Source organism: Streptomyces lomondensis, assembly GCF_014651035.1.
Lineage (GTDB): Bacteria > Actinomycetota > Actinomycetes > Streptomycetales > Streptomycetaceae > Streptomyces > Streptomyces lomondensis.
Genome location: NZ_BMWC01000004.1, coordinates 567,530 through 625,200 on the forward strand (window position 1 = coordinate 567,530; position 57,671 = coordinate 625,200).

Here is a 57,671-nt window from a genome sequence, read left to right on the forward strand (position 1 = left end):
GCGACGCCCGCCGAGACGTCACCGGCCACCGACTGACCCCGCGCCCGCGAGGAGACGCATGCCGAGCACGACCATCGACGGAGTCCGGATCCACTACGACGACACCGGCCACGGCGAGCCCGTGGTCCTGGTCATGGGCCGCGGGGCCCGAGGGCGCGCCTGGCACCTCCACCAGGTGCCCGCGCTGGTCGACGCCGGGCACCGCGTGGTCACCTTCGACAACCGGGGCGTCCCGCCGAGCGACGAGTGCCCCGGAGGCTTCACCGTCGACGACCTCGTGGCCGACACCGCGGGCCTCATCGAGCACCTCGGCCTCGCACCCTGCCGCCTCGTCGGCGTCTCCATGGGGGCGTACGTCGTCCAGGAACTGATGCTGCGACGGCCCCGGCTCGTGCGGCAGGGCGTGCTGATGGCCACCCGGGGCCGGACCGACCCCCTGCGCGCCGCCATGGCCGCGGCCGAACGCGCCCTGTACGACAGCGGAGCCCGGCTGCCACCCGCCTACGCGGCCTGGGTGCGGGCCCTGACGAACCTCTCGCCCGCCACCCTCGACGACGAACAGCGGGTCCGGGATTGGCTGGAGCTCTTCGAGCTGTCGCCGGAGCCCACCGGACCGGGCGTACGCGCCCAGCTCGGCCTGGAGGTCCCCGAGGGGCGGCTCGACGCCTACCGGGCGATCGACGTGCCCTGCCTGGTGATCGGCTTCGCGGACGACCTCGTCCTGCCGCCCCGCCTGAGCCGCGAGGTCGCCGAGGCCGTGCCCGGCGCCCTCTACCAGGAGATCAAGGGCTGCGGCCACTACGGCTACCTGGAGCGCCCGGACGAAGTGAACCGGGTGCTTCTGGAGTTCTTCCGCAACTGTTCCGCGTAGCCGTTCTTCCGGACGCGGCGATGTTGATTTAGGTTAGCCTCACCTAAGTGCTACTCCTCAGGGGGTCATGGTGCAGCGCACCTTGCTCAACGGCAAGATCCACCGAGCCACCGTCACCCAGGCCGATCTGCACTACGTAGGGTCCCTGACGATCGATCAGGACCTCATGGACGCCGCCGACATCACCGAGGGCGAGCAGGTCCACGTGGTCGACATCGACAACGGCGCCCGGCTCACCACCTACGCCATCACCGGCGAACGCGGCACCGGCGTCATCGGCGTCAACGGGGCCGCCGCCCACCTCGTCCACCCCGGCCACCTCGTGATCATCATGTCGTTCGCCGTGCTCGACGAGTCCGAACGGGCCGCCCACCGGCCCCGGGTCGTCCACGTCGACAAGGCCAACCGGATCCTCGCGCTCGGCGCGGACCCGGCCGAGCCGGTGCCCGGGGCGCCGGACCAGTACTCGGGAGCGTTCACCCAGCAGGAGAGGAACTGAGCCATGGCCAACCCGTTCGACGACGACAGCGGCGTCTTCCGCGTCCTGGTGAACGACGAGGGCCAGTACTCCCTGTGGCCCGACTTCGCCCCCGTCCCGGCCGGCTGGGAGAGCGTGCACGGCCCGGACACCCGGGCCGCCTGCCTGGAGCACATCGAGCGGCACTGGACGGACATGCGCCCGCGCAGCCTGGCCGAGGCCATGCGCGGAGCCGGCGACTGATGGCGCCCCGCCCGGCCGTGGAGGACGTCCTCCCGCTGTCGCCGACGCAGGAGGGCATGGTCTTCCACGCCCTGTACGACGAGCACGCCCGGGACGTCTACACCGGACAGCTGGTCATCCGGCTCGAAGGGCCGCTGGACCAGGGCCGGTTGCGCACGGCCGCCGACGCCCTGCTGGCCCGGCACGCCAACCTCCGGGCCGCGTTCCGCACCCGGCGGTCGGGGCAGCGCGTGCAGGTGATCGCCGGCGGGATCCGGACGCCCTGGCGCGTCACCGACCTGTCCGGACTGCCGCCGGCCGGGCGGCAGACGGCGTTCGACGACCTGCTCGCCCGGGACCGGGAGGCCCGCTTCGACCTCGCCCGCCCGCCGCTGCTGAGGTTGCGGCTGGTGGCGTTCGGGCAGCGGGACCACCGGCTACTGATCACCTCCCACCACCTCCTGTGGGACGGCTGGTCCGCGCCCGTGCTGGTCCGCGAGCTCTTCCGGCTCTACACCGCGGGCGGCGACCCGGCCTCCCTGCCCCCGGTCCGGCCCTACCGCGACTACCTGGCCTGGCTGTCCCGCCAGGACCGCGCCGCCGCCGAACAGGCCTGGCGGGCCGCGCTGCACGGCCTCGACGAGCCGTCCCTCATCGCCCCCGAGGCGCGCGACCTCCCCGCCGAGCAGCCCGGGCGGCACGTCGTGGAACTCTCCGAGCGGGAGACCACGGCCCTCACCGACACCGCCCGCGCCAGGGGGGTGACCGTCAGCACCGTGCTCCAGGGCCTGTGGGCGGTGCTCCTCGCCCAGCACACCGGTCGGCTGGACGTGGTCCTCGGCGCCACGGTGTCCGGCCGCGACGCCGACGTCCCCGGCATCGAGTCGATGGTCGGGCTGTTCATCAACACCCTGCCGGTACGCGTGCGGTTACGCCCCGCCGAGCCGCTCGCCGACCTGCTCCTGCGCGTCCAGTCCGAGCAGGCGGCGCTGCTGGGCCACCAGCACCTCGGCCTCGCCGACATCCAGCGGGCCACCGGGCACGGCCTCCTCTTCGACACCCTGCTGGTGTTCGAGAGCTACCCCATCGACGACGACGGCATCGCCCGCGCCCTCGGGCCCGACGGCCCCCGCATGACCGAGGTGTCGGTCCGCGACGCCACGCACTACCCGCTCACCCTCACCGCCCTGCCCGGCGACCGGCTGACCCTGACCTTCAGCCACCAGCCGACGGCCCTCGACGCCGCGACGGTGACCGGCATCGCGACCCGACTGCGCCGACTCGTACGGACGTTCACGGAGGATCCGGAACGACTGGTGGGACGGCTCGACACCGTCCCCGGGAGCCGGATCCATACCCCACACGATCCCCCGGCGCAGCGCGCCACCGTCCGCGACCTCTTCGAGGAACAGGCCGCCCGCACCCCGCAGGCCCCCGCCGTCCACCACGGCGACACGACCCTGACCTTCACCCAACTGGACGCTGCCGCCCACGGGTTGGCCGCCGCCCTGCTCGCCCGGGGCGCCGGTCCCGAGACCGTGGTGGCCGTCGCCCTGCCGCGCGGACCGGACCTCGTCACCGCGCTGCTGGCCGTCCTCAAGGCCGGGGCGGCCTGCATGCCGGTCGACCCGGCCTACCCGCCGGAGCGCATCGCCCTCATGCTCGGGGACGCGGCCCCACGGCTCGTGGTGAGCGACCGGGAGACGGCCCGGCGACTCGCCCTCGACCCCGAGTCGGTCTGCGACCCCCGCGAGACGGCCATCGCCGTACCGCGCCCGCCGCTGTCACCCGACCACCCCGCGTACGTCGTCTTCACCTCCGGCTCCACCGGCCGCCCCAAGGGCGTGCTCGGCACGCAGGGGGCCCTGGCCAACCGGCTGGCCTGGGGCCGGGACCTGACGGACGGCCCGGCCGGCGTCCGCGTCGCCAAGAGCCCGATCAGCTTCATCGACGGCCTGACCGAACTGCTCGGCGCGCTGGTCGCGGGGGAGGCCGTGGCCCTCGCCGACGACGAGACAACCGGCGACCCCACCGCCCTGGCCGCCCTGGCCGACCGGCACCGCGCCACCCTGCTCACCGCCGTCCCCAGCCTCTACACCACCCTCGTCGAGTCCGCCCCGCCCGGCGGCTTCGGCTCGGTCCGCACCTGGATCTCCAGCGGCGAACCCCTCCCCACCGACCTGGCCCACCAGATCACCACCCGCTGGCCCGGGTCCCGCCTCGTCAACCTCTACGGCTGCTCGGAGGCGGCGGGCGACAGCCTTGTCCATGTGTACGCCGGTGACGAGAGCACGGCCGGCTGGCCGCTCGCCGAGGGTGTTCCGCTGGGCGGACCGGGCGCGGATGCCGTTGTGCCGGGGCGGTCGGGTGCTGGCCGTGGCCCGTTGGGCTCGCCGGGCGCGGATTCCGCGGCACCACGGCGGCCGACCGTCGGCAGCGCTCCGCTGGATGGACCGGGCGCGGACGCCGTCGCGCCACGGCAGCCGACCGTCGGCAGCGCCCCGCTGGGCGGACCGGGCGCGGACGCCGTCGCGCCGGGGCGATCGACTGCTGGCAGCGGGCCGTTGGGCTCGCCGGGCGCGGATTCCGCGGCACCACGGCAGCCGATCGCTGGTAGCGCCCCGCTGGTGGGACCGGGCGCGGACGCCGTCGCCCCGGGGCGATCGACCGCTGGCAGCGGCCCGCTGGGCCCGCCGGGCGCGGGCTCCGCGGCGCAACGGCAGCAGACCGCCGACTGCGCTCCGCTGGTGGGACCGGGCGCGGACGCCGTCGCGTCGGGGCGGTCTACCGCCGGCACCGTCCCGCTGGGCCTCCCGCATGCCGACTCCGCGGCACCACGGCACCAGACCGCCGGTACCGTCCCGCTGGGCCGGCCCATCGCTCGTACCCGTGTCCATGTCCTCGACCCCTTCCTGCGCCCGGTCCCGGTCGGAGCGACCGGTGAGCTGTACCTCGCGGGCGACGGACTCGCCCGCGGTTACCTGAACCAACCCGGCCGCACCGCCGAGCGGTTCGTCGCCGACCCCTTCGGTCCGCCCGGCGGCCGCCTCTACCGCACCGGCGACCTGGCCCGGTTGCGCCTCGACGGCGTGGTGGAGTTCCTGGGCCGGGCCGACCAGCAGGTCAAGATCCGCGGTTTTCGGGTCGAACCCGGTGAGATCGAGGCGGCGGCCCGTGCCCTGCCCGGGGTGCGCCGGGCCGCGGTCGTGGCCCGGGAGGACGGTGCGGGGCCTCGGCGGCTCGTGGCGTACGTGGAACGGGAAGGCGGCGGGCCGGATGCCGCAGGCCTGCGCCACGCCCTCGCCGAGCGGCTCCCCGCCCACCTCGTGCCGGCCGCCGTGGTCGTGCTGGAGGCGCTGCCGCTGACCCCCAGCGGCAAACTCGACCGCCGCGCGCTGCCCGCCCCCGACTTCACGGAGGCGAGCACCTTCGACCCGCCGCGCACCGAACCGGAGAAGGTGCTGTGCGGCCTGTTCGCCGAGGTCCTCGGTCTCGAACGGGTGGGCGTCCACGACGACTTCTTCGCCCTCGGCGGCGACAGCATCGTCTCGGTCCGGCTGGCCGACCGGGCCCGCAGGGCCGGACTCGGGCTCTCGCCCCGGGACGTGTTCACCCACCGCACCCCGGCCGGTCTCGCCCGCTCCCTGCCGGACGACACCGCCCCGGAAGAGGAGTTCTCCGCGACCGCCGAGCCGCTGGTGTCGCTCAGCCGGTCGCAGCTCGACAACGTCAAGGCGAGGTGGAGGAGCCGATGAGCACAGAGCCCGCCGGGGCGGCGGACGACGGGTCCCTGGTCGAGGACGTCCTGCCGCTGTCCCCGCTGCAACAGGGCCTGCTGTTCCACGCCCTGTTCGACGAGGGCGCCCAGGACGTCTACACCATGCAGTCCCTGGTGGAGATCGAGGGCCCGCTCCGCCCCGAGCTGCTGCGCACCGCCGCCGAGGAGCTGTTCGCCCGGCACGCCAACCTGCGCAGCGCCTTCCTGCACGAGGACGACATGGACGAGCCCGTGCAGGTCGTCCTCAAGCAGGTCCCCGTCAACTGGCGGGAGGCGGACGCGGCCGACGAGGCGGAGGTCGAACGACTCGTCACGGCCGACGCCGCCGCCCGCTTCGAGCTGACCGACCCTCCGCTGCTGCGCCTGACCCTGGTCGACCGGGGCGGCGACCGCCGGCTGCTCGTCCTCACCAACCACCACCTGCTGCTGGACGGCTGGTCCGTGCCGCTGCTCGTCCGGGAACTGCTCCAGCTGTACGCCGCCCAGCTCGCCCCCGGCCGCTCGGCTCCGCTGCCCGCCGTACGGCCGTACCGGGACTTCCTCGCCTGGCTGGCGAGCCGGGACCGGGAGGCCTCCGGCCGGGCCTGGCGGCAGGCGCTGGCCGGGGCGGCACCGACCCTGCTCGCGCCCGCGGCGGCCGGTCTCGTCCCCGTACCGCCCGAGCTGCACACGCTGCGGCTGTCCGAGGAACTCACCGCCGGTGTGCGGCGCACGGCCCGCGACCTGGGCGTCACCGTCAACACCGTCGTCCAGGGCCTGTGGGCCCTGCTGCTGGCGCGGCTGACCGGCAGGGACGACGTGGTGTTCGGCGCGACCGTCGCCGGGCGCCCCGCCGAACTCGCCGGCGTGGAGTCGATGATCGGCCTGTTCATCAACACCGTGCCCGTGCGGCTGTCCGTACCACTGGGGGAGCCGGCCGCCGCCTTCCTGCGCCGGGTCCAGGACGAGCAGTCCCGGCTGATGGACCATCAGTACCTGGGGCTCACCGAGATCCAGCGCCTCGCCGGCACCGGCGACCTCTTCGACACCCTGCTGGTCTTCGAGAACTACCCGATCGACCAGGACGCGGTGGCCCGGGCCGAGGCGGAGGCGGGCCTGCGGATCCTCGACGTCAAGGGCTCCGGCGCCACCCACTACCCGCTGACCCTCGCCGTGCTCGCGGAGCAACGGCTCGGCGTCGTCTTCGAGTTCCGGCCCGACTGCTACGACCGGGCGACGGTGGAGCGGCTCGCCGGGCGCTTCGAGCGGCTCGTCCGCGCGGTAGTGGCCGCGCCCGCCACACCGCTGGCGGCCTTGGACGTCCTCGCGCCCGAGGAGCGGGCCGCGCTGCTGGCGCGCGGGGCGGCACAGCGGTTGCCCGTCCCGTACGCCACGATGCCCGACGTGCTCCAGGCGCAGGCCGCCCGGACACCGGACGCGGTGGCCGTCGTCGGCGGCGAACACCGGCTCACCTTCGCCGAGTTGAACACCAACGCCAACCGGCTGGCCCGGGTGCTCGTCGAGTCCGGTGCCGGGCCGGAGCGGATCGTCGCGCTGGCCCTGCCGCCCACGCCCGACACGATCACCGCGCTGCTCGCCGTCCAGAAGGCGGGCGCGGCCTATCTGCCCCTCGACCCCGCCTGGCCGGGGGAGCGGATCGCCGGGATGCTCGCCGACGCCCGCCCGGTCGTGCTGGTCGCCACCACCGGCACCGCGCCCGGCCCGGACACCCTCGGCGACGTCCCCGCCCTGCTGCTCGACGACCCCGGCACCCGGCGGCGCCTCGCGGACGCGGACGGAGCCGATCTCACGGACGCCGACCGCATGGCACCGCTGCTCCCCGAGCATCCCGCGTACGTCATCTACACCTCCGGCTCCACCGGACGTCCCAAGGCCGTCGTCGTGCCGCAGCGGGCCATCGTCAACCTCTTCGCCGCGCACCACGCCGCCCTGCACACCCCGGCCTCCCAGGCGGCGGGCGGCCGGCCCCTGCGCGTGGGCCATGCCTGGCCGACGGCCTTCGACGCGTCCTGGCAGCCCATGCTGTGGATGTTCGCCGGGCACGAACTGCACCTGGTGCCCGAGGAGATCCGGCGCGACCCGGACGCGCTGCGCGGCTTCCTCGCCGAGCACCGCATCGAGTTCATCGAGCTGTCCCCGTCCCTGCTCGCCGAGGTGGTCGCGCGCGGCGGCGACTGGCGGGCCGGGCTGAAGGTGCTGGGTGTCGGCGGCGAGGCCGTACCGCCCGACCTGTGGCGCACCCTGCGCGAGACGGACGGACTGGCCGCGCACAACCTGTACGGGCCCACCGAGTGCACCGTCGACTCCGCGGACTGCGACCTCGCGCTCAGCGACCGGCCCGCGATCGGCCGCCCCGTGGCGGGCGCCACCCTGTACATCCTCGACGGGCACCTCAACCCCGTACCCACGGGCGTCGACGGCGAGCTGTACATCGCCGGCGAGGGACTGGCCCGTGGCTACCTGGGCCGGCCGGCGACCACCGCGAGCCGCTTCGTCGCCGACCCCTTCTCGGGACGGCCCGGCGCGCGGATGTACCGCACCGGCGACATCGCCCGGTGGACCGAGGACGGCCTGGTGGAGTGCCTCGGCCGGATCGACGACCAGGTCAAGATCCGGGGCTACCGGATCGAACCCGGCGAGATCGAGGCGGTCCTCCTCGACCACGAACTCGTCGAACGTGCCGCGGTCGTCCTCCGCGAGGACACTCCCGGCGTCCGCCGCCTGGTCGCCTACGTCGTGACGAGCCCGGCCGCGCCGCCCGCCGAGGAGACGGCGGAGCTGCTGCGCCGGGCCGCGGCCGCGGTCCTGCCCGACTACATGGTGCCGTCGGCGTTCGTCCCGGTCGACGCGTTCCCTCTCACCCTCAACGGCAAGCTGGACACCACCGCGCTCCCGGCCCCGTCCCGCACCGCCGGGCCCGCCGCCCAGCCGCCCCGCACCGCGGCCGAGGAACGCCTCGCCGCACTGTTCGCGCAGGCCCTCGGGCTGGGCTCGGTCGGCGTGCACGACAGCTTCTTCGCGCTCGGCGGCGACAGCATCGTCTCTATGCGGCTGGTCGGCCGGGCCCGCGCGGCCGGGCTGGCCCTCTCGCCGCGGGACGTGTTCGAGCAGCCGACCGTCGCCGGGCTCGCGGAGGTCGTCGGTACCGCCCGGCGCCGGGAGGCGGACCCGGACGCGGGCGTCGGCGACATCCCGCTCACCCCGATGCTCGCCCGGCTCGCCGGACAAGGCGGCCTGTTCCGCACGCTCAGCCAGGCCCGCTTCCTGCGCACCCCGCCCGGCATGGACCTCGACGGACTGCACCGCTCGGTCCAGACGGTCCTGGACCGGCACGACCTGCTGCGCTCCACGCTCACCCGGGACGGCGACGGAGCCTGGCACCTGCGGACCGCACCGGTCGGCACCGCACGCGCCGCCGACTGCGTACGACGCACCGACGCCGCACGGCTGGACCACGCCACGATCGGCACCCTCGTGCCCGGCGCCTTCGAGGACCTGGCCGCCGAACTCGACCCGGCTGCCGGGAGGGTGGCGCGGTTCCTGTGGTTCGACACCGGTCCTGACCGCGAGGGGCGGCTGCTGGCCGTCCTGCACCACCTGGTCACCGACGCCGCCTCCTGGGGCGTCCTCGCCGCCGATCTCGCAGCGGCCTGGCACGGCACACAGCTCCCGCCGCCGGGCACCACCTTCCGGGAGTGGGCCCGGGCGCTGCGGGCCGAGGCCGTGTCGGACCGCCGTACGGCCGAACTCTCCTACTGGACAGCGGTGTCGGACCGGCCGGAACCGGACCTGGGCGCCGGACCGCTGGACCCCGCCCGGGACACCCACGCCACCGTGCGCCACCACTGGACCACGCTCGGCCCGGACCTCACCGCACTCCTCACCGCGCACCCCGTGCCGGACGTCCTGCTGACCGCGCTGGCCCTCGCCGTGCCGGCGTGGCGACGCGAACTCGGCCGGCCCGCTCCGGACGACTCCGTGCTGATCGCTCTGGAGGGGCACGGCCGCGAGGAGCACCTCCTGCCGGGCGCCGACCTGTCCGGCACCCTCGGCCTGTTCACCAGCGTCTTCCCGGTCCGCCTCGACCCCGGCGACGCGGCCCCCGCGCAGCAGCTGCGGCGCGTCCGGGACCAGCTCGCCGCCCTGCCCGACCAGGGCATCGGCCACGGCCTGCTGCGCCACCTCAACCCGGACACCGCCGCCGTCCTCGCCCGGCTTCCGCAGCCCCAGATCGCGGTCAACTACCTGGGCCGCATGACCCTCGGGGAGCAGCCGGAGGACGCCGCGTTCACCAGCGCCCCCGAGACCGGCGCCATGGGCGCGTGGGCCGACCCCGGGGCGCCGGCCCTCTATCCCCTGGTCGTCGACGCGCTGATCGACGACGGGAAGGACCCCGGCGGCCCGGTCCTCACGGCGTGCTGGCACTGGCCCGAACGGCTCTTCACCCAGGCGGAGACCGAGGGGCTGGGCGAGCTGTGGACCGCGTCCCTCGAACGGCTGCTGAAAGGCGGACACCAGTGACCGAGACCCAGGCGGACCGGCCCGGCGACCTCGCGGCACGCAAGCGGGAACTGCTGCGCCGCAGACTGGAGAGCGCGGGACTCGCCCACACCCCCGCCCCCGCCGAACGGATCCCGCCCCGGCCCCCGGACACGGCCGAACTGCCGCTGTCGTACGCCCAGTCCCGCATGTGGCTGCTCCAGCAGCTCGACCCGGCCAGCCCCGCCTACAACGTGTGCCTGGCCATCCGGCTGCGCGGCCCCCTCGACGCGGACGCGCTGCGCACCGCCCTGGCCGGGCTGCTCGCCCGGCACGAGGTGCTGCGCACCCGGTATCCCGCGGCCGGTGACGGAACACCTCACCAAGTCGTCGATGCAGCCGTCGAGTTGGCCTTCTCGACGGCCGACCTGCACGGCCTGCCCGCGGACGAGCAGGACCGGCGCGCCGCCGCACTGGCCCGCACCGCCTCCGCGACGCCGTTCGACCTCGCCACCGACCACCCCCTGCGGGCCCTGCTCATCCGGCGCACCGACCAGGACCACACCCTCGTCCTGACGGTGCACCACATCGCCTGGGACGGCGGCACCTTCAACGCCCTCTCCCGCGACCTGAGCGCCCTCTACCGGGCCGCCGTCACCGGAGCGGACGCCGGGCTCGGGCCGCTGCCCGCGCAGTACGCCGACTTCGCGCTCTGGCAGCGCACCACCTTCACCGACGAGCGGCTGGCCGGCCATCTCGACCACTGGCGCACCGCCCTGGTCCCGCCGCCCCGCCCCCTGGCCCTGCCCACCGACGCACCCCGCACCGCCCAGCCCACCGCGCACGGCGACCGCCGCTTCCGCACCTTCGCGCCCGGGGTCACCGAGCGGCTCACGGCCTTCGCCCGCACCGCCGGCGCGACCCCGTTCATGGTGCTTTTCGCGGGCCTGGCCGCGCTGCTCCACCGCCTCACCGGAGCCACCGACATCCCCATCGGCTCGGCCGTGATGAACCGCGACCTGCCCGGACTCGACCAGCTGATCGGCAACTTCGGCAACACCCTGGCCCTGCGCGCCGACCTCGACGGCGACCCCGGCACCGCCGAACTGGTCGAACACATACGCCAGTTGTGCACCGACGCGTACGCCCACCAGGACATGCCGTTCGACCTGCTGGTGGAGCGGCTGCGGCCGGAGCGGCACCCGGGCCGTGCCGTCTGGTTCGACGTCATGCTGCTCTTCCTCACCCAGGGGCTCCAGGGACCGCAGCTGCCCGGGGTGAGCGCCGAGTGGGAGACCGTCCACAACGACACCACTCAGTTCGACCTGTCCCTGGAGGCCTTCCTCACCGGCGGACAGCTGCGCATCGAGGCCACCTACCGCAGCGGCCTGTTCACGCCGGAGACGGTCGACCGGCTGCTGGCCCGGCTGGAGACGCTGCTCGCCGCCGGGCTGGCCGACCCTGAACGGCCGGTGTCCCGGCTGCCGTTGATGTCCGAAGCCGAGGAACACCAGGTCCTCCGGGAATGGAACGTCACCGACCGGCCCGTTCCCGGCACCACCCTGGCCGGCCTGCTCGCCGAACAGGCCGCCCGCACCCCGGACGCGCCGGCGCTCACCTTCGAGGACCTCACCCTCGGCTACACCGCGCTCCACGCCCGCGCGAACCGCCTGGCCCGCCTGCTGATCAGCCGCGGTGTCGGCCCGGAACGCCTGGTGGGCGTGGCCCTCGACCGGGGGCCCGACCTGGTCGTGGCGCTGCTCGCGATACTCCGGGCGGGCGCCGCCTACGTCCCGCTGGACACCGGCTACCCCGCCGAACGCCTCGCCGTGATGATCGAGGACGCCGCCCCGGCGCTCGTCCTGACATCGAGCACCGCCGCGGCCAAGGTCCCCGCCTCGGCGGCACCGACGCTCCTGCTCGACGACCCCGCCCTGCGCGAGCGCCTGGCGGCCCTGGACCCCGCCGCCCTCTCCGACGGTGAACGGCTCGCACCGCTGCGCCCCGAGCACCCCGCGTACGTCATCTTCACCTCCGGCTCCACCGGCCGCCCCAAGGGCGTCGTCGTCCCGCACGCCGCGATCGTCAACCGGCTGCTGTGGATGCGGGACACCTACCGCGTCGGCCCCGAGGACCGGGTGCTCCAGAAGACCCCGGCGAGCTTCGACGTCTCCGTCTGGGAGTTCTTCCTGCCGCTGATCACCGGGGCGGTGCTGGTGCTCGCCCGCCCCGGCGGCCACCGCGACCCCGCCCACCTCGCCGAGCTGATCCGCGAACAGCGCGTCACCACCGCCCACTTCGTCCCGTCGATGCTGCGGGTCTTCCTCGACGACCCCGCCGCCGAGCGGGCCCGGGGCGTCCTGCGCCGGATCGTGTGCAGCGGCGAGGCCCTGCCGGCGGACCTCGCCGAACGCTGCGCCCGCCTGCTGGACGGCACCGAGCTGCACAACCTCTACGGCCCGACCGAGGCGGCCGTGGACGTGACCGCATGGCCGTGCGCCGACGGCACGCGCTCCGCGTCGGGCTCCGTGCCGATCGGACGCCCGGTGTGGAACACCCGCACCCTCGTCCTGGACGCGTCCCTGCGGCCGGTGCCGCCGGGCGTCCCGGGCGAGCTGTACCTCGGCGGATCCCAGCTCGCCCGGGGCTACCTGGGCCGGCCCGCCCTGACCGCCGGACGCTTCGTCGCCGACCCCCACGGCCCGCCCGGCGCCCGTCTCTACCGCACCGGCGACGTCGTGCGCTGGACGGCCCACGGGGCGCTGGAGTTCCTCGGCCGGGCCGACGACCAGGTGAAGATCCGCGGTTTCCGGGTCGAGCCGGGCGAGACGGAGGCCGCGGCGGCCGCGCTGCCCGGGGTGTCCCAGTCGGTGGTGACCGTACGTCAGGACGCCCAGGGGGATGCCCAGTTGCTTGCGTACGTCGTCCCGCGCCCCGGCGTCCGCCCGGAGCCGCCGGAGATCCGGCAGGCCCTGGCCGGCACCCTGCCCGGCCACCAGGTGCCCTCCGCCGTCGTCGTGCTGGACGCCCTGCCGCTGACCCCCAACGGCAAACTCGACCGCGCCGCCCTGCCCGCCCCCGACCTGTCCGCGCTCACCACCGCCACCGCGCCCCGCACCGAGGCCGAGGCAACCCTGTGCCGCCTCTTCGCGGACCTGCTCGGGCTGCCCTCCGTGGGCATCCACGACGAGTTCTTCGCTCTCGGCGGGCACTCCCTCCTCGCCACCCGGCTCGTCGCCCGCGTCCGCGCCGAGCTGGACGTCGTCCTGCCGCTGCGGGCCGTCTTCGACACGCCCACCGCCGCCGCCCTCGCACCCCTGCTGGAGGCGCCCGCCCGGCGGCGGCCCCCGCTGCTCCCGGCCCGGCGCCCGGACCCGGTGCCGCTGTCCTTCGCCCAGGCCAGGCTGTGGTTCCTGTACCGGCTGGAGGGGCCGACCCCCACCTACAACATCCCCACCGCCGTCCACCTCACCGGACCGCTCGACCCCGAGGCCCTGCGCGCGGCGCTCCAGGACGTCGTGGACCGCCACGAGGCCCTGCGCACGGTCTTCCCCGACGACGACGGCGTCCCCCGGCAGGACATCCGCACGGACACCGCCGTGCCCTTCGAGACGGTGACCACGCACGCCGACGACCTCGACGCGCTGCTGAGCGAGGCCGCCGCCCACTCCTTCGCCCTGGACCGCGAGATCCCGGTCCGCGCCACCCTGTACACCCTCGCCCCCGACGACCACGTCCTGCTCCTGCTCGTCCACCACATCGCCACCGACGGCTGGTCGGCCGAACCGCTGCTGCGCGACCTGGAGACCGCCTACACTGCCCGGCTGCGCGGCACGCCCCCCGCCTGGCCGCCGCTCGCCGTGCAGTACGCCGACCACACCCTGTGGCAGCGCGACCTGCTCGACGAGGCGTACACCGCCGAGGAGGTGGGCTACTGGTCACGGCGCCTGGACGGGCTGCCCGAGGAGCTCCAGCTGCCCGTCGACCGGCCCCGCCCGCCCGTGCCCGGCTACCGGGCCGGCGCCGTGGACTTCGCCCTCGACGCGGCAACCCACCGGGCGCTGCGGGACCTGTCCGCCCAGGCCGGCGGCACCGTCTTCATGGCCCTCCAGGCCGCCCTCGCCGTGCTGCTCGGCCGGCTCGGCGCCGGCGACGACATCCCCCTGGGCACCCCGGTGGCCGGGCGCGGCGACCCCGTCCTGGACGACCTCGTGGGCCTGTTCGTCAACACCCTCGTGCTGCGCACCGACGTCTCCGGCGCGCCGACGTTCCGTGCGCTGCTCGCCCGGGTGCGCGAGGCCGACGTGGACGCCTACGCCCACCAGGACCTGCCCTTCGAACGGCTGGTGGACGCGCTCGGGCCCACGCGCTCGATGGGCCGCCACCCGCTGTTCCAGGTGATGCTCGCCCACCAGCAGGCCCCCGCCGACCGCCGGGACTTCGCCGGGCTCACCCTGACCGAGCGGCGGGTCGGCTTCTACACCGCCAAGACCGACCTGGCCTTCCACGTGTTCGAGCGGTCCGGCGCCGGCGGCATCGACGGCTCCCTGGTGTACAGCCCCGACCTGTACGACCAGGAGACCGCCCGGGAGATGACCGAGCGGTTCGTCCGCCTGGCCGGTGAGCTGGCCCGGCACCCGGACCGCCCGGTGGCCGCCGGCGACGTCCTCACCCCGCGCGAGCGGGCCCTGATGCTGGGGGAGTGGAACGACACCGCGCGCACCGTGCCGGCCACCACACTGACCGCGCTGGTGGAGGAACAGGCCGCGAAGACCCCGCACTTGGTGGCCGTCGAGTACGGCGTCCCCGGCGGCACGGCCCTCACCTACGGCGAGCTCGACGCCCGCGCCAACGGCCTCGCACGGCGGCTCATCTCCCTCGGGGTGGGCCCGGAGCGCTGCGTCGGCATCCACCTGGAGAGGTCCGTGGAGATGGTCGTCGGGCTGCTCGCCGTGTTGAAGGCGGGCGGGGCCTTCGTCCCGCTGGAGCCGTCCTGGCCGGCCCGGCGCATCGCCGAGGTGTGCCGCGGCGCGGCCCTGACCGCCGTACTCGGCCGGCCCGGTGACGACAGTCTCCTGGGGGAGGACGCGCCGCCCGTCGTCGAGGTCGCCCTGGACGGCCCCACCGCCGAGAGGCCCCGGGTGCACGTCGACCCGGAGGGCCTCGCCTACGTCATCTACACCTCCGGCTCGACCGGCGTCCCCAAGGGCGCGATGATCCGGCACCGGGCCATCGCCCACCGGCTGCTGTGGCAGCGCGGCCTGCTCGGCTTCGGCACCGGCGACGCGGCCCTGTTCAAGGCGCCGCTCGGCTTCGACATCTCCATCAACGAGATCTTCCTGCCGCTGGTCAACGGCGGCCGGGTGGTGATCGCCGAACCCGGCGGCGAACGGGACGTCGACTACCTCCTCGACACCGTCGAACGGCACCGGGTGACCTTCACCTACCTGGTCTCCTCGATGCTCGACCTGCTCCTCGAACTGGACGGCTTCGCCCGCCGCGCCGCCTCGCTGAAACACGTGTGGTGCGGCGGCGAGGTGCTCACCCCCGAACTGTTCGCCCGCTTCCGCGCCGCGAGCGAGGCGGTGATGTACCACGGGTACGGACCGGCCGAGGCCACCATCGGCGTCAGCCATGTCGTCTACCGCACCGGGGCGATCCGCAGCGCCGTCTCCATCGGGCGGCCCAACTCCAACACCCGGCTGTACGTCCTGGACGACCGGCTCCAGCCCGTCCCGGTCGGCGTGCCGGGCGAGCTGTACGCGGGCGGCGTCTACCTCGGCCGCGGCTATGTCAACGACCCGGGCCGCACCGCCGACCACTTCGTCGCCGACCCGTTCGGCCCGCCCGGCGAACGCCTCTACCGCACCGGCGACCTGGTGCGTTGGCAGCGCGACGGCACCCTGGAGTTCCTCGGCCGCGCCGACAACCAGGTGAAGATCCGCGGCATGCGCGTCGAGCTGGAGGAGATCGAGGCGATCCTCGAACAGCATCCCGGAGTCCGGCGCGGCGTGGTCGTCGTCCGCGAGGACGTCCCGGGCGTCAGGCAACTCGCCGGATACTGCCTGGCGGATCCCGAGGCCCTGCCCGGGCTGCGCGACTGGCTCCAGGAGCGGCTGCCCGAGCACATGGTGCCCCGGACCCTCACCTTCCTGGACGCGTTCCCGCTGCTGCCGTCCGGCAAGGTGAACCGGGCCGGTCTGCCCGCGCCCGGGACCGCCATCGGCGCCGGTCCGGCCCGGGAGCCCGCGAACGAACGCGAGCGGCGGCTCTGCGCGTTGTTCGCCACCGTCCTCGGACTCGGGCGGGTCGGCGTCGACGACAACTTCTTCGAGCTGGGCGGCGACAGCATCGTCTCCATCCGGCTCGTCACCCTGGCCCGCAAGGCGGGCCTGGCCCTCAGCCCCCGGCAGGTCTTCCAGTCGCCCACCCCGGCGGGACTGGCAGCGGACGCCGCCGCGACCGGCCGCGCCGAGAACGAGGTCCAGGCCGACGATCCCGTGGGCGAGGTGCCGCTCACCCCGCTCATGCGGTGGACGGCCGGACCGGACGGCTCCTACGGCGGACTCGCCCAGGCCGTCCTGCTGGTGACGCCCCCGGACCTGAGCGAGGACGACGCCTGCGCCGCCCTGCAAGCGCTCCTGGACCGGCACGCCATGCTGCGCGCCCGCCTGGCGGACGACGGCAGCCGTCTGGTGGTCCCCGCCGAGGGCACCGTACGGGCGCGCGACCTGCTGACCCGGGCGCAGGGGCCGGACCTCCACCGGCACCTGACCGACGCGGCGGCGCGCCTCGACCCCCGGGCCGGACGCATGCTCCAGGCGGTCCTGTGCGGCACGGACCGGCTGCTCCTGGTCGCCCACCACCTGGTCGTCGACGGCGTGTCCTGGCGGATCATCACCTCCGGGCTGGCCGACGCCTGGCAGGCCCTGCGGTCCGGGCAGACCCCGCGCCCGCACCGCACCGGCACCTCGTTCCGCCGCTGGAGCCGCCTCCTGGCCGAGGAGGCCCGCTCGGCGGAACGCGTGCGCGAACTGCCCTGGTGGACCGAGACGCTGGACCGGGCACGGCCCCTGCTGGACCGGGCCCTGGACCCCGCCCGCGACACCGCGGCGACCGTACGGGAAGAGAAGTTCGTGCTCCCCGAGGACGTCACCGTCCCGCTGCTCACGACGGTGCCCGCCGCCTACCGGGCCGCCGTTCCCGACGTGCTGCTGAGCGCCTTCGCGGTGGCCGCCGCCGTCTGGCGGGAGCAGCGCGGCGACCTCGCGGACCGCTCGCTCCTCGTCGGTCTTGAGGGCCACGGGCGCGAGGAGGACATCGCCGAGGGCGTCGATCTCTCCGCCACCATGGGCTGGTTCACCACGTTCCACCCGGCCGCCCTCGACCCGGGCCCGGTCGACCTCGACGAGGCGCTGTCCGGCGGCCCGGCCGCGGGCACGGCCCTGAAACGGATCAAGGAGCAGCTGCGCGCCGTACCCGACCGCGGCCTCGGCTACGGCCTGCTGCGCCACCTCAACCCCGACACCGCCGCCGAACTGGACAAGCGCCCGCACCCGCAGATCGTCTTCAACTACCTCGGCCGGTTCACCGCCTCCGCCTCGGGCGAGGAGCCCTGGGAGCTCGCCCCCGAGGCCCCGATGCTCGGCGTGCCGCCGGACGGCGGGCGGCCCGCCGCCTTCGGGCTGGAGATCAACGCCGTCGCCGTCGAGAACGCGGACGGCGTCCGGCTGCACGTCTCCGCGTCCGCCCCGCAGGCGTTCCTCGCACCGTCCGAGACCGGCGCCCTGCTCGCCCTGTGGGAGCGGGCCCTGCGCGGCCTCGTCCGGCACGCCGAGGACGCCCCGGCGGGCGGACTCACCCCGTCGGACCTGCCCTTGGTGGCCCTGACCCAGGAGGACATCGAGGACTTCGAGAGCGCCTTCGAGAACGACAGCGACGACTTCGACGAGAACGATGGCTTCTGAGCGACAGCGGAGGAACCGGTGACGCAGCACCCCCCGACCGCGGACGAGCTGCTCCGTACGGTCACCGACACATTCGGCTCGGACACCCCGCCGAGCGAGGACGACAGCCTCATCGCCTGGGGCCTGGACTCGATCACGTTGATGAGGATCGCCGGCTCCTGGCGCAAGCAGGGCGTCAAGGTCAGCTTCGCCGAACTGGCCAAGGAACCCACCCTGCGCGCGTGGCGCGCCCTGCTCGCGTCCCGGGCCCCCGCCCCCGCCGAGCCGGCCGCCGAGGCCCCGGCCCCCGAGCCCGGCGAGCCCTTCCCGCTCGCCGTGATGCAGCACGCCTACTGGATCGGCCGCGGCGACGACACCACCCTCGGCTCCGTCGCCGCGCACCTGTACGTCGAGTTCGACGGCTCCGGCGTGGACCCTGACCGGCTCGACACGGCCGTACGGGCCCTGGTCCGGCGGCACGGCATGCTCCGCGCCCGCTTCGGCGACGACGGGCGGCAGCGGATCCTGCCCGAACTCACCCGCCCCGCCACGGCCGTCAACGACCTGCGGGCGCTCGACCCCGAGACGGCGGCGGCCAAGTTGGAGGACGTCCGGCACTCCTCCTCGCACGCCCGGCTCGACGTGGGGGCCGGGGAGGTGTTCTCCGTGCAGCTCTCCCTGCTGCCCGACGGCCGCAGCCGGCTGCACGTGGACGTCGACATGCTCGCCGCGGACGCCCTCAGCTACCGCGTCCTGCTCTCCGACCTCGCCCGGCTCTACCACAACCCCGACGCCGCGCTGCCGCCGATCCGCACCAGCTACCCGGCCTACCTGGCGGAGCGCGCGGAGGTGCGGCGGCTGAGCCGGGAGCAGGCGCGGGACTGGTGGCGGCGCCGGGTGCCGGAGTTGCCCAGCGCGCCCGACCTGCCGCTGGTGCCGGAGGCGGAGCGGGCCGACCCGACCCGGGTCACGCGGCGGCACCACTGGCTGCCGCCGGAGGAGAAGCGGCGCCTGGCCGCCCGGGCCCACCAGCACGGGCTGACGCCCGCGATGGCCGTCGCGACCGCCTTCTCCGAGGTGCTGGCCGCCTACAGCGGCCAGCCCCGCTTCCTGCTGAACGTCCCCATGTTCGACCGCCGCGGCTCCCACCCCGACACCGACCTGCTGGTGGGCGACTTCACCAGCTCGGTGCTGCTCGACGTCGACCTGGCCGAGCCCGCGACGTTCACCGAGCACGCCCGGCGCCTCCAGGACCGGATGCACACCGACGCCGCCCACGCCGACTACTCCGGTGTGGAGGTGCTGCGCGACCTGACCCGGCACCGCGGCGAACAGGTCCTCGCCCCCGTGGTGTTCACCAGCGCCCTCAACCTCGGGGAACTCTTCGACGCGGAGGTGCGCGACTCCTTCGGGCAGCCGGTGTGGATCATCTCGCAGGGCCCGCAGGTGCTGCTGGATGCCCAGGTGACCGAGGTCGACGGCGGACTGCTCGTCAACTGGGACGTACGGGAGGACGCCTTCCCCGCCGGACTGGTCGACGCGATGTTCGCCGCGTTCCACGGCCTCGTCACCCGGCTGGGCACCGAGGACGAGGTGTGGGACCGGCCGGTGCCCGCCCTGCTGCCCGCGGAGCAGTCGGCGGTCCGCGCGGCGGTGAACGCCACCGCCGCGCCGCGCAGCCACCGGCTCCTGCACGACGGCTTCTTCGCCCACGCGGCCGAGCGTCCCGAGGCGCCCGCGCTGCTGTGGGGCACCGAAGGCGCCCTCTCCTACGGCGAGTTGGCGGACCGGGCCCTGCGGTGCGCCGCCGCTCTGGCGGACCGGGGCGTGCGGCCGGGGGACACCGTCGCGGTCAGCCTGCCCAAGGGGCCCGACCAGATCACCGCCGTCCTAGGCGTACTGGCCGCGGGCGCCGCGTACGTCCCGGTCGGCGTCGAGCAGCCGCCCGCCCGCCGCGACCGCATCCGCGCCACCGCGGGCTTCCGCCTCACCCTCACCGACGGCCGTCCGGCCGAGGACGGCCTCCCGGTCCAGGAGGCGATCCGGCACGCCCCGCTGCCCGCACCCGTGCCGGTCGACGAGGAACAGGTCGCCTACGTCCTGTTCACCTCCGGCTCCACCGGGGAGCCCAAGGGCGTCGAGGTGCCGCACCGGGCCGCCATGAACACCATCGACGACCTCAACTCCCGTTTCGTCGTGGGCCCCTCGGACCGCTGCCTCGCGCTGTCCGCGCTGGACTTCGACCTCTCCGTCTACGACGTGTTCGGACTGCTGGGGGCGGGCGGCGCGGTGGTGCTGATCGACGAGGCCGACCGGCGCGAGGCCCGGCCGTGGGCGGAGCTGGTGCGCACGCACCGGGTGACGCTCGTCAACTGCGTACCGCCGCTGCTGGACATGCTGCTGCTCGCCACCGGACCCGGCGAACTGACCGGACTGCGCGCGGTGTTGCTGGGCGGGGACTGGGTGGGCACCGATCTGCCCGGACGGCTCGCCGCACGGGCGCCGGGCTGCCGGTTCGCCGGGCTCGGCGGCACCACCGAGACCGCGATCCACTCCACCGTGTGCGAGGTGCCGGACGCCCGGGTGCCCGCGCACTGGCGGGCCGTGCCGTACGGCACCCCGCTGCGCAACGTCCGCTGCCGGGTCGTCGACCCGCGCGGCCGGGACTGCCCGGACTGGGTGCCGGGGGAGCTGTGGATCGGCGGCGACGGCGTGGCGCTCGGCTACCGGGCCGATCCGGAGCGCACGGCCGAGAAGTTCACCGAGGCCGACGGCGTGCGCTGGTACCGCACCGGCGACCTCGCCCGCTGCTGGCCCGACGGCACGCTGGAGTTCCTCGGTCGGCGCGACCACCAGGTGAAGCTGCGCGGCTTCCGCATCGAACTCGGCGAGGTGGAGGCGGCGCTCGCCGGCCATCCGGCGGTACGGCGTGCCGTCGCCGGTCTCACTCGCGGCCCGGGCGTCCAGCTGGCGGCCGCGGTGGCCGCAGGGCAGGGGACGACCGGGGAGGCGCTGCGGGAGTGGGCGCGCTCGGTGCTGCCGCCCCACATGGTCCCGGCCCGGGTCGCGGTCGTCGAGGAGCTGCCGCTGACCGCCAACGGCAAACTCGACCGCCGCGCCGTCCAGGCGCTGTGGGAGACGCGGGAGCCGGGGGAGGGGGAGCAGCAGCCGCCCGGCAGCGCCCTGGAGACGGTGGTGTCCCGCGTCTGGGCCGAGGTCCTCGGCGTCGAACGGGTGGGTCTCGACGACGGGTTCTTCGCACTCGGCGGCGACTCGGTGCTCGCCACCGTGATCGTGAGCCGGCTGCGGGAGGCCCTCGACACCGCCGAGGTGTCGGTGCGGGCCCTGTTCGCCACCCTCACGGCGGGCGGCATGGCCAAACGGCTGGCCGCCGAGGAGCACACCCCGGGGCGGCTGGAGCAGGTCGCCGCCCTCCACCTGGAGATCGAGGGCATGTCGGCGGAGGAGGTCGACTCGGCCCTGCGCGACGGCTGACGGACGCCGGAGGGGCGGGGCGCGTGACGCACCCCGCCCCTCCGTCCCCCCTCGGGAGCCCCGGCCAGGACTACTTGTCCAGCTTGGCGAACCCGGTCTCCAGGTTGTCCAGCGCCCACGGGATGCCCAGCACGGACGGGCTGCGGAGCTGGCTGATGGTCGCCACGTCGGTCACGACGTAGCGGTCCTCCTTCACCGCGGACATGTTCTTCACCAGCGCGCTGGACTCGAAGGCCTTCTTCAACTGCGGCGTGGTGAACGCGATGACGACCAGGTCCGCGTCGAGCTTGTCGAGCTGCTCGAAGGACAACTCGCCGGTGGGACTGCCGCTGACCGTCTTGATGTTCTTCACGGACGGGGTGAGGCTCAGCCCGACCTCGCTCATCAGCTTCGCCGCGAAGTCCTCCTCCGAGGCGATGGTGAAGATCTTGGCCGGCGTGTTGCCCATGGACAGGCTGTAGGTCTTGCCCTCCAGCCCGGGGTGCTTCGACCTCACCTCGGCGATGCTGTCCTCGGTGTCCTTGATGGCCTTCGCGGCCTGCTCCTCCCGGCCGACGGCCTTCGCCACCACCTGGACGTGCTCCTGCCAGGTCTGCTTGCCCCACGCCGTCTCGTAGCCGATGGTCGGCGCCACCGCGGAGAGCTTCTGGTAGTTCTTCTCCAGGGTGAAGTCGGAGGTGGCCAGGATCAGATCGGGCCGGAGGGCGGCGACCTCCTCGAAGTCGACGCCGTTCATGGTGTCGAGGAGCTTGGTCTTCTTGGTGTCGACCCGGTCCTTCAGCCAGGGGTGGACGCCGTCGGCGGCGAAGGCGTCCTTGGAGACGGCGACCGGCGTGACCCCGAGGGCGTACAGCGCGTCGACGTCGTCCGTGCCGCCGTCGCCGATCACCACGATCCGCTCCGGTTCCTCGGTGATCTTCGTGCTGCCGAACTTGTGCTTGACGGTGACGGGGAAGGCGGACGAGCCCTTCGCGTCGCCGGAGGAGGAGTCGGAGGACGTGCTGGACTCGTCCTTGACGGAGCCGCAGGCTGCCAACCCGGCGGCCAGGGTGACGGTGAGAAGGGTGGTGAGGAGCTTTCTCGGCATGTGCGTCCCTTGTCGCCGGGTACAGGCAGGAGTCGTACGGCCGTCAGTAAAGCAAGGTAAGCCTTACCTCAGCAACGGTTTCCGGACAATCTCCGCCCGCTCGTGATGATGTGACGGAGCGTCAGTTATGGACGGGCCGTCAGATAGCCGCCCATGCTGCGGAAGTAGTCAGTCGCGGCGTACTCCGTGCCGTCGTCCGTGCGCAGCCGCCGGATGACGAGCCCCGGGCAGCGGCCGGTGTGCGCCTCGGGGCCGGCCACGATGACCACGCCGTCGCCCTCGCGGATGAAGATCCGCCCGGGCGTGCCCCCGTAGCGTCCCTCCGACACGGCGGCCGAGACGATCCTGAGCCGCTGTCCGCGGTGGAAGGTGTACGCGTTCGGATACGGGTCCGACTGGGCCCGCACGAGCCGTTCCAGGCGCTCGGCCGGCCAGCTCCAGTCGATGCGGCTGTCCTCCGGGGACCGCTTGTGGAAGAAGCTCGCCCTGGAGCGGTCCTGCGGCACCCACTGCCCGGCGTCCCGGCCCGTGGCGATGAGGTCGAGGGACTCGCGCACGATCGGGGCTATCAGGTCGACGGTCCGGTGGAACAGGTCGGTCGCGGTGTCGGCCGGCCCGACCGGCACCGCGCGCTGCACCAGGATGTCGCCGGCGTCGAGTTCGCCGTTCATGCGGTGCGCGGTGACGCCGACGCGTTCCTCGCCGTTGATCAGCGCCCAGATGATCGGGGAGAAGCCGGCGTAGGACGGCAGCAGCGAGTCGTGGATGTTGAGGGTGCCGTGCGGCGGGAGGTCGAACACCTCGGGGGGCAGCCAGGTGCGCCAGTTGTTGGCCACGATGAGGTCCGGCCGCGCCGCCCGCAGGGCGTCGAGGAGTTCGGGGTCGTCGGGACGGTTGCGCAGGAGGACGGGGACGTCGTGCTTCCCGGCGAGTTCGGCGACGGAGTCGTCCCAGATCTTCTCGTAGGCGTGGTCGCTCTTGGGGTGGGTGACGACGAGGGTGACCTCGTGGTCGGAGTCCAGCAGGGCCTGGAGCGTGCGGTGACCCCAGGTCTGATAGCCGAACATGGCGACGCGCATGCGGTTCTCCCTCTCCGGCGGCTCCATTGCAAGGTAAGGCTAACCTTATCTAACATGTGGCTGCCTGAGGGAGGCGATGCCACGGTGAACTCACCGCTCACGGGATCGGACACCACGGACACCACCTACGACGTCCTCGGAATCGGCTTCGGGCCGTCAAATCTCGCCCTGGCCATAGCGATCGAGGAACACAACGCGGGTGCCGCGCCGGAGCACCGGCTGAACGCCCTCTTCCTGGAACGCCAGCCGCGCTTCGGCTGGCACCGGGGCATGCTCATCGACGACGCCACGATGCAGGTGTCCTTCCTCAAGGACCTCGTCACCCTGCGCGACCCGGCCAGCGACTACAGCTTCCTGTGCTTCCTGCGCGAGCGCGGCCGGCTCGTCGACTTCCTGAACCAGAAGACGCTCTTCCCGCTGCGGGTCGAGTTCCACGAGTACTTCGAGTGGGCCGCCGCGCGGGTGCGGCATCTGGTGGCCTACGGCCGGGAGGTGACCGCCGTCGACCCGGTGCGCGACGCGTCGGGCACCGTGACCGGCTTCGACGTGGTCTGCGGCACCTCCGGGACGACGTACCGCGCCCGGGACCTGAGCGTCGCCGTCGGCCTGGAACCGCATGTGCCGCCCGGCGTCGAGCTGTCCGAACGCGTCTGGCACAACAGCCAGTTACTGCCCCGGGTCACCGAACTGCTCGACCGGCGCACGCCGGTGCGCCGGGCCGTCGTCCTGGGCGCCGGCCAGAGCGCCGCCGAGACGGTCGACTACCTGCACCGCTCCTTCCCCGAGGCCGAGGTCTGCGCGGTCTTCGCCAAGTACGGCTACACCCCGGCCGACGACAGCCCGTTCGCCAACCGCATCTTCGACCCGGAGGCGGTGGACGTGTACTTCACCGCGCCCTCCGAGGTGAAGCAGTCCCTCTTCGACTACCACCGCTCCACCAACTACTCCGTCGTCGACATGGACCTCATCGAGTCCCTGTACGCCACCTCCTACCAGGAGAAGGTCACCGGCCGGGAGCGGCTGCGCTTCCTCAACGTCTCCCGCATACGGGACGTCCGCACCCGCGCCGACGGCTCACTGGACATCGTCGTGGAGTTCCTCCCCACCGGGGAGCAACGGGTCCTGGAGGCCGACCTGCTCGTCCACGCGACCGGCTACCGCCCCCGGGACCTGACCACCCTGCTCGGCGAGGCGGCCAAGGTCTGCCTCCGCGACGACGAGGACGCGATCCGCGTCCGCCGCGACCACCGCGCGGAGACCGCCCCGGACGTGACGGCCGGCATCTACCTCCAGGGCGGCACGGAGCACACGCACGGCCTCACCTCGACGCTCCTGTCGACGACGGCGATCCGCGCGGGCGAGATCCACCGCTCCCTGCTGGACCGCCGAGCGGCGGCCGTGTGACCCCGTCTGCTGAACTGAGGGCATGACGCCCCTGTCCCGCCGAATCCTGCACGCACTCGACCGTTTCCACGCCGCCCGCCCCTGGGACCACAACGCCCACTTCCACCCCTGGATCCTGCGGCAACTCCCCACCCGGGTGGGGAGCGCCCTGGACGTGGGATGCGGCAGTGGCGACCTCGCCCGGCTGCTGGCCGCCCGGGCCGGGCGCGTGCACGGGATCGACGCCGACCCGGCGATCACGGCCCGGGCGAGGGAGTCGACGCCCCCGTCGGCCCCGGTGACGTACACGGTGGCCGACGCGCCGGCCGGGCTCCCGGACCACGCGTACGACGCCATCACCTGCGTCGCCGTGCTCCACCACCTGCCGTTCACCGAGGCCCTCACGGCCTTCCGCGACCGGCTGGCCCCCGGCGGCACCCTGGTGATCGTCGGCGTCCACCGTGCACAGTCACCCGTCGACCACCTGCTCGCCCTCGCGTCGGTCCCGCTCAACATCGTCATGGCGCTGCTGAAGAACCGGGGCCGCCGGGCGGCGCGCCCGGTCGCGATGAGCGCCCGCACCAGGCCAGCGGACATGACGTTCTCCGAGATCGTCCGCGAGGCGCGCGCCGTCCTGCCCGGCGCGCGTCTGCGTCGCCGTCTGTTATGGCGCTACACGCTGGTGTGGCACCGCCGTTGACCGGCCTGCGGGTCAGCTCGCGGCCCGGAAGGTGCGCAGCCGCAGCGAGTTGCCGACCACGAAGACCGAGGAGAAGGCCATGGCCGCCCCGGCGATCATCGGGGTGAGCAGGCCGGCCGCGGCCAGCGGCAGGGCCGCCACGTTGTAGGCGAAGGCCCAGAACAGGTTCGAGCGGATGGTGCCGAGGGTGCGGCGGGCGAGGCGGATGGCGTCCGCCGCGGCCCGCAGGTCGCCCCGGACCAGGGTCAGGTCGCCGGCCTCGATCGCGGCGTCCGTGCCCGTGCCCATGGCCAGACCGAGATCGGCCTGGGCGAGGGCCGCCGCGTCGTTGACACCGTCGCCGACCATCGCGACCGAACGGCCCCCTGCCTGGAGCCGCTTGACGACCTCGACCTTGTCCTGCGGGAGCACCTCGGCGATGACCTCCTCGATGCCCACCTCGCGGGCGACGGACTCGGCGACGGCCCTGTTGTCGCCGGTCAGCAGGATGGGCGTGAGGCCGAGCGCGCGCAGCCGCCCGACCGCCTCCGCGCTCGTCTCCTTCACCGCGTCGGCGACCTCCAGCACCGCGCGTGCCTCGCCGTCCCAGGCGACCGCGATGGCGGTGCGCCCGGCGTCCTCGGCCGCCGCCCCGGCCCGGGCCAGGGCCTTGGGCAGTTCCATGGCCCAGTCGGCCAGCAGCCTCTCCCGCCCGACGAGCACGGCGTGGCCCTCGACGACGCCCTGCACGCCCAGTCCGGGCACGTTGGCGAAGTCCTCGGGCGTGGGCAGCGTGCCCAGCTTCGCCAGGGCCCCGTCGGCAACGGCACGGGCGATCGGGTGCTCGGAGGAGTGCTCCAGCGCCCCCGCCAGCCGCAGCACGTCGGCCTCGTCGGTGCCGTCGGCGGTGTGCACGGCCAGCAGCGTCATCCGGCCGGTGGTGACGGTGCCGGTCTTGTCCAGGACGACCGTGTCGACCCGGCGCGTGGACTCCAGGACCTCCGGTCCCTTGATGAGGATGCCGAGCTGGGCGCCCCGCCCGGTGCCGACCATCAGCGCGGTCGGCGTCGCCAGGCCGAGGGCGCACGGGCAGGCGATGACGAGGACGGCGACTGCGGCGGTGAAGGCGGCCGTCAGACCGACGCCGTTGCCGAGCCAGAAGCCCAGCGTGCCCAGCGCCAGGGCGATCACCACCGGCACGAATACGGCCGAGATCCGGTCCGCGAGCCGCTGCGCGGCGGCCTTGCCGTTCTGCGCGTCCTCCACCAGCCGGGCCATCCGGGCCAGCTGGGTGTCGGCGCCGACCCGGGTGGCGCGCACGACGAGCCGCCCGCCGGCATTGATCGTGGCGCCGGTGACCGGGTCCCCCGTGCCGACCTCCACCGGCACGGACTCACCGGTGAGCATCGAGGCGTCGACGGCCGAGGACCCCTCGACGACCGTCCCGTCGGTGGCGATCTTCTCCCCGGGCCGGACCAGGAAACGGTCTCCGACCTTCAACTCCGCGACCGGCACGGTCTGTTCGCGGCCGTCGTCCCGCAGCACGGTGACGTCCTTGGCGCCCAGCTCCAGCAGCGCCCGCAGCGCCGCACCGGCCCTGCGCTTGGCGCGGGCCTCGAAGTACCGCCCGGCCAGGATGAAGGCGGTGACACCCGCCGCGGCCTCCAGGTAGATGTTCCCGGCGCCGTCCGTGCGCTCGATGGTCAGCTCGAAGGGATGCGTCATGCCCGGCGTGCCCGCGGTGCCGAAGAACAGCGCCCACAGCGACCACAGGAACGCGGCCGAGACGCCGACCGAGATCAGCGTGTCCATGGTGGCCGCGCCGTGCCGGGCGTTGATGAACGCCGCCTTGTGAAAGGGCCACGCCGCGTAGGTCACGACCGGCGCGGCCAGCGTGAGCGACAGCCACTGCCAGTACTCGAACTGGAGCGCCGGGATCATGGCCATGGCCACGACGGGAACGGCGAGCACGACGGCCGTGACCAACCGCTCGCGCAGCGGCCGCAGTTCGTCCGCCCCGGCGGCGGGTGCGCCGGGCTCCTCGGGAGGCGCGGGCTCCTGCGCGCTGTACCCGGTCGCCTCGACGGTGGCGATCAGGTCCCGCACGGAGACGTCGCCGGAGTAGCTGACCTTCGCCTTCTCCGTGGCGTAGTTGACCGTGGCGGTGACCCCGTCCATGCGGTTGAGCTTCTTCTCGATGCGCGCCGCGCAGGAGGCGCAGGTCATGCCGCCGATGGCGAGCTCCACCTCGGCACCGGTGCCGGTCGTCGTGCCCGTGCTCATGGCTCAGACCCTCCCGGTCAGTTCGTAGCCGGCCTCGTCGACGACCTCGGCGATCTCGGCGTCGTCGGGCTCGGCGGCACTCGTGACGGTCACACGGCCGGTGCCGAGATCGACCTCGACGCCGCGTACGCCGTCCAGCTCGCCGATGACCTTGGTCAGCGTCGCCTTGCAGTGGCCGCAGGACATTCCGGAGACGGCGTAGGTGGTGGCGGGCATCGGTGCCTCCTCAGGGATTCACGTATACGGGGAGGGGGTATCCCTCGCTGCATTCCTGTATACCCCCGAGGGGTATATGATGCAAGCGCGACAACAACTTGACTTGGTACCCCCCAGGGGTATGGTGAGCTGCATGGAGGACCCGCATCCGAGCGGGAGACCCGGTATCTGGAGGAGCCGACGGCCATGAACACCGGACTGAAGATCACCACTTTCACCGCCGTCCTGGCCGCGACGTTCGGCACGGCCTACGGCGTCGGCCAGGGCATGGGCCCCGTCGTCGCGGACAGCCCGCCGAAGCACGAGGACGAGCACACCCGGCCCTCACCGGCACCGCAGCCGGAGGAGGGCGGCGGCCACACCGGACACGACACGCCCCCGGCCGGCGGGCTCCAGGTCTCCGAGGACGGCTACACCCTCGACCTGAAGACCCCGAGCGTCACCGCCGGGCAGCGCACCGACCTGCGCTTCACCGTCCGGGACGGCAGCGGCCGCGCGGTCACCGCCTACCAGCGCGAACACGACAAGGAACTCCACCTGATCGTGGCCTCACGCGACCTGACCACCTACCGCCACCTGCACCCCACCCGCGCCGCCGACGGCACCTGGAGCACCCCCGTGGACCTGCCCCGCGCGGGCGGCTACCGCGTCTTCGCCGACTTCACCCCGGCGAAGAAGGACGCGAAGAACCTCACCCTCGGCGCGGACCTCGCCGCCTCCGGCCCCTACCGGCCCGAGGAACTGCCGCCGGCGAGCACCACGGCCGAGGTCAACGGCTACGAGGTGCGGCTGGCCGGCGCCCTGACCCCGGGCAAGGCGAGCGAACTGAACCTGAAGGTCTCCCGCGACGGCAAGCCCGTCACCAACCTCCAGCCCTACCTGGGCGCGTACGGCCACCTGGTCGCCCTGCGCTCCGGCGACCTCGCCTACCTGCACGTCCACCCGAACGGCGAACCCGGCGACGGCACCACCAAGCCCGGCCCGGACATCTCCTTCACGGCCACGGCACCCAGCGTCGGTTCCTACCGCCTGTTCCTCGACTTCCAGCACGACGGCAAGGTCCACACCGCGGCGTTCACGGTCCGGGCCGGGGGAGCCGCGGCCGGTTCCGGTACCCCTGAGGGGCATGCCGACGACGGCCACGGACACTGAGCCTCAGCCGAGGGCCCGGTCCAGGTTGAAGGCCGCGCTGATGAGCGCGAGGTGCGTGAACGCCTGCGGGAAGTTGCCCTGCTGCTCCCCGGTGTGGCTGATCTCCTCGGCGTACAGGCCGAGATGGTTGGCGTATGTCAGCATCTTCTCGAAGGCGAGGCGCGCCTCGTCGATCCGGCCCGCGTGCACCATGGCCTCGACGTACCAGAACGAGCAGATGGAGAACGTGCCCTCGTCGCCGCGCAGCCCGTCCGGGCTCGCCTGCGGGTCGTAGCGGTAGACCAGCGAGTCGGACACCAGCTCCTCGGTCAGGGCGTCCAGAGTCGACAGCCACTTCGGGTCGGTCGGGGCGATGAACTTCGTCAGCGGCATCATCAGCACGGCCGCGTCCAGCACGTCGCCGTCCTCGTGCTGGACGAAGGCCCGGCGCGCCTCGGACCAGCCCCGGCTCATGATCCGCCGGTAGATCGTGTCGCGGGACTCCCGCCAGCGCGGCAGGTCGGCGGGCAGTCCGCGCCGGTTCGCCATCCGGATGGCCCGCTCGATCGCCACCCAGCACATCAGCCGCGAGTACAGGAAGTTCTTGCGGCCGCCCCGGGTCTCCCAGATGCCCTCGTCGGGCTGGTCCCAGTGCGCGCACACCCACTCCACCAGGGCGCACACGTCGTCCCACTGGTCGCTGGAGATGGGCTTGGCCCACTTGTCGAACAGGTAGATGGAGTCGATCAGCGCACCGTAGATGTCGAGCTGGAGCTGATCGGCCGCGGCGTTGCCGACCCGGACGGGCGCGGAGCCGTCGTGGCCCTCCAGATGGTCGAGGGTCCGCTCGGGCAGCTCGGTGCGCCCGTCGATGCCGTACATGATCTGGAGCGGGCCGGAGGGCTTGCCGTCACCCGGGCTGATGTGCCGGGTCACGAAGTCCATGAACGCCTCGGCCTCGCCGGTGAAGCCCAGCCTGAGCAGGGCGTAGACGCAGAAGGCCGCGTCGCGCACCCACACGTACCGGTAGTCCCAGTTGCGTTCGCCGCCGAGCTGCTCGGGCAGGCTCGTCGTCGGCGCGGCCACGATCGCCCCGGTCGGCGCGTAGGTGAGCAGCTTCAGCGTCAGGGCCGAGCGGTGCACCATCTCCCGCCAGCGGCCCTTGTACCGGGACGCCGACAGCCAGCGCCGCCAGTACGCCACCGTCGCCGCGAACTGCTCCTCCGCCTCCGTGCGCGCGCACCGGCGGGGCCTGACGTCGCCGCCGACCTTGTCCAGCGCGAACACCGCCGACTCGCCCTCGGCGAGCTTGAAGTCCCCGCGCACGTCCGGCCCGTCGGTCTCCAGCGGCACGGTCGCGGTCAGCGCGAGCGCCATCCCGTCGGCCTCGAAGAGCGCCACCTCGCCGGTCAGCCGGACGGTGTGCGGCCGGGTGCCGTAGTCGAAGCGGGGAGCCACGCGCGTACGGAACGGGATCGAGCCGCGCACGCACACCACCCGCCGGATCAGCCGGTGCCGGTCGGCCTCGGCCGAGTCGCCGTCGACCGGCATGAAGTCCTGCACCTCGCCGACGCCGTCCTCGGTGAAGAACCGGGTGATCAGGACGTTGGTGTCGGGGAAGTAGAACTGCTTGGTCCGCGCCGGCACGGCCGCCGCCAGCTCGAAGCAGCCGCCGCGCTCCGCGTCCAGGATCGCGGCGAAGACGCTCGGCGCGTCGAAGGCCGGGCAGCAGTACCAGTCGATCGTGCCGTCGGTCCCCACCAGGGCCACACTGCGCAGGTCGCCGATGAGCCCGTGCTCGGCGATCGGCAGATACCGCCGGCCGTCCGCTGTTCCCCGCATGGCAGCCTCCCTGACCCGGCGGGCTCTCAGCCCCAGCTTAGGCGCGGGGACCAGCGAAGGGAGCGGGAACGCGGGTCACACCGTGAGGACCCGCAGCCCGGCCTCCTCGAACCGCCGTACCGTCTCCGCGCCGGCCGCCGCGTCCGTGACCAGCGTGTCCACCGCCTCGACCGCGCAGATCCGGGCGAACGCCCGCTGCCCCAGCTTGCTGGAGTCGGCGGCCACCACCACCCTTTCCGCCCGCTCGCACAGCAGCCGGTTGACGGCGGCCTCCGCCTCGTCGTGCGCCGCGGCGCCGTGCGTGACATCGAAGGCGACGACGCCGAGGACCGCCACGTCGACGGTGATCTGCCCGAGCACTGCGTCCGCGAGCGGCCCGACCAGCTCGTACGACTGGGCCCGGGCGACGCCGCCGGTCAGCACGATCTTGAACTGGGGCCGCACGGCCAGCTCGTTGGCGATGTTCAGCGCGTTCGTCACGACGGTCAGCGCGGGCGATCCGGAGGCCAGGTCGCCGCGCACCGCCAGGGCCCGCGCCACCTCCGTGGTGGTCGTGCCGCCGGTCAGCCCGACCGCCTCACCGGGCGCGACCAGATCCGCCACGGCCTTCGCGATGCGCTGCTTCTCGGAGGCGTGCCGGGCCGTCTTGTAGCGCAGCGGCAACTCGTACGACACGCCGTGCACCACCGCGCCGCCCCGGGTGCGCACCAGCATCTGCTGCTCGGCGAGCCGGTCGAAGTCCCGGCGGATCGTCGCCGCCGACACCCCGAGCTCCCCGGCCGCCTCCTCGACGTCCAGCCGGCCGCGCTCGACGAGCAGTTCCAGCAGCGCCTTCCAGCGGGCGTCGCGCGACATCCGCACCTCCACGTCTCGATCCCGGGCGACCCTAGCGCACCAGATCGCGCCCGATGCTTGATGATGCTCGAAAACTGGCGATATCTTGCAGGAACAATCAGATCGGAGGGTGCGGGATGACGCATGTCGAGGACGAGCTGACCAGCCAGCCCGAGTGCTGGGCACGCGCCGCGGCGGAGGCCGCGGGCCACGCGGAGGCGCTGCCGGCACCGGGGGAGCGGGTCGCGATCGTCGGCTGCGGCACCTCGTACTTCATGGCGCGGGCGGCCGCGGCCCTGCGCGAGGGCGCGGGCCAGGGCGAGACCGACGCGTTCGCCGCCTCCGAGTTCCCGCACGGCCGCGCCTACGACCGGGTCGTCGCCCTCACCCGCTCCGGCACCACGACCGAAGTCCTCGACCTCCTCGGCCGGTTGAAGGGCCGCACGCGGACCACCGCGATCACCGCCGACCCGGACACGCCCGTCATGACGGCCGCAGACGAGGTCGCCGTCCTCGACTTCGCGGACGAACGCTCCGTCGTCCAGACCCGGTTCGCCACCACGGCCCTCACCCTGCTCCGCGCCCACCTCGGCCTCCACCCCGACACCGCCGTCACCGACGCCCGCACCGCACTCACCGAGCCGCTGCCCGAAGGGCTGGTGGACTGCGCGCAGTTCACCTTCCTGGGGCGCGGCTGGACCGTCGGCCTGGCCGACGAGGCCGCGCTGAAGATGCGGGAGGCCGCGCTGGCCTGGGCGGAGGCCTACCCGGCGATGGAGTACCGGCACGGCCCGATCAGCGTCAGCACCCGGGGCACGGCGACCTGGATGCTCGGGGACGCGCCGGACGGACTCGCCGAACAGGTCCGCGACACCGGCGCGTTGTGGATCGCCGGGACCCTGGACCCGCTCGCCGAACTCGTCCGCGCCCAGCGCCTCGCGATCGCCGTCGCCGCGTCCCGCGGCCTGGACCCGGACCGCCCGCGCCACCTCACGCGCTCGGTGATCCTCGCGCCCTGATACGCGGGTGATCGCGCTTACCGCCCACGGCGACCGCGCTTCCCGCCCACGGGTCAGCGCGGCACCGCGCCCGACCGCTGATGACCGCCCCTCCCGACCGCCGGTGATCGTCGGCCCCCGCCCACGGGTGATCCCCGTTCCCCGACCCTGGAGACACCGTGCCCCTCACCACCACCGGCGAGCTCGTCACACGCGCCGCGGCGGCCCGTTCGGCCGTCGCCTCGTTCAACGTCATCACACTGGAACACGTCGAGGCCGTCATCGCGGGCGCCGAGTCCGCGCACGCCCCCGTCGTGCTCCAGGTCAGCGAGAACGCGGTCAGGTTCCGCGGCGGCCGGCTGCTCCCGCTCGCCCGCGCGGCCGTCGCCGCCGCCGAACACGCCGCCGTCCCGGTCGCGTTGCACCTCGACCACGTGCAGAGCGAAGCCCTCCTGCACCAGGCCGCTGAGGCCGGCTTCAGCTCCGTGATGTACGACGCGGCCCGGCTGCCCTACGAGCGGAACCTCGCCGCGACCCGGGCGGCGGTCGACTGGGCGCACGCCCGAGGGCTCTGGATCGAGGCCGAGCTGGGGCAGATCGGCGGCAAGAACGGCAGACCCCCGCTGGACGCCCACGCCCCCGGCGCCCGCACCGACCCCGAGGAGGCCCGGGCCTTCGTCGCCGACTCGGGCGTCGACGCCCTGGCCGTCGCCGTCGGCAGCGCCCACGCCATGACCACCCGCACCGCCACCCTCGACCACGCCCTGCTCAAACGCCTGTCCGCCGCACTGGACGTCCCACTCGTCCTGCACGGCTCCTCCGGCGTCCCGGACCACGAACTCACCGCGGCGATCGCGGGCGGCATCGCCAAGGTCAACATCGGCACGGCCCTGAACATCGCGCTGACCGGCGCGATCCGGGAGTACCTCGCCGACCGCCCCGAGGCCGTCGACCCGCGCGGCTACCTGACGGTCGCGCGGGAGGCGATGACACGGGCCGTGGCGAGGAGCCTCCGGACCCTCGGCGCGGCTACCGCTTGACGGCCTTCAGCACCACGAACTTCGGGTCGCTCGCGACCAGTCGGCTGTTGCCGAAGAGTTTCCGCAGCTTCACGTGGTAGCCCAGATGCCGGTTGCCGATCACCCACAGCTCACCGCCCGGCCGCAGCGCGCGGCGCGCCCCGGTGAACATCCGCCAGGCCGTGGCGTCCGTCGTCGCCTGGTGGGTGTGGAACGGCGGGTTGTTGAGGACCAGGTCGACACTGCCGGACGGCACGCCCGCGAGCCCGTCGCCGACCCGGAACTCGGCGTGCCCCGGCACGCCGTTCGCCTTGTACGTCGCCTCCGCCGAGGCCACCGCCTGGAACGACTCGTCCACGAACAGCACCTCGGCCGACGGGTCGGCCAGCGCCACCGCCGTACCGACCACGCCGTTGCCGCACCCCAGATCCACCACCCGGCCGCCCCGGCCGTCCGGCAGATGCCCCAGGAAGAACCGCGTGCCGATGTCGAGCCGGTCGGCGCAGAAGACGCCCGCGTGGTTGACGACGGTGCGCCCCGAGGCCGGTCCGATGCCGTCCGGGAGCGTGTACACGTACGGCCACGGGTTGGCGGGCCGCTCCAGCGCGGGGTCCGGCGCGCAGAAGATCAGCCGGGCCTTCTTCTCGGCGAGCGAGGTGCGCGTCGGGCCGAGGATCCGCTCGAACAACTGGAGCGTCGAGGTGTGGATCTCCTTCACCATCCCCGTGCCGACGACGACCGTTCCCGCGTGCACCGCCGGCGCCAGCCGCAGCAACTGGTCCTCCAGCAGCGCCAGGCTCTTCGGCACCCGCACCAGCAGCACGTCGATCCGTCCCGGCGGCGGATCCTGAGTGGTGAGCAGCCGCACCGCACCGGGCTCCGCACCGGCCCGCGCGAGGTTGGCGCGCGTCGCCTCCTGCGCGAGATGGGAGTCGGTGATGTGCACCGGCCGGTGCGCCGCGAGCGCCGTGGCCAGCGCGCCCCAGCGGTCCCCGACGACCACGACCGTGCCGGACAGCGGGACCCGTTCCTCGGCCAGATGCCTCAGCAGATACGCGTCGGAGGCGTCCCAGGCGCGCAGCCGGTCGCGCGGGTCCTCGGGGAAACGGGTCAGCGCGAGTTCGCCCCACGGCGTCGTCATACGGTCGTTCATCGTGCGTCCAGGCTAGCCGAGCCGCAGCTCAGCCCCCGTCCGGCACCATGGAGAGCATGGACGGCGAGCTGTTCCCCAGGGCCCGTACGCAGGTCGCGCCCGGCGCGGTGCACCTGCCGGACTGGCTGGACGCGGAGCACCAGCGCGCGCTGCTCGACGCCTGCCGCGCGTGGGCCCGGCCGCCCGCCGGACTGCGCACGGTCCGCACCCCCGGCGGCGGCACCATGACCGCCCGGCAGGTGTGCCTGGGCTGGCACTGGTACCCGTACGGCTACGCCCGCACGGTCGTCGACGGGGACGGCGCGCCGGTGAAGCCGTTCCCGGACTGGCTGGGCGAGCTGGGCCGCCGGGCGGTCCGCGACACCCTCGGGGGACCGGCGCCCGCCTACGACATCGCGCTGATCAACTTCTACGACGCCGACGCCCGCATGGGCATGCACCGCGACAGCGACGAGAAGTCGGACGCGCCGGTGGTGTCGCTGAGCCTCGGCGACACCTGCGTCTTCCGCTTCGGCAACACCGAGACCCGCACCCGGCCCTGGACCGACGTCGAGCTGCGCAGTGGCGACCTGTTCGTCTTCGGCGGCCCGTCCCGGCTCGCCTACCACGGGGTCCCCCGGGTGCACGCCGGCACGGCACCGCCCGGTCTCGGCCTGAGCGGACGGCTCAACATCACGCTCCGGGTCAGCGGCCTGTAGGCCGTCACCCCCGGCGGATCATGGGAGACTCGCCCTCATGAGCGGGAAGGCGGACCCCCGGCAGGCGGGGGACGGGAGCACGTCGAGGACGCGGCTGGACCGGGGGCGCGGAGCGCTCGGACCCGCGCTGGAGCTCGTGCACACCGGACGCGCGCCGACCCGGGCCGTGCTCACCGCCGAGCTCGGCGTGACGCGGGCGACGGCCGGCGCGGTCGCCGCCGAGCTGGAGGCGCTCGGGCTGATCCGGGTCGACGCCCGGCCCGGCGCGGCGGCGGGCTCGCAGGGCAGGCCCTCGCACAAGCTGGCCGTCGCCGAGGACGGGCCCGTCGCGCTCGCCGCGCAGGTGCACGCCGACGGATTCAGGGCGGCTCTGGTCGGGCTGGGCGGCCGGATCGTCGCCACCGCGCCCGGCTGCGAGGTCGTCGACGCCGACCCGGCGAAGGTGCTCGCCTCCGTCGTCACGGCGGGCGCCGAGCTGCTCCGCGAGACCGGACGCAGGTGCGTCGGCGCGGGCCTCGCCGTGCCGTCCGCCGTCGCCGAACCCGAGGGCCTGGCGCTGAATCCCCTGCACCTGGCCTGGCCCGCGGGCGCGCCCGTGCGGGACATCTTCGCCGAGCAGGTGCGCGCGGCCGGCATCGGCGGACCCGCGTTCGCCGCGAACGACGTCAACCTCGCCGCGCTCGCCGAGCACCGGCACGGGGCGGGCCGCGGCGCCCGCGACCTGCTGTGCGTGGCCACCGGCCACCGGGGCGTCGGCGGCGCGCTCGTCCTCGACGGCCGCCTGCACCGGGGCAGTTCCGGCCTCGCCCTGGAGGTCGGCCACCTCACCGTGCACCCCGAGGGCCGGCCCTGCCACTGCGGCAGCCGCGGCTGCCTGGACGTGGAGACCGACCCGCTGGCCTTCCTGACGGAGGCGGGACGCGAGCCGGGCCCCGAGGTGTCCCTGCTCCAGCAGTCCATCGACCTGGTCCGCCACCACTACGACGACCCGGCCGTCCGCGCCGCCACCGAGACCCTCATCGACCGGCTCGGCCTCGGACTCGCCGGCCTGGTCAACATCCTGAACCCGGACCGGATCATCCTCGGCGGCCTGCACCGCACCCTCCTGGACGCCGACCCGGACCGGCTGCGCGCGGTCGTCGCCGACCGCAGCCTGTGGGGCCAGAGCGGCGGCGTGCCCATCCTGCCGTGCACCCTCGACCACAACAGCCTGGTCGGCGCCGCCGAACTGGCCTGGCAGCCGGTCCTGGACGATCCGCTGGGAGCGCTCACCTAGGGGCCTTATTCCCCGGTCATGCTCCACAGCGCCGCCACCACCGGCCGCCGCAGATCGGCCCGCCGTACGCACAGCCCGATCGCGAACGGCTCCGGCGCCGGACCGGCCGGGACGACCGCCAGCCGGTCGCGCACCGCGCTGTGCTCCAGCACCAGCCGGGGGACCACGCCCGTGCCGCAGCCCAGCGCGACCAGCGTCAGCAGCCCTTCGTGGCCGTCCGGTTCGCAGGCCACGTCCGGTGCCGTGCCCCGGGCGCGGAACCAGCGGTCGGCGGCGTCGCGGACCAGGCCGCGGTGAGGCAGGACGAACGGGCCGGCGAGCCCGGGATCCGGGCGGTCCCGGGCCGTGATCAGGACCAGCTCGGTCACCCTGACCGTGCGGCTCACCAGCGGCTCCGGCAGCCTCGGCGGGATCCCCGCCACGGCCGCGTCGACCTCGCCCTCGTCCAGCCGGGCCAGCGCCGCCGCCGCGTCACCCGTCCGCAGATCGAGCCGCACCTGCGGGTGCGCGGCGCGGAACGGCGCCAGCAGATCCGGCAGCAGCGCCTGACATGCCGTCACCGTGGCGAAAACGGCCAGCCGGCCGGTGAGCAGGGCCGGGTCCGGATGCTCCTCGCGGTAGGCGCGCCACAACTCCAGGGCCCGCACGGCGTACTCGCGGAACCGGTGCCCCTCCGCCGTGAGCGACACCCCGCGCGGCCCCCGGTCGAACAGCCGGTGCCCGAGATCCGCCTCCAGCCGCTGCACGGTCCGGGTCAGCGTCGCCGGGCTGACGTGGCAGTCCAGGCTCGTCCGGCCGAAGTTGAGCGTCTGCGCCAGATGCAGGAACAGCCGCAGCTCCCGATGATCGTCCCGCACGGCCTGGCCCTTTCATTTTCCGCAACAGTGCGCTGCACAAGTTGCGCTTGCCGCAACAGTCCGGCCGAGCCTACAACTCGACCATGACCTCGACGATCCCGTACACCTCCCGCGTCTTCCCGCTCGACACCATGGACGTGCCCGGCGGCACCGAGACCGTCCTGCGCGGAGGACGGCACCTCTTCCCGCTCCTCCCGCGGGCCTTCGCCGGCGTCCGCCGCGTCGGCGTCCTCGGCTGGGGGCCCCAGGGCCGGGCGCAGGCCCTCAACCTCCGTGACTCCCTCGCCGGCACGGACGTCCGGGTGGCGGTGGGGCTGCGCCCCGGCTCCGGCTCCCGCGCCGACGCCCGCGCCCACGGCTTCACCGAGGACGACGGCACGCTCGGCGACTGGCTCACGGTCGCCGCGGACAGCGACCTGGTGATCCTGCTGATCGCCGACGCCGCACTCGCCGAGCACCACCAGGAGATCTTCGCGGCGCTGAAGCCTGGTGCCGTCATCGGCCTCTCGCACGGCTTCCTGCTCGGCCATCTCCGGGAGACGGGCGGGGAGTTCCCGCCCGGACACGGGGTGATCGCCGTGTGCCCCAAGGGCATGGGCGACTCCGTGCGGCGGCTTTACCAGCAGGGCGCGCACATCAACGGCGCCGGGATCAACGCCAGCTTCGCCGTGCACGCCGACCCGGACGGACGGGCCGTCGACCTGGCGCTCGGCTGGTCCGTGGCGCTCGGCTCGCCGTACACCTTCCGCACCACCCTCGACAGCGAGTACCGCTCCGACATCGTCGGCGAACGCGCCGTCCTGCTCGGCGCCGTCCACGGCATCGTCGAGAGCCTTTACACCCGGTACCGCCTCGCCGGCGACGACGAGGTGACGGCGTACGAACGGTCCTGCGAGAACGTCACCGGCCCGATCGCCCGCACGATCTCGCGGGCCGGGCTGCGGGCCGTCCGCGAGAGCCTCGACGCGGCCGGGCGGGACCTCTTCGACCGGGCGTACACGGCCACGTACGCCCCCGCGCGCGAGATCGTCGCGGAGATCTACGACGAGGTCGCCGACGGCACCGAACTGCGCAGCGTGATCCTCGCCGAACGGCGGCTCGGCGCCCGCCCGATGAGCCGGATCGGCGGCTCGCCGATGTGGTCGGTGAGCGAGCGGGTGCGGGCCCGGCGCGGCACCCGCGACCTGCCCGTCGACCCGTTCACCGCCGGCGTGTTCGTCGCCACCATGACGGCCCAGGTCGACGAGTTCGCCGAGCGCGGCCACCCCTGGTCGGAGATCGTCAACGAGTCCGTCATCGAGGCCGTCGACTCCCTGCTGCCGTACATGCACGCCCGGGACGTGGCCCACATGGTCGACAACTGCTCCCGCACGGCCCGCCTCGGCGCCCGCCGCTGGGGGCCGCGCTTCCAGGCCGCGTACGAGCAGATCGCCTACCCGGCGGCCGCGAACCCGGCGGACTCGGACCTGGTGGCGGCCTTCGGCACCCACCCGGTGCACGAGGCCCTGGCCGCGGCGGCGAAGCTGCGGCCGTCCGTGGACATCTCGGTGACCTGAAATACATGACCCTGGTGGTATCAGGCTTGCCCGCGCCGCTTCCGGGAAGGCGAGCCGCCGAGCAGGCAGGCTGGTCGGCAGGCAGCCCGCCCGCACCGCACCACCGAGGAAGTTGACGCAATGACCGACAAGCTCACCGTGAGCGTCCTGGGCACCGGCATCATGGGTGCCGCGATGGCCCGCAACCTCGCCCGCGCCGGACACACCGTCCAGGCCTGGAACCGCACCCGCGCCAAGGCCGAGCCGCTCGCCGACGGGGGCGTGCACATCGCCGGCACCCCCGCGCAGGCGGTCCAGGACGCCGACGTCGTCCTGACCATGCTCCACGACGGCCCCGCCGCCCTGGACACCATGCGCGAGGCCGCGCCCGCCCTGCGCCCCGGCACCGCGTGGGCGCAGTCCACCACTGCCGGCATGGAATCCCTCGGCGCCCTGGCCGCGTTCGCCCGCGAGCACGGCCTGGTCTTCTACGACGCGCCCGTCCTGGGCACCCGCCAGCCCGCCGAGGCCGGGAAGCTGACCGTGCTCGCCGCGGGCCCCGCCGAGGGGCGGGACAGGGTGACGCCGGTCTTCGACGCCGTCGGCGCCCGCACCGTCTGGACCGGCGAGGACGGGGCGGCGGGCAGCGCCACCCGCCTGAAGCTCGTCGCCAACAGCTGGGTCCTCGCCGCCACGGCCGCCGCCGGCGAGGCCCTCGCCCTGGCGAAGGCCCTCGGCGTCGATCCGCACGGCTTCTTCGACCTCATCGCGGGCGGCCCGCTCGACATGGGCTATCTGCGCGCCAAGTCCGACCTGGTCCTCGACGGCCGGCTCACACCGCCCCAGTTCGCCGTGACCACCGCCGCCAAGGACGCCCGCCTGATCGTCCAGGCCGCTGCCGAGAACGGCGTCCGCCTGGACGTGGCCGAGGCCGCCGCCGCCCGCCTGGAACGCGCCGCCGCCCAGGGCCACGGCGACGAGGACATGGCCGCCGCCTACTTCGCCAGCTTCGAAGACAAGCCCCACTCCTAGGAGGTTCCCCCCATGTCCAAGCCGCCGCTGCCGCCCGAGGCCGACGCCCTGCTGAGCCGGCCCAACCCGTGCGTCATGGCCACGGTGCGCTCCGACGGCGCGCCGGTCTCCACCGCCACCTGGTACGCGTGGCAGGACGGCCGGGTGCTGATCAACCTCGACGCGGGCCGCGTCCGCCTGAAGCACCTGCGCCGCGACCCGCGCGTGACCCTCACCGTCCTCGCCGGCGACGACTGGTACACCCACGTCACCCTCATCGGCCGCGTCACCGAGATGTACGACGACGAGAATCTGGCCGACATCGACCTCCTCGCCCGGCACTACATCGGCAAGCCCTACCCGGAGCGCGTCCGCCCCCGGGTGAGCGCCTGGATCGAGGTCGACCGCTGGCACGGCTGGGGCGCGATGAAGGACAGCGACCAGGCCGGAACCTGAGGTCAGCGCCGCCACTGAGCCGCGAACGCCCGGCCCGGGTTCTCGGTGAGGATGCGCCCCACCAGCTCCTCGCCCACGGCGTGCACGAGCCGGGGGCGCACCCGGCGCAGCAGATACGGCATCCCGGGGCCGCCGTCCACCGAGCGGGCGGCGGCCGTCGTGGTGTCCGCGCCCAGCAGCAGCCGGTCGCCGAACCCGGCGTCGGCCAGGGCCCGTACGGCGTCCGGCATCCGCCAGTCCGTGGCGTGATTCCCGCGTGACGGGCCGTCGAAGGCCAGGTAGCAGCCGGACTCGGCCGCCTGCCGGTGCACCACGAGGTCGGGGGACCGGTTCAGATGCCCGAGCACCACCCGGTGCGGCGGCACCCCCAACTCCCCGCACAGCAGGTCCAGTACGTCCAGCGCGCCGGTGCCCAGCTCCAGGTGCACGGCGATCGGCGCACCCGTCGCGTGATGCGCCTCGGCCGCAGCCGCCATGGTCCAGCGGGCGTGCGCGTCCAGGGCGTGGTAGCCGCCCGCGACCTTGACGAGCCCCGCCCGCACCCCCGACGTCCCGATGCCGTCGGTGAGTTCGGAGACGAAGACGTCGGCGAGCCGGCCCCGCAGCCCGGCGAGGGTGCCCTCGTCGTAGTGCACGTCCTGGTGCAGACCCGTCGCCGCCACCACGTGCACGCCGGTCTCCCGCGACAGCGCCGGCAGATCGGCGGCCCGCCGCCCGAGCCCGTACGGCGTCCACTGCACCACGGCCCCGCCGCCCTGCTCCCGGAAGGCGGCCAGCTCCGCCCGCGCCGCCGCCACGCTGCCCAGCTCCTGGCCGGGCAGCCGCGGACTGGCGAAGAACACATGGTCGTGGGCGTCGCACACACCGAGGTCCCCGGGCGGCACGTCCCCCAGCACCGTACGGACCGCGCTCACCACTGCCGCCCCCGGGGCAGCCGGTCCCGGCCCGGCGCCGACAGGTGCAGCACCTCGAACACGTCGCCGCCCGCCTCGGGCGCCTCATGCTCCCAGAGGGAGAAAAGGACCAGCTCCCAGCGGCTGGTGTCGACGGCGGCAGCGGCGAGCAGGGCTCCGCCCTCGGCGGCCAGCCGCCGGACCTCGTCCACCGCGCCCTCCACGACGTCGGCCAACGGCCCACCGCCCGGCACCGGTTGACGCCGGCGCACGGCGAACCGCGCCCGCGAACCCTGCCCCTCCTCGTAGGCGAGCCCCGTCCACTGCCGCGCGGACGGCCGTCCGAAGTCGTCGCTGAGCCCCTGGAACCCGCCGCCCCACAGGAAGGCGTTCATGCCTTCGACGGTGTGCCACAGATAGAAGGGCGCGTACTGGTTGACCGGCGAGCCGCGCAGGCCGCGCTCACGCATCAGATAGGCCTTGACGCCGAGCCCGTCCCAGTCGTCGAGCAGCCTCCCGCGCCGGGCGACGCGGTCCCGGACGACGTCCATGTCGTAGTCGGCGGGCAGGGTGAGCTCGTACTGCATGGCGTGCAAGAGATCTCCTCAGGAGGTGCGTGGTGTCAGCAGGGAGAGCAGCCCCCGCACCCCCGCGTCGAACGCGGCGGGGGAGCCGGAGGCGCGGGCCAGGACATAGCCGCCCTGGACGGTCGCGACGACGGCCGCGGCGATCTCCCCGCCGTCCAGACCGGGCGCGAACTGCCCCTGCTCCTTGCCCTCTTCGACGAGCGCGGCGATCCGGCCCCGGAGCCACTCGATCGTCTCGTCGACCGGCGCGCGCAGCTCGGCGCTCGCGATCACGTCCGGGTCCATGGTCAGCCGGCCGATGGGACAGCCCCGCAGCACGTCCCGCTCGCGCCGCAGATACGCCGCGATGCGCTCGTAGGGCGTTCCCGGGCCGTCGAGTACGCCCGCGGCGATGGCCCGCATCTCCTCGGCGGTCCGCCGGATCGCGGCCAGAGCGAGATCGGGCTTGCCCTTGAAGTGGTGGTACATGCTGCCCTGCCCAGCGCCCGCGCGCTCCAGGATCGCCTTGGGGCTGGTGCCCACGTAGCCGCGCTCCCACAGCAGCTCGCGGGTGGACTCGATCAGCCGTTCCGAGGTGCTCATGCCCTCACTGTACATACCAGTAGTTACAGAAGTCGAGGTCGCGAGGAGCATCCGCGACCCGCCCGCCTACTCCCCACGAGGTACGCGCACTGCCGCTGGCCGTACGACGCCCCGGGCGCCCTTGCGGGGCCACTCTCGGAACGAGACATCGACATCGGCCAAGCGATCGAGGAGTGGACGACATGCAGACCCTGGCGCACTTCGAGGACGGCGGGCCCGGCCCCTGGATCCTGCTCTTCCCGGTGATCTGGGCGCTGGTGATCGGCGGCGGCATCGCGCTGCTGCGCCGCACCGTGTGGCGCGGACGCCGCGGCGGCCCCTGGCGGCAGCAGACCGTCGCGGACAACTCACCCATCGCGGTGCTCGGCCACCGCTTCGCCTCCGGCGACATCGACGAGGACGAGTACTGGCGCCGCCTCTCCGTGCTGAACGAGGAGTTCGGGCGCCATGCCAAGGGCGGTGGTGGATGAACATCCCGGCCGACTCGGGCTCTGCGCGCCCGGCTGCGGGACGGTGATCCGCAGGCGTTCGCCCGGCTCTTCCGCGCCCACGCACACGCGGTGTACAGCCATGCGGCCGTCGGCGTGGCCTTCGGTGGCGGTGGCGGCCGCCAGGTATGGGTCTTCGGCAAGGTCGGCGAAACTCCGGCCGACCGCCCGGCCCGGATCCTCCGGGCCGGCACGGCAGCGACCGCCGGCTGAGCCGCCCGCGGCCGCCGGGCGGGGTATGCCCCGGATTACCGCACCCGGCGGCGTATGCCCCGGCGGCGACCGCCGTCTCGAACGGTGGTCACCGCCCGGTCAACCGGCAACGGCCGACCGGGCGGGAGCATGGTCGGGCCGGAGCCCGTCGGCGGAGTGCCCGACCTCGGCGAACCTGCGTGCGGGCTTCTCCTGGACCGCGCGCCGCGACCGGCGCGCGGGAGCGGCCACCGCGGGGGAGGACGTCGGCAGCGTGAACCACACGACCTTGCCGGACTCGCCGTCCGGCCGGACGCCCCAGCTCTCGCTCATGGCGGCCACCATCGCGAGCCCGCGCCCGCAGGTCGCCAGCGGCTCGGCGTCGTCCACCACGGGCATCCGCGGATCGTGGTCACGCACCGAGACCGTGAGCCGGTCGAGCAGCAGCTCTATCTCCACGGTGCAGGTCTTGTCGGGCTGGGCGTGCCGGTGGACGTTGGACAGCAGTTCCGTCACACCGAGCGAGGCCCGGTCGATCAGGGCGTCCAGATGCCAGTAGCGCAACTGCGCAGATACGATTCTGCGGACCTGGCCGATCCGCGACGGCAGGGCTTGGAGCTCCACCGTGCAGTGCCTGCTTGGGTAGCTGATCACGGCTGCGACTCCCCGACGTGAGGTCCGGAAGAACACGGAGTTCGGATCCAGCAGGGCGTCTTCGTGACACTGCCGCCCGCTGTCGTGGCCGGCGGGCTGGTTCGCAGCGTTATCGCCGGTAAACCCAGAGTGACGTGAGACCAGAGTGACGGACGGGGTGGGGTACCGCAACTCGCGGACATCTCAGTCGCCGCGCCCCGCCGCCCGGCGCACGGCCTCGATGAAGCGCCGCGCGGCCGGCGGGCCCGGCTCGCCCGGGGCGGGGTCGTGGTCGCCCAGGGTGAGCAGGTACCGCTTGCCGTTGAGATCCGCCGTGGCCCGGTCATCGGGGCCGAACCAGGGCTTGGAGGCGCGCACGGCCTGCAGCGGCGCGCTGTCGATCTCACTGCCGTAACTGGTCAGCAGCTCGAGCCGGCCATCGCTGATCCGGACCTGCCCCGCCCGGGTGAGCGAACGCAGCCGCTTCCCGATCCGCACGCCCGTGGCCCTGAACTCCGGCTCCGCCATGCCACCCGCCCCCTTGTGCGCGTCGGTGCACCGGCCCGCTGTGCGCGGTGCCCGGCACAGGCTCGTGTCCTGATCCAGTCTGCCCCGTCCGGGGCTCGTCCCGCGGTGCAGTCTGCCCGGACCCGGCGTCGAGCACCAGTACATGCGACCCCCTCGGCGGGGGGCGCCCGCAGCACACACCCCAATGCGCCCCCGGGAGTGCGCGCCCCCTTGCCCCGGCCTCTGCCCCAGGGGGCGCTTTGGGGGGCTCAAAGATGCGTTTATGCAGGTGAGAAGCGTGTGCAAGGTGCTTATGATCGGAGGGTCGGCCGCGCGACGCGTCGTCGGCGCGCAGCGTTAGGAGCCCCCCTCGTGAGCACTCCCCAGCAGACCCGGACCGGCGTCACCCTCGACGTCGACCACAGCGACGCCGCCTACCGCGCGTGGCTGAAAGAGGCCGTCCGCAGAGTCCAGGCCGACGCCAACCGCTCGGCCGACACCCACCTGCTCCAGTTCCCCCTGCCGGAGCGGTGGGGCATCGACCTGTACCTCAAGGACGAGTCGACCCACCCCACCGGCAGCCTCAAGCACCGGCTCGCCCGCTCCCTGTTCCTCTACGGCCTGTGCAATGGCTGGATCCGGCCGGGCAGACCGGTGATCGAGGCCTCCAGCGGCTCGACGGCCGTCTCCGAGGCGTACTTCGCGAAGCTGATCGGCGTGCCCTTCATCGCCGTCATGCCGCGCACCACGAGCGCCGAGAAGATCCGCCTCATCGAGTTCCACGCCGGCCGCTGCCACTTCGTGGACGACCCCCGCACGATGTACGAGGAGTCCGCCCGCCTCGCGGCCGAGACCGGCGGCCACTACATGGACCAGTTCACCTACGCCGAACGGGCCACGGACTGGCGCGGAAACAACAACATCGCGGAGTCCATCTTCCGGCAGCTGCGCCTGGAGCGGTTCCCCGAGCCGGCGTGGATCGTCGCCACGGCGGGCACCGGCGGCACCTCCGCGACCCTCGCGCGCTACGTTCACTACATGCAGTACGACACGCGCGTCTGTGTGGCCGACCCCGAGAACTCGTGCTTTTTCGAAGGCTGGACCACCGGCGATCCGGACGTCACGTGCGACTGCGGCTCCCGTATCGAGGGCATCGGCCGGCCCCGTATGGAACCGAGCTTCGTGCCCGGCGCGATCGACCGGATGATGAAGGTGCCCGACGCGGCCAGTGTCGCCGCCGTACGGGCCCTGGAGCGCGCCATCGGCCGCAAGGCGGGCGGCTCGACCGGCACGGGCCTGTGGAGCGCGCTGAAGATCGTCGCGGAGATGGTGTCCGAGGGACGGCAGGGGAGCGTCGTGACCCTGCTGTGCGATCCGGGGGACCGGTATCTCGACAAGTACTACTCGGACGCCTGGCTGGCCGCCCAGGGGCTGGACATCGAGCCCTACACCACCGCGATCGACTCGCTCCTGGCGACGGGCGTCTGGCCCGACTGAGCCCCGGGCCCCGGGGCTCAGGGGCGCCAGCCCGCCGGTCCAGCGCTGTCACGACGTCCTCGGGCCGCCAGCCCGCCGGTCTCCAGCGCTGTCACGACGCCCTCAGGCCGTCAGCCGCCGGTCCAGCGCTGTCACGGCGTCCCGGAAGGCGCGTGCCTGGGCCGCACGCACCGGCCTCATCGCGAGCCGGTACAGGGCCGTCCCGTCGGTGGCGAAGGTCCACCGCACCCGGGTGCCGGTGCCGGACGGGGTGAGCCGCCACTCCTCGACGATCGCCCGCACCCCGGGCACGTTGGTGACGTCGACGCGGTAGGCGTACACCTCGGGCTTCTCCGCCGCGATGACCGACTCGCGGAACCGGACGCCCCCGGTGAGCGTGATGTCGCGCCCCGCGCCGTCGTCGACGGGGCGGGCGGACGCCACCTGGGGGAACCACTCGGCCCAGCCGGGCACGTCCTCGCACAGCGCGCGGTAGACCGCCGCCACCGGGGCGGAGATCTCCCGCACGAAAACGTGCCGCACGGGCGCGGTCCCGACGAAGTCGAGCCCCACCGGGCGCAGACGGTGAGCCATGGGCGAAGCCCTCCCTCGCACGAGCGGGCGGTGACCGGGGACGTCACCCTAACTGGCGGCCCGTCAGATGTCTGCACCTTCCTCGGGCTCCCCGGCCACGACCAGCCGCCGCAGATGCTCCGCGACCACGCCGCGCGCCTCCTCCGGCAGGCCGGCGTCCGTCACGAGCGTGTCGACCCGCTCCAGCGAGGCGAACGAACTCAGGCCCACCTTGCCCCACTTGGTGTGGTCGGCGACCACCACCACGCGCCGGGCCGACTGCACGAGCCGCCGGTTCGTCTCGGCCTCCGCGAGGTTCGGCGTCGACAGGCCGGCCTCGACCGATATGCCGTGCACCCCGAGGAACAGCAGGTCGAAGTGGAGCGCCGCGATCGCCTGGTCGGCCACCGGCCCCACCAGGGAGTCGGAGGGCGTGCGCACACCGCCGGTCAGCACGACCGTGGCCGCGCCCTGCCGGGGACCGGAGGTGCGCTGCGCCGCGTGGAAGACGTCGGCCACCCGCACCGAGTTGGTGACCACCGTGAGATCCGGGACGTCCAGCAGCTGATGCGCCAGCGCGTACGTCGTCGTACCGCCCGACAGGGCGATCGCCGCGCCCGGCGCGACCAGCTTGGCCGCGGCCCGCGCGATGTCCTCCTTGGCGGTCAGTTCCAGGCCCGACTTGGCCTCGAAGCCCGGTTCGTGCGTACTCGCCTCGACCACCGGGACCGCCCCGCCGTGCACCTTCTCCAGCACGCCCTGGCGGGCGAGCGCGTCGAGGTCGCGGCGGACCGTCATGTCCGACACGCCGAGCTTGCGGGTCAGCTCGTTGACCCGCACTCCGCCCCGGCGGCGGACCTCGTCGAGGATCAGGGATCGCCGCTGCTCCGCGAGGAGGTTCTGATTCTCGCTCACGTACGCTCCGGTCCTTTCGCCTCAATGCCGTCCGACACGCCCTGCGCACCCGCCCCAACCAGGACATTCCTCCCGGCTCCGGTGCGCGGACGTCTCATCCTCGCATGTCGCGGAGCGTACGGCGCCACCGACTGTTCGTCGCGCACATGTCACCTCGGGGCGTCCTCTGCCGCTCCGTCGTGTCACGGATCGGGGAGATTCCGTGACAGCAGGTGTGGAGCGCCGCGGAAGTGGAGATCCTTGTGCCCGCACGGGCAGAGCCGACGGCGTGTCACGGGGGAAGTGCGAATCAGTGGAACGTGCGCAGGAACATGCGTCGACCGGCGGACCGGACGGCACCGCCACGCGGACCGGCGAGACCGGGACCGCCCTGGAACTCCTGGTCCACGGCGTGGGCGGCACCACGCCGCAGGAGATGCTCAACGACCCGCGGACGGAGCGGATCACCGGCGACGACATCGCGGCCGTCTTCCGGCGCGCCGACGACGTCGACGCGGAGAACAGCCCCGACGCCCACCGCCGGGACGGACCGGTGCCCGAGGCCTACGTCTGGTGCAACCTCACCTCCGGCAACGGCACCCGCGCCCTGTGGCTGCTGCTGCTGCCGTTCATGGTCGTCAACCTCGCCCACTGGATGCGCCCCAGCGCCCACGGCCGCCGCCGCACCGTGCGCCTGTACGGCCTGCTGGTGCGGCTCACGGGGCTCACCCTGACGGTGCTGCTCGTCGCGGCGGCCTGCGAGGTCGCCCTCGACCTGGCGGCCTGGCAGTGCGCGGGCACACCCGCCTGCGCCGACCGCCACTCCTGGCTGGGCTTCCTCTCACCCACCGTCTCGGCCGGCGGCTGGTGGAGCAGCCCCGGCCGCAGGCTCGCCCTCGCGGCCCTCGTCCCCACCGCCCTGACCGGCCTGCTGTGGTACCTGTCCCGGCGCACCTGGAGCCACTACGAGTCCCAGCAGCCGATCGCCCGCGACCCCGAACCCGACGAGGACCCCGGCCCGACCGCGCTCGGCCGGCCCGGCTTCTGGTACGGGCGCCGGCTGGTGGCCCGGCTGCGCGCCGCGCACACCACCGCCGGCCTGCTGACGGTCGCCGCCGCGGTCGGCAGCGCCGCCGCCCGCCACGACCGCGAGCCCGGCGGCCCCGCCGTACTGAACACCCTCGGCCTGCTCCTCGAAGCGGCCCTCGCCGCCTGCGCCGTCGCCGTGGTCTGGGTGGTGTGCCGCCGGGGCCGCAGCGAGAAGCGCCTGGACCAGGAGCTCGACGAGCGCTTCGTACGGCGCCTGCCGCTCGCCGCTCTCGCCCTGCTCGCCCTCGCCCTGCTGTACGCCGGGTGGGAGCGGCCCGGCTGGGAGTCGGCCGGGCGGCTGCCGGGCGACGCGACCTTCGGCGGCCTCGCCCTGGTCCAGGGCCTGCTCGTGATCGTCCTCGGCGTCGTCGCCCACGCCCTGCACCGCACCGACCCCGACCGTAGGGCCGTGCTGCGGGGCCTCGGCGGACCGGCCGTCGCGATGCTGGCCTGCGCCCTGGGCAGTGTCATGTCCGGCGGGGTGTCCCAGCGCGTGTCCGACTGGCTGGACGGCACCGGCACGTCGATCAAGGGCCCGCCGGTCCTGCTGACCTGGCAGGCGTCCGTGATCCCGCCGCTGCTCGTCGTCCTGCTGGGGCTCTTCGGCTGGCTGGCCCACCGCGCCTGGCAGCTCGCCCGCGCCGAGCGCGACGCCGTGGCCCGCGACTACCCGGACGAGGCCCTGGACCCCGCCCGCACCCGCCGCGTCGCCTACGCCCGCGCCATGGCCGCCCTCACCGACCGAGGGCCCCGCATCGTCGCCGTCACCTCCGGCGTCACCCTGCTGCTCGGCGCCGGAGCCCTCGTGGGCGCACTCGCCACCGACCAGACACCGGGCGAGGCCGCGCGGGGCACGTACCCCGTCGTCCACGGCGCCGCCGAGACCGCTCAGGCCCTCGGCTCCTGGCTGATCGGCCTCGGCTTCCTCCTCTTCGTCACCTGGGGCCGGCGCGCCTACAAGGACGCCGCCGCGCGCCGCACCATCGGCATCCTGTGGGACGTCGGCACCTTCTGGCCGCGCGCCGCCCACCCCTTCGCCCCGCCCTGCTACGCCGAGCGCGCGGTGCCCGACCTGACCTGGCGGATGGCGACCTGGACCCGGGTCACCGGCGGCCGGCTGGTCATCTCCGGGCACTCGCAGGGCAGCGTGCTCGCCGCCGCCGCGGCCTGGCAACTCGCCCCGTCCACCCGCAAACGGGTCGCGCTGCTGACCTACGGCTCCCCCCTGGAGCGCCTCTACGGCCGCTGGTTCCCGGCGCACTTCGGGCCCGCCGCGCTCAGCTCCCTGCACCGGGAGGTCGACTGCTGGCGCAACCTGTACCGGCTCACCGACCCCATCGGCGGCCCGGTGCGCCTGCCCGGCGACCAGGTCGACCACGTGCCCCTGAAGGACCCCCTCGCCTACGGCCGCACCGACCTGCTGCCACTGCCCGCGCCGATCCTCGGCCACTCCGACTACCAGGCCGATCCGGCGTTCGCCGAGGAGCGCCGGAAGCTGCTGGCCCGGCTGCGGCCGGAGGTGCCGTCACCACGTCACACGCCCGAGCCGCCGGCCGCCTAGGCGGATCCTCACAGCAGCTCGGGCAGGTCCTCGGCGAAGAGCAGGGTCAGGTCGTCCGTGCTCGGCTCCGCGAGCTGGGCGACCCGGCTCGCGTGCCGCTCCACCATCGCCTCGAAGGTCTGCCGCGCGGTACGGCCGTTGCCGAACGCCGGGCCCTTCGGGAGATCCGTGAAGTACGTCCGGAGGGCCTGAGCCGCGCCCGGCGCCAGCCGGTACTCGTGCTCCTCGGCCTGCTGCTCCACGATCCGCAGCAGGTCCTCGGGGCCGTAGTCGCTGAAGGTGATGGTCCGTGAGAAACGGGAGGCGACACCCGGGTTGACCGACAGGAAGCGCTCCATCTCGGCCGTGTAGCCCGCGACGATCACCACGACCGCGTCCCGGTGGTCCTCCATCAGCTTCACCAGCGTGTCGATGGCCTCCTTGCCGAAGTCGCGGCCCGCGTCCTCCGGGGACAGCGCGTACGCCTCGTCGATGAACAGCACGCCGCCGCGCGCCTTCTCGAACGCCTCCTGCGTGCGGATCGCCGTCGAGCCGATGTGCTCGCCGACCAGGTCGACCCGGGACACCTCGACCAGGTGGCCCTTCTCCAGCACGCCGAGGGAGGCGAGGATCTCGCCGTACAGGCGCGCGACCGTCGTCTTGCCGGTGCCCGGGGAGCCGGTGAAGACCAGGTGCCGCTTGACCGACGCCGCCTTCAGGCCCGCCTGCTGGCGGCGCCGGCCGACCTCGATCATGTCCGTGAGGGCGCGCACCTCGCGCTTGACGCTCTCCAGGCCCACCAGCGCGTCCAGCTCACCGAGGACGTCCTTGGAACTGCGGGCCGACTGCTCGGGCTCCGCGGCCGGGGCCGGGGGCTGCGGTTCGGTGCGCTGCTCCGGTACCGCGCCCAGCAGGCCGCCGGGGGAGTGGCTCACCGTCTGCACCGCCGTCTCCCGAGCCGCGGGCGCCCGCAGCCCCGCGCTCTCGTCGCTCGTGCAGTCCTCGACGAGCGGGCCCGCCCCGGAGGCCGCATCCGCGCCGCTGTCCGCGAACTCGTAGCCCCCGCGCGCGCACCGCTCCGTACGGCACTTCTTGAGCGTCGTACGGCTGCCGTCGATCACATGGAAGCCGTAGCCGCCGCTGCCCGTGACCCGGCAGTTCAGGAAGCTGCCGCGGCCGCCGGCCGAGACGTAGACGCCCGCCTCCGCCGGGGAGTCGACCGTACAGCGCTCCACGGTGGGGTCGGCGCCCTTGGTGACGATCACGCCGGTCTGGGTGCCGTCCAGCGTGCAGTTGCTGAGGGTGCCGCCGCTGCCGTGGTCGCGGAACCAGGCGCCCGTCGCCGCGTCCCGGATCCGGCAGTCGTCGAGCTGCGCGGTCGCGCCGTCGCTCACCGACACGGCCGTGTTGCGCACCTGCGACAGGTCGCTGTCGACGACGTCCGCGCGCGAGCCGCGGTCCAGGACGAACAGCGCGTCCGGCACGTCGTGCACCCGGCAGGAGTCCAGTACGGCGGTGGCGCCGTCGCTCACCCACACCGCCGGGTAGTCGCCCGTGCTGTCGAAGATCTCGCACTGGTTGGCGTCCACGCGTGTGCCCGGATCCCACACCGACAGGCCGTTGCGTCCGAACTGCCGCACCGTCGTGCGCGTCAGCGTGAGGACGGACCGGGAACGCAGGTCGACCGCGTTCTCCGGGATGTCGTGGATGCGGCAGTCGGCGAGCGTCAGCACCGCGTCCGTGTCGAGCGTGACCCCGTCGGCGGTCGTGCGGTGCACATCGCAGTCGGTGAGGTGGGCGGTGGCCCGGCCGGTGATCTGCACACCGCTGCCCCGCACCTCGTAGATCTCGCAGCCCACCGCCTCCAGCGCCGAGTTCTCCCCGGTCGCCGACAGGCCCGACCCCGACGTGTGGTGCACCCGGCAGCGCTCCAGGCGCGGGTGGGCGCCGCCGCGCACCGCCACGCCCGCCTGGCCGGCCGCGACGACCTCGCAGTCCTCGAACACCCCGCCCGCGCCGTCCAGTACGGCGATGCCGATGCCCGCCGGATTGTCGACCGCGCAGCGCCGGACCGTGGGCCGGGCGCTGCCGCGGACCTCGATCCCGGCCGCCGAGCGCGTCACCACCCGCACGTCCCGCAGCTCCGGGGTACCCTCCTCCACCAGCACGGCCGGGGCGGCCGCGTCCTGGCCCTCCACGTACAGGTCCTGGACCACCGCCGAGGCGCGCACGGTCAGCGGAACCCCGTCCACGGGCGCGATCCGCACCGAGCCGGGGGAGCCGTCGGGGCCGCGCAGGGTCACCGCGCGCTGCACCACGAGGTTCTCCCGGTAGGTGCCGGGGGCGACGGTGAGGACGTCTCCGTCGGCCGCGGCCTCCAGGGCGGCGGCGAGCGATGCGTACTCGCCCGTGCGGCGCCGCCACCGCGACGTGCCGGTGTGCGTCACCTGGACCGTGCCCTGTGCCATGGTGTAGCTGTGCCCCCACCTCGGTCGTACTGATGGCTCGTTCGCCCTCGGGACGCTGCGGCCGGTGTCGGGGCCGCTGCCGTGCCCGGCCCTCGGGCCTGCGCGCGCACGCGGCATCGACACCCGGCGCGTCCCTCCGGCTCGCGCGCGCGGGTTGTGCCGAACGGTTCGGCCGGACCACCGTAGCGTGCGCGCGGGTGGTGGGTTGACCAGAGCCGGAAGGCTGTCAGCTGCCGGTGCCCGTCCTGCCCCAGTCCGGGCCCGCCTTGTCCCATGCCTGGTCCCAACGGGCGTACCGGCGGCGGACCATGCGCCAGACGATCAGCCGCCGGCCGCCCTCCATGAGGCCGCCGGCCGCCAGGGCCGCGCCGAGACCGGCGAGGACCGCGTGCGTCGACGCCGTCGCGGAGTCGAGGGGGCGGACCACCATGCGGCCGTGCCCGTCGGTCCATATCCGGAACTCGTCGCCCTGCCGGGGGTCCTTGAGGCTCGCCAGGACCGGGCCCTGGTGCTCCGTGCCGTCCGGTGCCGTCCAGTCGGCGAGGACGCGGTTGCGCAGATCCCGGCCGGTGGAGGTCTCCGGGTCGGCGTCCAGCGGGGAGCGGTCGAGTTTGCGGACCACGGTGGCCGTCACCGGATGCCGCGCCTCGTGCTGCTCCCGGACGGAGCGCTGCAAGGCGTCCTGGGCGGTGCCCCCGACGAGGAATCCGGCCACCGGGGCGACCAGGAGGATCAGCAGCAGGGCCGCAAGCGCGACCCATGCCTCGGCCAGATCGGTCGCGCGGCACAGCGGGTTGCGCCGCCAGCGCCAGAGTCCGCTGATCGCTCGCACCGCCTGCACCCCCTTCCGGCTCCGTGATAACCCCCGGCGGAGCCGTCCACGCGCGGACCCGGTGAAGAGAGAGCGAAATCACCTCTCTCCGGGCCTTCTCATGGCCTTCTCATGGACTTCTCACACAGGGCCAACGCCCGGCCCCGTGGCGCGGTTCCCGCCCCTGCGGGAGACCTGCTGCCCGCGCTGGTCGAGGATCGTGACCGGGTCCCCGACCCGGATCGTGCCCCGGGAGAGGGGCACCAGGTTCTGCCCGAAGACCAGCTTGCCGTCGAGCCGTCGGTGCCGTCCCAGGCTGTACAGGGGCTCGCGGCCGCGCTCGCCGGTGCCCTGGTCGGTGGTGGTCACCACGCACCGGCCGCAGGTCTTCGCGACGCGGAAGGTCACCTCCCCGATGGCGAGGCGCGACCAGTCGTCCTCGGCCCAGGCGCTCGTGCCCGACACGACCACGTTCGGCCGGAAGCGGTTCATGGGCAGCGGGCCCTCGTCCGCGTGGTCGCCCTGTGCGATCAGGGTGTTGAGGGCGTCGAGCGAGGCCGTCGTGGTGAGCAGCAGCGGATAGCCGTCGGCGAAGGAGACGGTCTCGCCGGGCCGCGCGTACTCGGGGTCGACGGGCCGGCACGCGGCCGGATCGTCCATGAAGGCGAGACGCGCACCGATGCCGAGGTAGGCGCTGCACCAGGCGTGCGCGGCCTCGTCCTCGGCCGGGATCGCCTCGACCTTGTCGCGGAAGATCTGCACGGGCACGGCCCCGATCGACCGGGGAACGGGCACCGTCAGCGGCCGCATGCCGGGGGCGGACAGCCGGACACCGCCGCCGGGCAGCAGTTCGGCGGCGGCCTGCGCGAGGCGCGGCTGCTGGCGTTGCGTGACGACCTTTCCCCCGTCGTCGATCAGCACCCAGCGACGGTCCCCGGCCAGCCCCCAGGGCTCCACGACGGCCTCCCGGGGCGCGAGGCCCCGGACCGCCTTGACCGGATGGATGTGAATCGAGTGCACGTGTGCGTTCCCCATGGGGCCATCGTGCCAGCCGGCACCGACAGCCCCCGGGTGCGGCTCAGTAACCGCGGTACTGCTGGTTGTTGTACGGGTCCTGGTAGGGAGCCGGAGCGGGACGGGGAGCCGCGGGGCGCATCGCCTCGTAGCCCGCGGGCGCCGCCGGGCGCGGCTGCTGCGGCTGGGGGCCGGGATAGCCGCGCGGTGCGGTGGCCTGCTGCGGGATGTACGCCGCGGGCGCCTGCTGGAGCGGGGCGGGCTGCGGCGCCTGCGGATAGCCGTAGGCAGGCTGGGACGGGGCGGCCGGCAGAGCGGGCAGCGCCGACGGGAGGGCGGGCAGGTTGCCGCCCGGCACGTCGTACTGGGCGGGGACCCGGATCGGGGCGATCTGCGGGGTGCCCCGCTCGGCGACGAGCTTGTCGTAGATCGGGGTGTCCGGGAAGGAGGCGGAGTAGTAGCCGCCGCCATAGGTGGAGCGGGGGGAGGTCATGGCACATAAGTTAAGCCCACGATGTGCTGGTTGGGGAGACCGATAAGAGGGTTGTTTTCCGTGTCCTCAGTGACCGGGGATCCCCAATGCGAGCGAACTCGGCAAAATGGGGCGCCGAACGGGGTGCTGATCGTGTAAAGGCCGAGTTCCGGGCGGGTTACCGGAGGTTGGCCGCCGGTCTTCCGGTCGGCCGCGCATGGGAGTTCGCCGCGCGGAGGAATAGGTTGTGCGAACGGAAGTCGACGGACGGCCGGGATGTGCCTGGCGCGGTGACACGCAAATGGGGGCGGACATGCAAATGTTGAAAGGTTCAAATACTCCTGTGCCCGCCGCGGCGCTGCGCGTGGAATTGGGCTGGCGCACCGGACCGGGCGTACCCGACGCCGACGCCTCCGCTTTGCTGCTGATAAGCGGAAAGGTGCGTTCCGACGCGGACTTCGTCTTCTACAACCAGCCCGCGCACTCCTCCGGCGCGATCCGCCACGAGGGCAAGCGGAACGCCGACGGCCGGGTGACCGACACGCTCCTCGTCGACCTCGCGCGCGTGGAGCCCGCGATCGAGACGGTCGTCCTCGCCGCCTCCGCCGACAGCGGCACGTTCGGGCAGGTCCCGGACCTGTACATCGAGGTCCAGGATGCCCAGGGCACCCCGGTGGCCCGCTTCGACAACCCGGGCGCCACCACCGAAACCGCTTTCGTCCTCGGCGAGTTCTACCGCCGCCAGGGCGCCTGGAAGTTCCGCGCCGTCGGCCAGGGCTACAGCAGCGGACTCGAAGGCCTGGCCACGGACTACGGCATCACGGTGGACGAGCCGCAGCAGGCGGCCCCCGCCGCGGCTCCCACGCCCCCGCCGTTGACACAGCCGGCCGCCCCGCCGCCCCCTGCCACGCCCTCGGCGACACCGCCCGCACCCGTCCGCCTCACCAAGGTCACGCTCACCAAGGCGTCCCCCTCCGTCTCGCTCACCAAGCAGGGCGGCACCTCCGGCGCCCTGCACGTGAACCTCAACTGGGAAGTGCGCAAGCAGTTCTCGGGGTGGAGCAGCAAGTTCGGCCGCCCGGCCGCGCTGCACTCCGACCTCGACCTCGACCTGTGCGCGCTGTACGAACTCACCGACGGCAGCAAGGGCGTCGTACAGGCCCTCGGCCACGCCTTCGGCGCGCTGCACCAGCCCCCGTACATCCACCTCGACGGCGACGACCGCACCGGCGCCGTGGCGGCCGGTGAGAACCTCACCGTCAATCTCGACCACAAGAACGCCTTCCGGCGCATCCTCGTCTTCGTCACCATCTACGAAGGCGCCCGCTCCTTCGCCGACCTGCACGCCACCGTCACGCTCCAGCCGCAGCACGGCGCCCCGATCGACTTCTCCCTCGACGAGTGCACGATCCCCTCGCCCGTGTGCGCGCTCGCCCTGATCACCAACACCGGCGGCGACCTGGTCGTCCAGCGGGAGGCGCGCTACCTGGTGCCCGAGCGCGGGGTGAGCCCGCAACGGACCGTCGACCACGCCTACGGATGGGGCATGAACTGGACCCCCGGCAGGAAGTGACTCCGCCCGGCGGCCGTCAGCCCTCGTCGGGCACGGCGTCCGGGCGCGCATAGGTGCGGCCCTTCCAGGCCGCACCGCGCCCCCGGTAGTGCTGCACCGCCGAATCGACCGTCATGAGGAGGTAGAGGAAGGCGGTGAACGGCAGCAGCGGGGCGAGCCACAGTGGCTGCCGGTAGTAGCGCAGCATCGGGACGTACGTCCCCGTCATCACGAGCCAGGCGAGGCCGCCGGCGACCGATGCCGCCGCGCTGCCCGCGGCCAGGCCGGCCACGACCGCCACCGGCGGCACCAGGTACACCAGCGCCAGCCCGGCGACCGTCCCCGCCAGCAGCGGGAGGTTGTGCCGCAGCTGGGCGTAGGCACTGCGCGACACCATCCGCCACAGATCGCCCAGCCGCGGATACGGTCGGACGCTGTCCACCCGGTCGGCGAGCCCCAGCCAGACGCGGCCGCCGCCGCGCTTGACGGCCCGCGCGAGCGCCACGTCGTCGATGACGGCCTGCCGGATCGCGTCCGGGATCCGCGCCCGCTCGGCGGTCTCCGCCCGCAGCAGGACGCAGCCACCGGCGGCGGCCGCCGTCCGCGTCCCCGCCCGGCCGATCCGGCGGAAGGGGTACAGCTGCGCGAAGAAGTACACGAAGGCGGGCACGACGAACCGTTCCCACGTGCTCTCCACCCGCAGCCGGGCCATCTGGGAGACCACGTCGAACCCTCCGGAACGGGCCGCCGCCACCAACTCCCGCAGACTGTCCGGCGCGTGCGCGATGTCGGCGTCGGTCAGCAGCAGGTACTCGGGGTCACGCGCGCGTGCCAGGCCGATGCCGTGGCGCACCGCCCACAGCTTGCCCGTCCAGCCCGCGGGCGGCTCGCCCGGCGAGTCCACGGTCAGCGGCAGCCCGCCGTGCCGGCGTGCCAGTTCCCGCGCGAGATCACCGGTGCCGTCCGAACTGCCGTCGTCGACGAGAAAGACCTCCGCCCGCCCCGGATAGTCCTGGAGGAGCAGCGACGGCAGCGCGGCGGGCAGCACCGCCGCCTCGTCGCGGGCCGGGACGACGACGCACACGGACGGCCAC

43 protein-coding genes (2 of these 43 running past the window's edge) are annotated in these 57,671 nt (G+C 73.9%); 23 read left to right on the top strand and 20 right to left on the bottom strand.

Going from position 1 to position 57,671, the window contains the following annotated elements; all coding sequences use genetic code 11:
* From entS to IE255_RS17745, 8 genes are all read left to right on the top strand, one after another.
* Positions 1 to 36 carry the 3' end of an enterobactin transporter EntS gene (entS, locus tag IE255_RS17705; RefSeq protein WP_190051230.1) on the top strand. The gene continues 1,254 nt to the left of window position 1, outside the view, so 36 of the gene's 1,290 nt are visible here — the last part of the coding sequence; its start codon lies beyond the left edge, outside the window; it ends in the stop codon at positions 34 to 36.
* A 22-nt stretch (positions 37 to 58) separates the two neighbouring features.
* A complete protein-coding gene (locus tag IE255_RS17710; protein ID WP_190051231.1) occupies positions 59 to 871 on the top strand; it encodes an alpha/beta fold hydrolase in 813 nt (270 codons plus the stop codon).
* Between the two features lie 67 nt (positions 872 to 938).
* The gene (panD, locus tag IE255_RS17715; RefSeq protein WP_267975272.1) at positions 939 to 1,370 is read left to right on the top strand and encodes an aspartate 1-decarboxylase; all 432 of its coding nucleotides are present in this window, start codon (positions 939 to 941) and stop codon (positions 1,368 to 1,370) included.
* Between the two features lie 3 nt (positions 1,371 to 1,373).
* On the top strand, positions 1,374 to 1,592 hold the full coding sequence (locus IE255_RS17720; protein ID WP_190051232.1) for an MbtH family protein: 219 nt from the start codon (positions 1,374 to 1,376) through the stop codon (positions 1,590 to 1,592).
* A complete protein-coding gene (locus IE255_RS40150; RefSeq protein ID WP_308280905.1) occupies positions 1,592 to 5,326 on the top strand; it encodes a condensation domain-containing protein in 3,735 nt (1,244 codons plus the stop codon). Before IE255_RS17720 ends, IE255_RS40150 begins: the two co-directional genes overlap by 1 nt.
* On the top strand, positions 5,323 to 9,870 hold the full coding sequence (locus IE255_RS17735; protein ID WP_190051233.1) for a non-ribosomal peptide synthetase: 4,548 nt from the start codon (positions 5,323 to 5,325) through the stop codon (positions 9,868 to 9,870). Before IE255_RS40150 ends, IE255_RS17735 begins: the two co-directional genes overlap by 4 nt.
* Positions 9,867 to 17,795, top strand: a complete 7,929-nt coding sequence (locus IE255_RS17740; RefSeq protein ID WP_190051234.1) for a non-ribosomal peptide synthetase — start codon at positions 9,867 to 9,869, stop codon at positions 17,793 to 17,795. Before IE255_RS17735 ends, IE255_RS17740 begins: the two co-directional genes overlap by 4 nt.
* 18 nt (positions 17,796 to 17,813) lie before the next feature.
* Positions 17,814 to 21,269: a non-ribosomal peptide synthetase gene (locus tag IE255_RS17745; RefSeq protein ID WP_190051235.1), complete on the top strand. Its 3,456-nt coding sequence runs from the start codon at positions 17,814 to 17,816 to the stop codon at positions 21,267 to 21,269.
* 70 nt (positions 21,270 to 21,339) lie between these two features.
* On the opposite strand, the gene IE255_RS17750 is transcribed toward IE255_RS17745, so the two are convergent.
* The gene (locus IE255_RS17750; RefSeq protein ID WP_190051236.1) at positions 21,340 to 22,356 is read right to left on the bottom strand and encodes an iron-siderophore ABC transporter substrate-binding protein; all 1,017 of its coding nucleotides are present in this window, start codon (positions 22,354 to 22,356) and stop codon (positions 21,340 to 21,342) included.
* A gap of 125 nt (positions 22,357 to 22,481) precedes the next feature.
* Positions 22,482 to 23,435, bottom strand: a complete 954-nt coding sequence (locus IE255_RS17755) for a methionyl-tRNA formyltransferase (RefSeq protein WP_190051237.1) — start codon at positions 23,433 to 23,435, stop codon at positions 22,482 to 22,484.
* A gap of 84 nt (positions 23,436 to 23,519) precedes the next feature.
* Between IE255_RS17755 and IE255_RS17760 the strand changes: the two genes are divergently transcribed.
* Positions 23,520 to 24,839, top strand: coding sequence for a lysine N(6)-hydroxylase/L-ornithine N(5)-oxygenase family protein (locus IE255_RS17760; protein WP_229906455.1), 1,320 nt, complete (start codon positions 23,520 to 23,522; stop codon positions 24,837 to 24,839).
* A gap of 22 nt (positions 24,840 to 24,861) precedes the next feature.
* Positions 24,862 to 25,518, top strand: a complete 657-nt coding sequence (locus tag IE255_RS17765) for a class I SAM-dependent methyltransferase (RefSeq protein ID WP_190051239.1) — start codon at positions 24,862 to 24,864, stop codon at positions 25,516 to 25,518.
* 12 nt (positions 25,519 to 25,530) lie between these two features.
* Here the strand turns inward: IE255_RS17765 and IE255_RS17770 are convergent, their stop codons facing one another.
* Together IE255_RS17770 and IE255_RS17775 are read right to left on the bottom strand one after the other, a co-directional pair.
* Positions 25,531 to 27,780 (bottom strand): heavy metal translocating P-type ATPase, encoded by a 2,250-nt coding sequence (locus tag IE255_RS17770; protein ID WP_190051240.1) that lies wholly within the window; start codon positions 27,778 to 27,780, stop codon positions 25,531 to 25,533.
* A 3-nt stretch (positions 27,781 to 27,783) separates the two neighbouring features.
* The gene (locus IE255_RS17775; RefSeq protein ID WP_190051241.1) at positions 27,784 to 27,996 is read right to left on the bottom strand and encodes a heavy-metal-associated domain-containing protein; all 213 of its coding nucleotides are present in this window, start codon (positions 27,994 to 27,996) and stop codon (positions 27,784 to 27,786) included.
* Between the two features lie 186 nt (positions 27,997 to 28,182).
* Here IE255_RS17775 and IE255_RS17780 point away from each other — a divergent pair, with 186 nt between their 5' ends.
* Positions 28,183 to 29,148 (top strand): DUF8832 domain-containing protein, encoded by a 966-nt coding sequence (locus IE255_RS17780; protein WP_190051242.1) that lies wholly within the window; start codon positions 28,183 to 28,185, stop codon positions 29,146 to 29,148.
* Between the two features lie 3 nt (positions 29,149 to 29,151).
* Here IE255_RS17780 and IE255_RS17785 read toward each other — a convergent pair whose 3' ends face one another.
* Both IE255_RS17785 and IE255_RS17790 read right to left on the bottom strand, forming a co-directional pair.
* Positions 29,152 to 30,969 (bottom strand): glycoside hydrolase family 15 protein, encoded by a 1,818-nt coding sequence (locus IE255_RS17785; RefSeq protein ID WP_190051243.1) that lies wholly within the window; start codon positions 30,967 to 30,969, stop codon positions 29,152 to 29,154.
* Between the two features lie 75 nt (positions 30,970 to 31,044).
* Positions 31,045 to 31,824, bottom strand: coding sequence for a DeoR/GlpR family DNA-binding transcription regulator (locus IE255_RS17790; protein ID WP_190051244.1), 780 nt, complete (start codon positions 31,822 to 31,824; stop codon positions 31,045 to 31,047).
* A gap of 116 nt (positions 31,825 to 31,940) precedes the next feature.
* Here IE255_RS17790 and IE255_RS17795 point away from each other — a divergent pair, with 116 nt between their 5' ends.
* Entirely contained in the window at positions 31,941 to 32,822 is an 882-nt protein-coding gene (locus IE255_RS17795) for an SIS domain-containing protein (protein ID WP_190051245.1), read from the top strand.
* 158 nt (positions 32,823 to 32,980) lie between these two features.
* Positions 32,981 to 33,841, top strand: a complete 861-nt coding sequence (locus IE255_RS17800) for a class II fructose-bisphosphate aldolase (protein ID WP_190051246.1) — start codon at positions 32,981 to 32,983, stop codon at positions 33,839 to 33,841.
* Here IE255_RS17800 and IE255_RS17805 read toward each other — a convergent pair.
* Entirely contained in the window at positions 33,831 to 34,961 is a 1,131-nt protein-coding gene (locus IE255_RS17805) for a methyltransferase (protein WP_190051383.1), read from the bottom strand. The two genes, IE255_RS17800 and IE255_RS17805, sit on opposite strands and share 11 nt — an antisense overlap.
* 68 nt (positions 34,962 to 35,029) lie before the next feature.
* Between IE255_RS17805 and IE255_RS17810 the strand changes: the two genes are divergently transcribed.
* Positions 35,030 to 35,671, top strand: coding sequence for an alpha-ketoglutarate-dependent dioxygenase AlkB family protein (locus tag IE255_RS17810; protein WP_190051247.1), 642 nt, complete (start codon positions 35,030 to 35,032; stop codon positions 35,669 to 35,671).
* Positions 35,672 to 35,708: 37 nt separating this feature from the next.
* Positions 35,709 to 36,947 carry an ROK family protein gene (locus tag IE255_RS17815; RefSeq protein WP_190051248.1) on the top strand — a complete coding sequence of 413 codons (1,239 nt, stop codon included), beginning with the start codon at positions 35,709 to 35,711 and terminating at the stop codon, positions 36,945 to 36,947.
* Between the two features lie 5 nt (positions 36,948 to 36,952).
* Here the strand turns inward: IE255_RS17815 and ilvY are convergent, their stop codons facing one another.
* Positions 36,953 to 37,804: an HTH-type transcriptional activator IlvY gene (gene ilvY, locus IE255_RS17820; protein ID WP_190051249.1), complete on the bottom strand. Its 852-nt coding sequence runs from the start codon at positions 37,802 to 37,804 to the stop codon at positions 36,953 to 36,955.
* Positions 37,805 to 37,887: 83 nt separating this feature from the next.
* Here ilvY and IE255_RS17825 point away from each other — a divergent pair, with 83 nt between their 5' ends.
* The 3 genes from IE255_RS17825 to IE255_RS17835 all read left to right on the top strand — a co-directional run bounded on the left by IE255_RS17825 (position 37,888) and on the right by IE255_RS17835 (position 40,806).
* Complete coding sequence (locus IE255_RS17825) at positions 37,888 to 39,360, top strand: ketol-acid reductoisomerase (protein WP_190051250.1); 1,473 nt, start codon at positions 37,888 to 37,890, stop codon at positions 39,358 to 39,360.
* A gap of 120 nt (positions 39,361 to 39,480) precedes the next feature.
* Complete coding sequence (locus IE255_RS17830; RefSeq protein WP_190051251.1) at positions 39,481 to 40,371, top strand: NAD(P)-dependent oxidoreductase; 891 nt, start codon at positions 39,481 to 39,483, stop codon at positions 40,369 to 40,371.
* A gap of 12 nt (positions 40,372 to 40,383) precedes the next feature.
* Positions 40,384 to 40,806, top strand: coding sequence for a PPOX class F420-dependent oxidoreductase (locus IE255_RS17835; protein WP_190051252.1), 423 nt, complete (start codon positions 40,384 to 40,386; stop codon positions 40,804 to 40,806).
* 2 nt (positions 40,807 to 40,808) lie between these two features.
* On the opposite strand, the gene IE255_RS17840 is transcribed toward IE255_RS17835, so the two are convergent.
* The 3 genes from IE255_RS17840 to IE255_RS17850 are packed head-to-tail and all read right to left on the bottom strand — an operon-like array spanning position 40,809 to position 42,883.
* A complete protein-coding gene (locus tag IE255_RS17840) occupies positions 40,809 to 41,720 on the bottom strand; it encodes a phosphotriesterase family protein (protein WP_190051253.1) in 912 nt (303 codons plus the stop codon).
* On the bottom strand, positions 41,717 to 42,295 hold the full coding sequence (locus tag IE255_RS17845; protein WP_190051254.1) for a DUF4865 family protein: 579 nt from the start codon (positions 42,293 to 42,295) through the stop codon (positions 41,717 to 41,719). Before IE255_RS17845 ends, IE255_RS17840 begins: the two co-directional genes overlap by 4 nt.
* Before the next feature lie 9 nt (positions 42,296 to 42,304).
* Positions 42,305 to 42,883: a TetR/AcrR family transcriptional regulator gene (locus IE255_RS17850; RefSeq protein WP_190051255.1), complete on the bottom strand. Its 579-nt coding sequence runs from the start codon at positions 42,881 to 42,883 to the stop codon at positions 42,305 to 42,307.
* A 167-nt stretch (positions 42,884 to 43,050) separates the two neighbouring features.
* Between IE255_RS17850 and IE255_RS17855 the strand changes: the two genes are divergently transcribed.
* Both IE255_RS17855 and IE255_RS17860 read left to right on the top strand, forming a co-directional pair.
* Positions 43,051 to 43,338: an SHOCT domain-containing protein gene (locus IE255_RS17855; RefSeq protein WP_190051256.1), complete on the top strand. Its 288-nt coding sequence runs from the start codon at positions 43,051 to 43,053 to the stop codon at positions 43,336 to 43,338.
* A gap of 90 nt (positions 43,339 to 43,428) precedes the next feature.
* On the top strand, positions 43,429 to 43,569 hold the full coding sequence (locus IE255_RS17860) for a hypothetical protein (protein WP_190051257.1): 141 nt from the start codon (positions 43,429 to 43,431) through the stop codon (positions 43,567 to 43,569).
* Between the two features lie 99 nt (positions 43,570 to 43,668).
* On the opposite strand, the gene IE255_RS17865 is transcribed toward IE255_RS17860, so the two are convergent.
* Together IE255_RS17865 and IE255_RS17870 are read right to left on the bottom strand one after the other, a co-directional pair.
* Entirely contained in the window at positions 43,669 to 44,202 is a 534-nt protein-coding gene (locus IE255_RS17865; protein ID WP_190051258.1) for an ATP-binding protein, read from the bottom strand.
* Between the two features lie 183 nt (positions 44,203 to 44,385).
* Complete coding sequence (locus IE255_RS17870) at positions 44,386 to 44,709, bottom strand: hypothetical protein (RefSeq protein WP_190051259.1); 324 nt, start codon at positions 44,707 to 44,709, stop codon at positions 44,386 to 44,388.
* Positions 44,710 to 45,060: 351 nt separating this feature from the next.
* Between IE255_RS17870 and cds1 the strand changes: the two genes are divergently transcribed.
* Entirely contained in the window at positions 45,061 to 46,185 is a 1,125-nt protein-coding gene (gene cds1 / locus IE255_RS17875) for an L-cysteine desulfhydrase Cds1 (RefSeq protein WP_190051260.1), read from the top strand.
* Between the two features lie 102 nt (positions 46,186 to 46,287).
* Here the strand turns inward: cds1 and IE255_RS17880 are convergent, their stop codons facing one another.
* Both IE255_RS17880 and IE255_RS17885 read right to left on the bottom strand, forming a co-directional pair.
* On the bottom strand, positions 46,288 to 46,758 hold the full coding sequence (locus IE255_RS17880) for an SRPBCC family protein (protein WP_190051261.1): 471 nt from the start codon (positions 46,756 to 46,758) through the stop codon (positions 46,288 to 46,290).
* 63 nt (positions 46,759 to 46,821) lie between these two features.
* A complete protein-coding gene (locus tag IE255_RS17885) occupies positions 46,822 to 47,652 on the bottom strand; it encodes a DeoR/GlpR family DNA-binding transcription regulator (protein WP_190051262.1) in 831 nt (276 codons plus the stop codon).
* 292 nt (positions 47,653 to 47,944) lie between these two features.
* Between IE255_RS17885 and IE255_RS17890 the strand changes: the two genes are divergently transcribed.
* Positions 47,945 to 50,281 carry a hypothetical protein gene (locus IE255_RS17890; protein WP_190051263.1) on the top strand — a complete coding sequence of 779 codons (2,337 nt, stop codon included), beginning with the start codon at positions 47,945 to 47,947 and terminating at the stop codon, positions 50,279 to 50,281.
* Between the two features lie 8 nt (positions 50,282 to 50,289).
* Here the strand turns inward: IE255_RS17890 and IE255_RS17895 are convergent, their stop codons facing one another.
* From IE255_RS17895 to IE255_RS17910, 4 genes are all read right to left on the bottom strand, one after another.
* The gene (locus IE255_RS17895; protein WP_190051264.1) at positions 50,290 to 52,728 is read right to left on the bottom strand and encodes a right-handed parallel beta-helix repeat-containing protein; all 2,439 of its coding nucleotides are present in this window, start codon (positions 52,726 to 52,728) and stop codon (positions 50,290 to 50,292) included.
* Positions 52,729 to 52,954: 226 nt separating this feature from the next.
* A complete protein-coding gene (locus IE255_RS17900) occupies positions 52,955 to 53,560 on the bottom strand; it encodes an Rv1733c family protein (RefSeq protein ID WP_190051265.1) in 606 nt (201 codons plus the stop codon).
* A 120-nt stretch (positions 53,561 to 53,680) separates the two neighbouring features.
* A complete protein-coding gene (locus tag IE255_RS17905; RefSeq protein WP_190051266.1) occupies positions 53,681 to 54,574 on the bottom strand; it encodes an MOSC domain-containing protein in 894 nt (297 codons plus the stop codon).
* A gap of 43 nt (positions 54,575 to 54,617) precedes the next feature.
* Complete coding sequence (locus IE255_RS17910) at positions 54,618 to 55,046, bottom strand: DUF6643 family protein (protein ID WP_190051267.1); 429 nt, start codon at positions 55,044 to 55,046, stop codon at positions 54,618 to 54,620.
* Positions 55,047 to 55,344: 298 nt separating this feature from the next.
* On the opposite strand from IE255_RS17910, the gene IE255_RS17915 reads away from it, so the two are divergent.
* Positions 55,345 to 56,598: a TerD family protein gene (locus IE255_RS17915; protein WP_190051384.1), complete on the top strand. Its 1,254-nt coding sequence runs from the start codon at positions 55,345 to 55,347 to the stop codon at positions 56,596 to 56,598.
* A gap of 16 nt (positions 56,599 to 56,614) precedes the next feature.
* Here the strand turns inward: IE255_RS17915 and IE255_RS17920 are convergent, their stop codons facing one another.
* Positions 56,615 to 57,671 carry the 3' portion of a glycosyltransferase gene (locus IE255_RS17920; protein WP_190051268.1) on the bottom strand. It continues 137 nt past the right edge of the window, so the window shows 1,057 of its 1,194 coding nt (coding positions 138–1,194); its start codon lies off the right edge, out of view; the stop codon is at positions 56,615 to 56,617.

Excerpts from the sequence above, each read along its gene's own strand:
- IE255_RS17710 (WP_190051231.1), top strand. The coding sequence starts at position 59 with ATGCCGAGCACGACCATCGACGGAGTCCGGATCCACTACGACGACACC.
- panD (WP_267975272.1), top strand. The coding sequence starts at position 939 with ATGGTGCAGCGCACCTTGCTCAACGGCAAGATCCACCGAGCCACCGTC.
- IE255_RS17720 (WP_190051232.1), top strand. The coding sequence starts at position 1,374 with ATGGCCAACCCGTTCGACGACGACAGCGGCGTCTTCCGCGTCCTGGTG.
- IE255_RS40150 (WP_308280905.1), top strand. The coding sequence starts at position 1,592 with ATGGCGCCCCGCCCGGCCGTGGAGGACGTCCTCCCGCTGTCGCCGACG.
- IE255_RS17735 (WP_190051233.1), top strand. The coding sequence starts at position 5,323 with ATGAGCACAGAGCCCGCCGGGGCGGCGGACGACGGGTCCCTGGTCGAG.
- IE255_RS17750 (WP_190051236.1), bottom strand. The coding sequence starts at position 22,356 with ATGCCGAGAAAGCTCCTCACCACCCTTCTCACCGTCACCCTGGCCGCC.
- IE255_RS17755 (WP_190051237.1), bottom strand. The coding sequence starts at position 23,435 with ATGCGCGTCGCCATGTTCGGCTATCAGACCTGGGGTCACCGCACGCTC.
- IE255_RS17765 (WP_190051239.1), top strand. The coding sequence starts at position 24,862 with ATGACGCCCCTGTCCCGCCGAATCCTGCACGCACTCGACCGTTTCCAC.
- IE255_RS17770 (WP_190051240.1), bottom strand. The coding sequence starts at position 27,780 with ATGAGCACGGGCACGACGACCGGCACCGGTGCCGAGGTGGAGCTCGCC.
- IE255_RS17775 (WP_190051241.1), bottom strand. The coding sequence starts at position 27,996 with ATGCCCGCCACCACCTACGCCGTCTCCGGAATGTCCTGCGGCCACTGC.
- IE255_RS17780 (WP_190051242.1), top strand. The coding sequence starts at position 28,183 with ATGAACACCGGACTGAAGATCACCACTTTCACCGCCGTCCTGGCCGCG.
- IE255_RS17785 (WP_190051243.1), bottom strand. The coding sequence starts at position 30,969 with ATGCGGGGAACAGCGGACGGCCGGCGGTATCTGCCGATCGCCGAGCAC.
- IE255_RS17790 (WP_190051244.1), bottom strand. The coding sequence starts at position 31,824 with ATGTCGCGCGACGCCCGCTGGAAGGCGCTGCTGGAACTGCTCGTCGAG.
- IE255_RS17795 (WP_190051245.1), top strand. The coding sequence starts at position 31,941 with ATGACGCATGTCGAGGACGAGCTGACCAGCCAGCCCGAGTGCTGGGCA.
- IE255_RS17805 (WP_190051383.1), bottom strand. The coding sequence starts at position 34,961 with ATGACGACGCCGTGGGGCGAACTCGCGCTGACCCGTTTCCCCGAGGAC.
- IE255_RS17810 (WP_190051247.1), top strand. The coding sequence starts at position 35,030 with ATGGACGGCGAGCTGTTCCCCAGGGCCCGTACGCAGGTCGCGCCCGGC.
- IE255_RS17815 (WP_190051248.1), top strand. The coding sequence starts at position 35,709 with ATGAGCGGGAAGGCGGACCCCCGGCAGGCGGGGGACGGGAGCACGTCG.
- IE255_RS17825 (WP_190051250.1), top strand. The coding sequence starts at position 37,888 with ATGACCTCGACGATCCCGTACACCTCCCGCGTCTTCCCGCTCGACACC.
- IE255_RS17830 (WP_190051251.1), top strand. The coding sequence starts at position 39,481 with ATGACCGACAAGCTCACCGTGAGCGTCCTGGGCACCGGCATCATGGGT.
- IE255_RS17835 (WP_190051252.1), top strand. The coding sequence starts at position 40,384 with ATGTCCAAGCCGCCGCTGCCGCCCGAGGCCGACGCCCTGCTGAGCCGG.
- IE255_RS17850 (WP_190051255.1), bottom strand. The coding sequence starts at position 42,883 with ATGTACAGTGAGGGCATGAGCACCTCGGAACGGCTGATCGAGTCCACC.
- IE255_RS17855 (WP_190051256.1), top strand. The coding sequence starts at position 43,051 with ATGCAGACCCTGGCGCACTTCGAGGACGGCGGGCCCGGCCCCTGGATC.
- IE255_RS17870 (WP_190051259.1), bottom strand. The coding sequence starts at position 44,709 with ATGGCGGAGCCGGAGTTCAGGGCCACGGGCGTGCGGATCGGGAAGCGG.
- IE255_RS17880 (WP_190051261.1), bottom strand. The coding sequence starts at position 46,758 with ATGGCTCACCGTCTGCGCCCGGTGGGGCTCGACTTCGTCGGGACCGCG.
- IE255_RS17895 (WP_190051264.1), bottom strand. The coding sequence starts at position 52,728 with ATGGCACAGGGCACGGTCCAGGTGACGCACACCGGCACGTCGCGGTGG.
- IE255_RS17905 (WP_190051266.1), bottom strand. The coding sequence starts at position 54,574 with ATGGGGAACGCACACGTGCACTCGATTCACATCCATCCGGTCAAGGCG.
- IE255_RS17910 (WP_190051267.1), bottom strand. The coding sequence starts at position 55,046 with ATGACCTCCCCCCGCTCCACCTATGGCGGCGGCTACTACTCCGCCTCC.
- IE255_RS17915 (WP_190051384.1), top strand. The coding sequence starts at position 55,345 with ATGTTGAAAGGTTCAAATACTCCTGTGCCCGCCGCGGCGCTGCGCGTG.